52 protein-coding genes (1 of these 52 running past the window's edge) are annotated in these 56020 nt (G+C 71.5%); 26 read left to right on the top strand and 26 right to left on the bottom strand.

Features of this window, described 5'->3' with window-relative positions:
* Nucleotides 1–2149, top strand: the 3' portion of a protein-coding gene (gene glgB, locus AB0I83_RS07815; protein ID WP_363303969.1) for a 1,4-alpha-glucan branching enzyme. 287 nt of this gene lie to the left of the window's left edge; the window shows 2149 of its 2436 coding nt (coding positions 288–2436); its start codon lies beyond the left edge, outside the window; it ends in the stop codon at nt 2147–2149.
* Nucleotides 2150–2374: 225 nt separating this feature from the next.
* Here the strand turns inward: glgB and AB0I83_RS07810 are convergent, their stop codons facing one another.
* The 4 genes from AB0I83_RS07810 to AB0I83_RS07795 form a co-directional block, all read right to left on the bottom strand.
* Nucleotides 2375–2950 (bottom strand): hypothetical protein, encoded by a 576-nt coding sequence (locus AB0I83_RS07810; RefSeq protein WP_363303968.1) that lies wholly within the window; start codon nt 2948–2950, stop codon nt 2375–2377.
* A 45-nt stretch (nt 2951–2995) separates the two neighbouring features.
* A complete protein-coding gene (trxA, locus tag AB0I83_RS07805) occupies nt 2996–3340 on the bottom strand; it encodes a thioredoxin (RefSeq protein ID WP_363303967.1) in 345 nt (114 codons plus the stop codon).
* Nucleotides 3337–3753, bottom strand: a complete 417-nt coding sequence (locus tag AB0I83_RS07800) for a MerR family transcriptional regulator (protein ID WP_363303966.1) — start codon at nt 3751–3753, stop codon at nt 3337–3339. The genes trxA and AB0I83_RS07800 overlap by 4 nt, the downstream gene beginning before the upstream one ends.
* Before the next feature lie 123 nt (nt 3754–3876).
* Nucleotides 3877–5244: a cation:dicarboxylase symporter family transporter gene (locus AB0I83_RS07795; RefSeq protein ID WP_363303965.1), complete on the bottom strand. Its 1368-nt coding sequence runs from the start codon at nt 5242–5244 to the stop codon at nt 3877–3879.
* Between the two features lie 154 nt (nt 5245–5398).
* On the opposite strand from AB0I83_RS07795, the gene AB0I83_RS07790 reads away from it, so the two are divergent.
* From AB0I83_RS07790 to AB0I83_RS07780, 3 genes are all read left to right on the top strand, one after another.
* Nucleotides 5399–7063, top strand: coding sequence for a sensor histidine kinase (locus tag AB0I83_RS07790; protein WP_356839613.1), 1665 nt, complete (start codon nt 5399–5401; stop codon nt 7061–7063).
* Nucleotides 7060–7734: a response regulator gene (locus AB0I83_RS07785; RefSeq protein ID WP_356530943.1), complete on the top strand. Its 675-nt coding sequence runs from the start codon at nt 7060–7062 to the stop codon at nt 7732–7734. The genes AB0I83_RS07790 and AB0I83_RS07785 overlap by 4 nt, the downstream gene beginning before the upstream one ends.
* A 164-nt stretch (nt 7735–7898) precedes the next feature.
* On the top strand, nt 7899–8522 hold the full coding sequence (locus AB0I83_RS07780) for a helix-turn-helix transcriptional regulator (protein WP_363304091.1): 624 nt from the start codon (nt 7899–7901) through the stop codon (nt 8520–8522).
* A 126-nt stretch (nt 8523–8648) separates the two neighbouring features.
* Here AB0I83_RS07780 and AB0I83_RS07775 read toward each other — a convergent pair whose 3' ends face one another.
* Nucleotides 8649–9674, bottom strand: a complete 1026-nt coding sequence (locus AB0I83_RS07775) for an ATP-dependent 6-phosphofructokinase (protein ID WP_363303964.1) — start codon at nt 9672–9674, stop codon at nt 8649–8651.
* A 230-nt stretch (nt 9675–9904) separates the two neighbouring features.
* Between AB0I83_RS07775 and pta the strand changes: the two genes are divergently transcribed.
* From pta to pyk, 3 genes are all read left to right on the top strand, one after another.
* Nucleotides 9905–11977: a phosphate acetyltransferase gene (gene pta, locus AB0I83_RS07770; RefSeq protein WP_363303963.1), complete on the top strand. Its 2073-nt coding sequence runs from the start codon at nt 9905–9907 to the stop codon at nt 11975–11977.
* Nucleotides 11974–13221: an acetate kinase gene (locus AB0I83_RS07765; RefSeq protein WP_363303962.1), complete on the top strand. Its 1248-nt coding sequence runs from the start codon at nt 11974–11976 to the stop codon at nt 13219–13221. The genes pta and AB0I83_RS07765 overlap by 4 nt, the downstream gene beginning before the upstream one ends.
* A 74-nt stretch (nt 13222–13295) precedes the next feature.
* The gene (gene pyk, locus AB0I83_RS07760) at nt 13296–14726 is read left to right on the top strand and encodes a pyruvate kinase (protein WP_356530936.1); all 1431 of its coding nucleotides are present in this window, start codon (nt 13296–13298) and stop codon (nt 14724–14726) included.
* 94 nt (nt 14727–14820) lie between these two features.
* Here pyk and AB0I83_RS07755 read toward each other — a convergent pair whose 3' ends face one another.
* The 4 genes from AB0I83_RS07755 to AB0I83_RS07740 form a co-directional block, all read right to left on the bottom strand.
* Entirely contained in the window at nt 14821–16092 is a 1272-nt protein-coding gene (locus AB0I83_RS07755; protein ID WP_363303961.1) for a hypothetical protein, read from the bottom strand.
* The gene (locus tag AB0I83_RS07750) at nt 16082–16663 is read right to left on the bottom strand and encodes a DUF6114 domain-containing protein (RefSeq protein WP_363303960.1); all 582 of its coding nucleotides are present in this window, start codon (nt 16661–16663) and stop codon (nt 16082–16084) included. Before AB0I83_RS07750 ends, AB0I83_RS07755 begins: the two co-directional genes overlap by 11 nt.
* Nucleotides 16664–16758: 95 nt before the next feature.
* Entirely contained in the window at nt 16759–17400 is a 642-nt protein-coding gene (locus AB0I83_RS07745; RefSeq protein WP_356530932.1) for a DUF6230 family protein, read from the bottom strand.
* A gap of 601 nt (nt 17401–18001) precedes the next feature.
* On the bottom strand, nt 18002–18979 hold the full coding sequence (locus tag AB0I83_RS07740) for a tetratricopeptide repeat protein (protein ID WP_363303959.1): 978 nt from the start codon (nt 18977–18979) through the stop codon (nt 18002–18004).
* A 316-nt stretch (nt 18980–19295) separates the two neighbouring features.
* Between AB0I83_RS07740 and AB0I83_RS07735 the strand changes: the two genes are divergently transcribed.
* Complete coding sequence (locus AB0I83_RS07735) at nt 19296–19943, top strand: TetR/AcrR family transcriptional regulator (protein ID WP_363303958.1); 648 nt, start codon at nt 19296–19298, stop codon at nt 19941–19943.
* A 7-nt stretch (nt 19944–19950) separates the two neighbouring features.
* Here the strand turns inward: AB0I83_RS07735 and AB0I83_RS07730 are convergent, their stop codons facing one another.
* The 4 genes from AB0I83_RS07730 to AB0I83_RS07715 all read right to left on the bottom strand — a co-directional run bounded on the left by AB0I83_RS07730 (nt 19951) and on the right by AB0I83_RS07715 (nt 24024).
* Nucleotides 19951–21651 (bottom strand): methylmalonyl-CoA mutase family protein, encoded by a 1701-nt coding sequence (locus tag AB0I83_RS07730; RefSeq protein ID WP_356530929.1) that lies wholly within the window; start codon nt 21649–21651, stop codon nt 19951–19953.
* Nucleotides 21652–21734: 83 nt separating this feature from the next.
* A complete protein-coding gene (locus tag AB0I83_RS07725; RefSeq protein ID WP_363303956.1) occupies nt 21735–22067 on the bottom strand; it encodes a DUF3817 domain-containing protein in 333 nt (110 codons plus the stop codon).
* Between the two features lie 78 nt (nt 22068–22145).
* A complete protein-coding gene (locus AB0I83_RS07720; protein WP_356530925.1) occupies nt 22146–22655 on the bottom strand; it encodes a MarR family transcriptional regulator in 510 nt (169 codons plus the stop codon).
* A 31-nt stretch (nt 22656–22686) separates the two neighbouring features.
* Nucleotides 22687–24024: an MFS transporter gene (locus AB0I83_RS07715; protein WP_363303955.1), complete on the bottom strand. Its 1338-nt coding sequence runs from the start codon at nt 24022–24024 to the stop codon at nt 22687–22689.
* A gap of 70 nt (nt 24025–24094) precedes the next feature.
* Here AB0I83_RS07715 and AB0I83_RS07710 point away from each other — a divergent pair, with 70 nt between their 5' ends.
* Complete coding sequence (locus AB0I83_RS07710) at nt 24095–25072, top strand: DUF5937 family protein (protein WP_363303954.1); 978 nt, start codon at nt 24095–24097, stop codon at nt 25070–25072.
* A 22-nt stretch (nt 25073–25094) separates the two neighbouring features.
* Here the strand turns inward: AB0I83_RS07710 and AB0I83_RS07705 are convergent, their stop codons facing one another.
* The 3 genes from AB0I83_RS07705 to AB0I83_RS07695 form a co-directional block, all read right to left on the bottom strand.
* Complete coding sequence (locus AB0I83_RS07705; protein ID WP_363303953.1) at nt 25095–26411, bottom strand: glycosyl transferase; 1317 nt, start codon at nt 26409–26411, stop codon at nt 25095–25097.
* Between the two features lie 158 nt (nt 26412–26569).
* On the bottom strand, nt 26570–26863 hold the full coding sequence (locus tag AB0I83_RS07700; RefSeq protein WP_031091528.1) for an MTH1187 family thiamine-binding protein: 294 nt from the start codon (nt 26861–26863) through the stop codon (nt 26570–26572).
* On the bottom strand, nt 26860–27210 hold the full coding sequence (locus AB0I83_RS07695; RefSeq protein ID WP_356530920.1) for a DUF3817 domain-containing protein: 351 nt from the start codon (nt 27208–27210) through the stop codon (nt 26860–26862). Before AB0I83_RS07695 ends, AB0I83_RS07700 begins: the two co-directional genes overlap by 4 nt.
* 207 nt (nt 27211–27417) lie before the next feature.
* On the opposite strand from AB0I83_RS07695, the gene AB0I83_RS07690 reads away from it, so the two are divergent.
* The 4 genes from AB0I83_RS07690 (at nt 27418) to AB0I83_RS07675 (ending at nt 30042) form a co-directional block, all read left to right on the top strand.
* Nucleotides 27418–28050: an AIM24 family protein gene (locus AB0I83_RS07690; RefSeq protein WP_356839767.1), complete on the top strand. Its 633-nt coding sequence runs from the start codon at nt 27418–27420 to the stop codon at nt 28048–28050.
* A complete protein-coding gene (locus AB0I83_RS07685) occupies nt 28050–28700 on the top strand; it encodes an AIM24 family protein (protein WP_363303952.1) in 651 nt (216 codons plus the stop codon). The genes AB0I83_RS07690 and AB0I83_RS07685 overlap by 1 nt, the downstream gene beginning before the upstream one ends.
* Nucleotides 28697–29470, top strand: coding sequence for an AIM24 family protein (locus AB0I83_RS07680; protein ID WP_363303951.1), 774 nt, complete (start codon nt 28697–28699; stop codon nt 29468–29470). Before AB0I83_RS07685 ends, AB0I83_RS07680 begins: the two co-directional genes overlap by 4 nt.
* A 95-nt stretch (nt 29471–29565) precedes the next feature.
* Nucleotides 29566–30042, top strand: a complete 477-nt coding sequence (locus tag AB0I83_RS07675; RefSeq protein WP_356530917.1) for a MarR family transcriptional regulator — start codon at nt 29566–29568, stop codon at nt 30040–30042.
* Nucleotides 30043–30048: 6 nt separating this feature from the next.
* Here AB0I83_RS07675 and AB0I83_RS07670 read toward each other — a convergent pair whose 3' ends face one another.
* Both AB0I83_RS07670 and AB0I83_RS07665 read right to left on the bottom strand, forming a co-directional pair.
* Complete coding sequence (locus AB0I83_RS07670) at nt 30049–31515, bottom strand: ATP-binding protein (RefSeq protein ID WP_363303949.1); 1467 nt, start codon at nt 31513–31515, stop codon at nt 30049–30051.
* Nucleotides 31512–32171, bottom strand: a complete 660-nt coding sequence (locus AB0I83_RS07665) for a response regulator transcription factor (protein ID WP_356530914.1) — start codon at nt 32169–32171, stop codon at nt 31512–31514. Before AB0I83_RS07665 ends, AB0I83_RS07670 begins: the two co-directional genes overlap by 4 nt.
* Before the next feature lie 120 nt (nt 32172–32291).
* Between AB0I83_RS07665 and AB0I83_RS07660 the strand changes: the two genes are divergently transcribed.
* Nucleotides 32292–32921 carry a PepSY domain-containing protein gene (locus tag AB0I83_RS07660; protein ID WP_363303947.1) on the top strand — a complete coding sequence of 210 codons (630 nt, stop codon included), beginning with the start codon at nt 32292–32294 and terminating at the stop codon, nt 32919–32921.
* A gap of 63 nt (nt 32922–32984) precedes the next feature.
* On the opposite strand, the gene meaB is transcribed toward AB0I83_RS07660, so the two are convergent.
* Together meaB and AB0I83_RS07650 are read right to left on the bottom strand one after the other, a co-directional pair.
* Nucleotides 32985–33947 (bottom strand): methylmalonyl Co-A mutase-associated GTPase MeaB, encoded by a 963-nt coding sequence (gene meaB / locus AB0I83_RS07655; protein ID WP_363303946.1) that lies wholly within the window; start codon nt 33945–33947, stop codon nt 32985–32987.
* 31 nt (nt 33948–33978) lie between these two features.
* On the bottom strand, nt 33979–35181 hold the full coding sequence (locus AB0I83_RS07650) for an acetyl-CoA C-acetyltransferase (RefSeq protein WP_363303945.1): 1203 nt from the start codon (nt 35179–35181) through the stop codon (nt 33979–33981).
* Between the two features lie 134 nt (nt 35182–35315).
* Here AB0I83_RS07650 and mce point away from each other — a divergent pair, with 134 nt between their 5' ends.
* From mce to AB0I83_RS07615, 7 genes are all read left to right on the top strand, one after another.
* Nucleotides 35316–35744: a methylmalonyl-CoA epimerase gene (gene mce, locus AB0I83_RS07645; protein ID WP_356530908.1), complete on the top strand. Its 429-nt coding sequence runs from the start codon at nt 35316–35318 to the stop codon at nt 35742–35744.
* Between the two features lie 242 nt (nt 35745–35986).
* A complete protein-coding gene (gene scy / locus AB0I83_RS07640; protein ID WP_356530907.1) occupies nt 35987–39781 on the top strand; it encodes a polarized growth protein Scy in 3795 nt (1264 codons plus the stop codon).
* Between the two features lie 175 nt (nt 39782–39956).
* Entirely contained in the window at nt 39957–40895 is a 939-nt protein-coding gene (locus tag AB0I83_RS07635) for a cellulose-binding protein (protein WP_356530905.1), read from the top strand.
* An 87-nt stretch (nt 40896–40982) separates the two neighbouring features.
* Complete coding sequence (locus AB0I83_RS07630; protein ID WP_356530904.1) at nt 40983–41978, top strand: ABC transporter ATP-binding protein; 996 nt, start codon at nt 40983–40985, stop codon at nt 41976–41978.
* 5 nt (nt 41979–41983) lie between these two features.
* Complete coding sequence (locus tag AB0I83_RS07625) at nt 41984–42763, top strand: ABC transporter permease subunit (RefSeq protein ID WP_363303944.1); 780 nt, start codon at nt 41984–41986, stop codon at nt 42761–42763.
* Between the two features lie 174 nt (nt 42764–42937).
* Nucleotides 42938–44116: an ABC transporter ATP-binding protein gene (locus AB0I83_RS07620; RefSeq protein ID WP_363303943.1), complete on the top strand. Its 1179-nt coding sequence runs from the start codon at nt 42938–42940 to the stop codon at nt 44114–44116.
* Nucleotides 44113–44997, top strand: coding sequence for an ABC transporter permease subunit (locus AB0I83_RS07615; protein ID WP_363303942.1), 885 nt, complete (start codon nt 44113–44115; stop codon nt 44995–44997). Before AB0I83_RS07620 ends, AB0I83_RS07615 begins: the two co-directional genes overlap by 4 nt.
* Nucleotides 44998–45027: 30 nt before the next feature.
* Here the strand turns inward: AB0I83_RS07615 and AB0I83_RS07610 are convergent, their stop codons facing one another.
* Entirely contained in the window at nt 45028–45369 is a 342-nt protein-coding gene (locus AB0I83_RS07610; protein WP_363303941.1) for an ATP/GTP-binding protein, read from the bottom strand.
* Nucleotides 45370–45581: 212 nt separating this feature from the next.
* Here AB0I83_RS07610 and AB0I83_RS07605 point away from each other — a divergent pair, with 212 nt between their 5' ends.
* Nucleotides 45582–46613, top strand: a complete 1032-nt coding sequence (locus AB0I83_RS07605; protein WP_363303940.1) for an LLM class flavin-dependent oxidoreductase — start codon at nt 45582–45584, stop codon at nt 46611–46613.
* 97 nt (nt 46614–46710) lie between these two features.
* Here AB0I83_RS07605 and AB0I83_RS07600 read toward each other — a convergent pair whose 3' ends face one another.
* Nucleotides 46711–47103, bottom strand: a complete 393-nt coding sequence (locus tag AB0I83_RS07600) for an SCO5389 family protein (protein ID WP_205022376.1) — start codon at nt 47101–47103, stop codon at nt 46711–46713.
* A gap of 257 nt (nt 47104–47360) precedes the next feature.
* Between AB0I83_RS07600 and nucS the strand changes: the two genes are divergently transcribed.
* Nucleotides 47361–48032, top strand: a complete 672-nt coding sequence (gene nucS / locus AB0I83_RS07595; RefSeq protein WP_356530893.1) for an endonuclease NucS — start codon at nt 47361–47363, stop codon at nt 48030–48032.
* 76 nt (nt 48033–48108) lie between these two features.
* Here the strand turns inward: nucS and AB0I83_RS07590 are convergent, their stop codons facing one another.
* The 3 genes from AB0I83_RS07590 to AB0I83_RS07580 form a co-directional block, all read right to left on the bottom strand.
* Nucleotides 48109–50586: an ATP-binding protein gene (locus tag AB0I83_RS07590; RefSeq protein ID WP_363303939.1), complete on the bottom strand. Its 2478-nt coding sequence runs from the start codon at nt 50584–50586 to the stop codon at nt 48109–48111.
* A 309-nt stretch (nt 50587–50895) separates the two neighbouring features.
* Entirely contained in the window at nt 50896–51219 is a 324-nt protein-coding gene (locus tag AB0I83_RS07585; RefSeq protein ID WP_356530891.1) for an STAS domain-containing protein, read from the bottom strand.
* A gap of 249 nt (nt 51220–51468) precedes the next feature.
* On the bottom strand, nt 51469–52317 hold the full coding sequence (locus AB0I83_RS07580) for a 3-hydroxyacyl-CoA dehydrogenase family protein (RefSeq protein WP_363303938.1): 849 nt from the start codon (nt 52315–52317) through the stop codon (nt 51469–51471).
* Between the two features lie 440 nt (nt 52318–52757).
* On the opposite strand from AB0I83_RS07580, the gene AB0I83_RS07575 reads away from it, so the two are divergent.
* A complete protein-coding gene (locus AB0I83_RS07575; RefSeq protein WP_356530889.1) occupies nt 52758–53330 on the top strand; it encodes a cob(I)yrinic acid a,c-diamide adenosyltransferase in 573 nt (190 codons plus the stop codon).
* A 25-nt stretch (nt 53331–53355) separates the two neighbouring features.
* Here the strand turns inward: AB0I83_RS07575 and AB0I83_RS07570 are convergent, their stop codons facing one another.
* Nucleotides 53356–53913, bottom strand: coding sequence for a hypothetical protein (locus AB0I83_RS07570; RefSeq protein WP_363303937.1), 558 nt, complete (start codon nt 53911–53913; stop codon nt 53356–53358).
* A 151-nt stretch (nt 53914–54064) separates the two neighbouring features.
* On the opposite strand from AB0I83_RS07570, the gene AB0I83_RS07565 reads away from it, so the two are divergent.
* On the top strand, nt 54065–55261 hold the full coding sequence (locus tag AB0I83_RS07565; protein ID WP_363303936.1) for a histidine kinase: 1197 nt from the start codon (nt 54065–54067) through the stop codon (nt 55259–55261).
* The gene (locus AB0I83_RS07560) at nt 55258–55908 is read left to right on the top strand and encodes a response regulator transcription factor (RefSeq protein WP_356530885.1); all 651 of its coding nucleotides are present in this window, start codon (nt 55258–55260) and stop codon (nt 55906–55908) included. Before AB0I83_RS07565 ends, AB0I83_RS07560 begins: the two co-directional genes overlap by 4 nt.
* Nucleotides 55909–56020 lie beyond the last annotated feature (112 nt).

Here is a 56020-nt window from a genome sequence, read left to right as displayed (position 1 = left end):
GGACCGGGGCCGGCTGCTCGCAGGTGAGCACCACGCCCCGCACGACGTCCTCGGCGCGCACCCGGTCACGGGCGGCGTGGTCTTCCGCGTGCTGCGCCCCTACGCCCGCACGGTGAGCGTGCTGACCGGCGGCAGCAGTGCCGAGCTCCAGAGCGACGGCGACGGCTTCTTCTCCGGTGTCCTGCCGCTGCCCGCCGTGCCCGACGACTACCGCCTGCGGATCGCCTACGACGACAACACGATCGAGGTCGACGACCCGTACCGGTTCCTGCCCGCGATCGGCGAACTGGACCTGCACCTGATCGGCGAGGGCAGGCACGAGGAGCTCTGGAAGGCGCTCGGCTCGCAGCCGATGGAGCACCACGGCGTGACCGGCACCCGCTTCACCGTCTGGGCGCCGAACGCACGCGGGGTCCGCGTCACCGGCGACTTCAACTACTGGGACGGCACCGCCTTCCCGATGCGCTCGCTCGGTGCCACCGGCGTCTGGGAGGTGTTCCTGCCCGGCGTCGGGGACGGCGCGGTCTACAAGTACGACATCTGCCGGCCCGACGGATCGCACACCCAGCGGGCCGACCCGATGGCCCGTCACACCGAGGTGCCGCCCGCGACCGCCTCGGTGGTCACGGCCTCGCACCACGAGTGGCAGGACGCGGACTGGATGGCACACCGGGGTGACCGCCCGGTGCACGAGGCCCCGTTCTCCGTCTACGAGCTCCATCTGGCCTCCTGGCGACCGGGGCTGACGTATCGCCAGCTGGCTACCCAACTCCCCTCGTACATCCGCGAGCTGGGGTTCACCCACGTCGAGCTCATGCCCGTGTCGGAGCACCCGTTCGGCGGCTCCTGGGGCTACCAGGTCACCGGCTTCTACGCCCCGACGTCCCGCATGGGCACCCCGGACGACTTCCGCTTCCTGGTCGACGCACTGCACGCGGCGGGCATCGGCGTCCTCATGGACTGGGTTCCGGCGCACTTCCCGCGCGACGACTGGGCACTCGCGGAGTTCGACGGCCGCCCGCTGTACGAGCACTCCGACCCGTCCCGGGCCGCGCACCCCGACTGGGGCACCCTGGAGTTCGACTACGGCCGCACGGAGGTCCGCAACTTCCTGGTGGCCAACGCCACTTACTGGTGCGAGGAGTTCCACATCGACGGCCTGCGGGTCGACGCGGTGGCCTCGATGCTCTACCTCGACTACTCCCGCGAGGACGGCCAGTGGTCGCCGAACGAGTTCGGGGGCCGGGAGAACCTCGACGCGGTGGGCTTCCTCCAGGAGATGAACGCGACGGTCTACCGCCGCAACCCCGGCGTCGTCACGATCGCCGAGGAGTCGACCGCCTGGGAGGGCGTCACCCGCGCCACGGACCAGGGCGGCCTCGGATTCGGCCTCAAGTGGAACATGGGCTGGATGCACGACTCGCTGGTCTACGTCTCCAAGGAGCCGGTGCACCGCAAGTACCACCACAACGAGATGACGTTCTCGATGGTGTACGCCTACAGCGAGAACTACGTGCTGCCGATCTCGCACGACGAGGTGGTGCACGGCAAGCAGGCGCTGGTCGCCAAGATGCCGGGCGACTGGTGGCAGCAGCGGGCGAACCACCGCGCCTACCTAGGCTTCATGTGGGCCCACCCGGGCAAGCAACTCCTCTTCATGGGACAGGAGTTCGCGCAGGGTGCGGAGTGGTCCGAAGGCCACGGACCCGACTGGTGGCTGCTGGACGAGACGTACGAGGCATCCGGCGACCACCGCGGCGTACGCACCCTGGTGGGCGACCTGAACGCCGTCTACGGCGCGCTGCCCGCGCTGTGGCAGCGCGACACCGACCCGGCGGGCTTCGAGTGGATCGACGGGGGCGCGGCGGAGGACAACGCGTTCTCCTTCGTGCGCTACGACGCCGACGGCTCACCGCTGCTGGCCGTCTCCCACTTCTCCCCGGTGGTGCGCCACGACTACCGCATCGGCGTCCCGGACGGACCGGAGGCCTGGGTGGAGATCATCAACACGGACGCGGCCCGCTACGGCGGCAGCGACGTACGCAACGAGGAACCGCTGAAGCCGGAGGCGGTACCGGCCCACGGCAGGGAGACGAGCGTGACGCTGACGCTGCCGCCGCTTGCGACGGTGTGGTTCAGGCCGGCCTGACGGGCGCCTGCTGCTCCCGGGGCCCGCATCACGAACACGTGGTGCGGGCCCCGCGCTGTCCAGGAACCGGCGTCGGGCCATCAGCCGCGCGTCATGGGGGTGCAGCAGGTAGGACCGGCGTCCCTCGGGCTGCGCCCCGAGGCCCGGTCGGTGAAAGCAGGGGAACCGGTCCGCCGCCACCGGTTCATCCATCAGGAGAAGCAACGCCAGTACGGCGGTGTGCCCCTATTTGAACGTGTACGAGCAGGGCTTGGTCGCGCCACCGCTCTCGTTCTCGACGACCGATCTACCGTCGACGATGATCGAGCACCCTGCGGAGACCAGCCTGCCGTCGGCCGCGGTCATGGTGCCGGGCGAGACGACCACCAGACGGCCGACTCCGCGCTCCGCGCTCCGCGGGGCGATGGTGGCCGCCTTCGTCCACGGCAGGTCCACCTCCGCGGAGTCCGAGTCGTCGAGGGTGTACATCACCTTGCTCCGGCCCACCCACTCGACCTTGATCGTCACCTCGCGCGACTCGCCCTCCTCCGACGCGTCCCCGCCGGACTCCTCCGACTTGGAGGGCGCCTGAGCGGCGGGGCTGCCTCCCTTGCCCGCATCGGCCGGCTTCTCCTCGCCACCACCGCAGCCCGTCAGCAGAGCGGCCGCCAGAACGAAGGCCGTCGCGGTGAGTGGGCGCAGCCCCCGGCGGACAGAGCCGGCCCGGGTTCGATGCGGCCGAGCCGGGCGGGCAAGTACTAGGCAGGCGGGCGAGGTTGCGGTGTCCGTCGCCGGGTCCCCCGCTGCCTGCTGCTGCGGCACGGCGGGAGGAGGGGCCGCTTCCTGCGAGGTGGGCGGCCCACCCTGTCAGCGGCCTGCCGGCAGTACGTCCTCCAGCTCCTGGAGCAGGCGGCGCTTCGGTCGCGCGCCCACCATCGACTTCACGGGTTCGCCGCCACGGAAGACCATCAGGGTAGGCATCGACAGCACCGCGTAACGGCTCGTGATACCCGGGTTGTGGTCCACGTCGATCTGGACGACCTTGATCCGGCCGGCCTCCTCCCTGGCGACGGCGCCCAGCACCGGGGCCAGTTGGCGGCACGGTCCGCACCAGTCGGCCGTGAACTCGACCAGTACGGGGATGCCCGATCCCAGGACCTCCGCGTCGAACGTCGTGTCGGTCACCTCGGCGACTCCTTCGGCGTGAATCATCCGTCGTCCTCCCAGCTCAGTTCGCATCGTGGCGCGGGGCCGCCAGGCAGGTCGGCCGACGCCTCCAGTTCGGCACGGGCCAGTTGCGCGCCGACCTCCGTCCGGACACTCCGCAACTGGTCGATGAGTGAGTCCAGTTCACCGATCTTGCGCCGGTAGACGGCCATCGAGGCGGGGCAGGCGTCGCCCGCCGGGTGGCCGGCGCGCAGGCAGTCGACGAAGGGGCGGGTCTCCTCCAGGTCGAACCCGAAGTCCTGGAGGGTCCGGATCTGCCGGACCAGCCGCAGGTCGCTCTCGTCGTAGGCGCGGTAGCCGTTCTCCGCACGGCGCGCGTGCAGCAGGCCCCGTGACTCGTAGTACCGCAGCGTCCGTGTCGTCGTCCCGGCGCGCTCGGCCAGATCCCCGATTCGCATACCGCGACGGTAATCCTTGACGCCGACGTCAAGGCAAGGGCGGAAGCCGGAGGGGCGCCCGCCCCCGACGTGGGTGCGGCCGGTACGGGAGCCCCGTACCGGCCGCGTCGTCGCGTACGCGTACTACGCCTTGGCGAGCGAGGGCTGCTCCTCGCCGCCTTCCCTGGCGTCCGGGATGTGCGGCTCGCCACCGTGCCCGTCGTCCGTCATCGTCTTCTCGTCGAACGGCAGGGCTCCGGAGAGGACCTGGTCCACGCGGGCCCGGTCGATCTCCTTGGTCCAGGTGCCGACGAGCACCGTGGCCACCGCGTTGCCCGCGAAGTTCGTCAGAGCGCGGGCCTCGCTCATGAAGCGGTCGATGCCGACGATCAGCCCGACGCCGTCGACCAGGTCCGGGCGGTGCGACTGGAGGCCGCCCGCGAGGGTGGCCAGGCCGGCGCCGGTGACGCCCGCGGCGCCCTTCGAGGCGATCACCATGAAGACCAGCAGCGAGATCTGCTCGCCGATGCTCAGCGGGTCACCGGTCGCGTTGGCGATGAAGAGCGAGGCCATCGTGAGGTAGATCGCGGTGCCGTCGAGGTTGAAGGAGTAGCCCGTCGGCACGGTGATACCGACCACGGGCTTGCTGACGCCCATGTGCTCCATCTTCGCGATCAGCCGGGGCAGCGCCGACTCGGAGGACGACGTGGACAGGATCAGCAGGAACTCCCGGCCCAGGTACTTGAGCAGCGACAGGATGTTGACCCCTGCCACGAGCCGCAGGATCGCGCCCAGGATCACGAACACGAAGAGGGCGCAGGTGACGTAGAAGCCGATCATGATGATGGCGAGCGACTTCAGCGCGTCGACGCCGGTCTCGCCGACCACCGCGGCCATCGCGCCGAACGCTCCGACCGGGGCCGCCCACATGATCATCGCGAGGATGCGGAAGACCAGGCGCTGGATGTGGCCGATGCCGCGCAGGACGGGCTCACCGGCCGAGCCCATGGCCTGCAGCGCGAAGCCCGCGAGCAGGGCGATGAGCAGCGTCTGCAGGACCTCGCCCTCGGTGAAGGCCGAGACCATGGTGGTCGGGATGATGCCGAGCAGGAAGTCCACGGTGGACTCGCTGGCGCCCGACGCCTGCTCCTCGCCCGCGGCCCGTGCGGCATCGGTGAGGTGGAGGGTGGAACCGGGCTCCAGGATGTTGCCGACCACCAGGCCGATGGCCAGGGCCACCGTCGACATCACGAGGAAGTAGCCGAGGGCGAGTCCGCCGACCGCGCCGACCTTGGCGGCCTTGCGTACGGAGCCGACGCCCAGCACGATCGTGCAGAAGATGATCGGCGAGATCATCATCTTGATGAGGTTGACGAAGCCGGTGCCGATGGGCTTCAGCTCGACGGCGAAGTCGGGTACCACCAGGCCCACGGTGATGCCCAGCAACACAGCGGCGATCACGGCCAGGTAGAGATAGTGCGTACGGTCCCGTCGTGCGGCTTTCTCTGCCACGGGGGTCTCCTCGGTGTGCGGGGGCTCCCCCGTCCCTGGGGGCCCCGGTGACTATTCACGCCCCTGTGACGGCCGTCACCCTTGTGTTCATATCGTTCACGGATGCTTTCGAGCCACCTTGGGCCGGTGCCCGCCGCCAGGCAGACTGTGGGGTATGCGCCTGCCCCGTACCCTGCCCCGCAGCCTGGCCGGCCAGCTGTTCGCGATGCAGGCCCTGCTCGTGGCCGCGGTCGTCGCCGGATGCGCCTTCTTCGCGTACGCCTCCGGCCGGGCGCAGGCCGAGGAGACCGCGGCCCGTCAGGTGCGGGCAGCCGCTCTCGCGATGGCCGGATCACCGTCCGTACGCGAGGCGATCCGTACCCCGGACCCCTCCGCCGTACTCCAGCCGTACGCGGAGCGGGTCCGCGCGGACACCGGGATCGCGTTCGTCACGATCATGGATCCGGCCGGCGTCCGCTGGACGCATCCCGACCCCTCCCAGATCGGCAGGAGCTTCATCGGGCACACCGAGCGCGCCCTGCGCGGCGAGACGTTCGAGGAGACCTACACCGGCACGCTCGGGCCCTCGATACGGGTCGTCACGCCGATCCGCGACGGTGGCAGGATCGTCGGGCTGGTGAGCGCGGGCATCACGGTCGAGCGGGTGTCCACGCAGGTGCGGGAACAGCTCGGCGCCCTGGGGACGGCCGCGGGAGCCGCACTGGCGCTCGGCGCGCTCGGGACGTACGTGGTCAACGCCAGGCTGCGGCGGCACACCCACGGGATGAATGCCGGCGAGCTCAGCCGGATGCACACCTATCACGAGGCCACGCTGCACGCGGTGCGCGAGGGGCTGCTGATGCTGGACGGCAGACGCCGCGTCGCCCTGATCAACGACGCGGGCCGGGAGCTGCTGGGGCTGGCGCCCGGTTCGGTCGGGCGCAGGGTCGACGAGCTCGCGCTGCCCGCGCCGCTGACCGGGGCGCTCCTGGCGTCCGAGCCGCGGGTGGACGAGGTCCATCTGACGGCGGACCGGGTGATCGTCGTGAACACCAGTCCGGTGGTGGGCGGTGAGCGGCGCGGCACCGTCGTGACCCTGCGGGACCACACGGAGCTGCAGGCGCTGTCGGGCGAGCTCGACTCGGAGCGGGGCTTCACCCAGGCGCTGCGCTCGCAGGCCCACGAGGCGGCGAACCGGCTGCACACCGTGGTCTCGCTGATCGAGCTGGGCAGGGTCGACGAGGCCGTGGAGTTCGCGACCGCCGAGCTGGAACTCGCGCAGGTCCTCACCGACCGGGTGGTGGGGGCGGTCGCGGAGCCCGTGCTGGCGGCGCTGCTGCTGGGCAAGGCGGCGCAGGCCAACGAGCGGGGTGTGGAGCTGGCGCTCGCGGAGGACAGCCTGATCGACGACGGGGCGCTGCCGCGCTCGCTGGCACCCCGGGACCTGGTGACGATCCTCGGCAATCTGATCGACAACGCGGTGGACGCGGCGGCCGAGACGGCGACGGGCGCGGCGAGCGGCGGGCCCGTGCCGGCGCAGCGCACCGGGACGGCGCGGGCCCTGGTCACCGTGACCGCGCTGACCGAGGCGGACGAGCTGCTGCTGCGGGTCGCGGACACGGGCTCGGGCATCGGCCCGGACGACGCGGACGAGGTGTTCCGCCGCGGCTGGACGACGCACGGCACGGGTCGCGGCCTGGGGCTGGCCCTCGTGCGGCAGGCGGTCCACCGCAACGGCGGGACCGTGACGCTCGGGACGGCACCGGGCGGCGGAGCGGAGTTCACGGTGCGGCTGCCGCTCACGGGGCGCGCCGCGGAGACGGAGGTGGTCACGGCATGATCCGGGTGCTGGTGGTGGAGGACGATCCGGTGGCGGCCGACGCCCATCAGCTGTACGTCGGCCGGGTGCCGGGCTTCGAGGTGGCGGCCGTCGCCCACTCCCGTGCGGAGGCCGCGCGGGCACTGGACCGGACGGAGGTGGATCTGCTGCTGCTCGATCTGTACCTGCCGGACGGACACGGCCTGCAGCTGCTGCGCTCGCTGCGGGCGGCGGGGCACGGCGCGGACGTCATCGCGGTGACGTCGGCGCGGGATCTGGCGGTGGTGCGCGAGGGAGTGTCGCTCGGCGTCGTGCAGTACGTGCTGAAGCCCTTCACCTACCCCACGCTCCGGGACCGGCTGGTGCGGTACGCCGAGTTCCGCGCGGCGGCCGGCGAGGCGAGCGGCCAGGAGGAGGTCGACCGGGCGCTGGGCGCGCTGCGGGTCTCGGACCCCGCGACGCTGCCCAAGGGGCTGAGCGGTCCGACCCTGGAGGCTGTCACCCGGGCCCTGCGGGCGTCCCCTGAGGGCGCCACGGCCGCAGCGGCCGGAGAGGAGCTGGGGATCTCGCGGATCACCGCGCGCCGCTATCTGGAGCATCTGGTGACAGCGGGGCGTGCCGTGCGGCGTCCGAGCTACGGCCAGGTCGGGCGTCCCGAACTGCATTACCACTGGGTGGCTGAAACTCGCTGATGCCTCCGGCGGCCCTCCAGCAGACCGCTAGGAGGATCATACGAAGGGTGAACTGGTCGGAACAGCCTGTAGCCAGGCGGTTCCCGGCCTTCTACGGTGGGGCCGTGCACCCCACTCCTCCCTTCAACGCCCCCGCCGCGCGCCGACTCCGCGAGGCGCTGGGAATGGCTCCAGGACATGTTGCGTACGGCCTCGGCGCCCAGTACGGGCTGCGGATCACGGCTGAGACCGTGATGGCCTGGGAGCGCGGCACCGCCCTGCCCGGCGAACGCGAGCTGATGGCGCTCGCCGGTGTGCTGTGGTGTGGTCCCGGCGAACTGCTGGCCGCCGCGAGCACCTTGCGCGAGCACCGGATCGCCCGCGACCTGTCGGTGGAGGACCTGGCGCGGGCGCTCGGGATGACCGGCGCCGCGTACCAGCGGATCGAGGAGTCGGGGCGCTGGAGGGGTAACGAGCGCCAGGCGGTGGCGCTGTGCGACACGCTGGCCATGTCGGCGGCGCAGTTCCTGACCGCGACCGGCCGCAACGGCGAGCTGGCCGACCTGCTGACGAGGGCGGTGACGACGCGCTGGCAGGCGTACGTGCGCCCCGTGGACAAGCTCGTACCGCTGGACCGGATCCTGGTGCAGGACGTGCTGGAGCAGCTGCACAGCGACTACCAGGCACTGATGGTGTCGACGCTGAGCTGGAACACGACCGGCCGGGACCGGGCCGGCACCGCGGGCGAGGCGGGACGGGAGTTCCTCGACCGGGTGGTCGAGCAGTTCTGGAAGACCGCGGGCATCTGAGACGGCGGGAACTCACGCACGCGAGCGCCGTCCCGCCCGGGCGGGACGGAGGCGGCACCGCCCGGCCCGACGCGGCGTGGCGAGGGGCAGGACGGTCCACGTCGGGCCGGACGGGCCGCGGCGGGATCAGAAGACAGACTCGGCCTCGTACATCCGGTCGCCGGGGACCGTCTTCAGCCGCGTCACGGCGTCCGCCAGCGGGGCCATGACGATCTCGGTGCCGCGCAGCGACGTCATCCGGCCGAAGTCACCACGGTGCACCGCCTCCACCGCGTTCCAGCCGAAGCGGGTCGCCAGCACCCGGTCGTACGCGGTCGGCGTACCGCCGCGCTGCACGTGGCCCAGGATGACCGGCCGGGCCTCCTTGCCGAGGCGCAGCTCCAGCTCGACGGCCAGGCGGTTCCCGATGCCCTGGAAGCGCTCGTGACCGAACTGGTCGATCTCGCCCTTGGCGTACGGCATGGAGCCCGCGGCCGGGTGGGCGCCCTCGGCGACGCAGATGACGGCGAACTTCTTGCCGCGGGCGAAGCGTTCCTCGACCATCTTGACCAGGTCGTCGACCTGGAAGGGCCGCTCCGGGAGGCAGATGCCGTGGGCTCCGCCGGCCATGCCGGACTCCAGCGCGATCCAGCCGGCGTGGCGGCCCATGACCTCGACCACCATGACGCGCTGGTGCGATTCGGCGGTGGTCTTGAGGCGGTCTATGGCCTCGGTCGCGACGCCCACCGCGGTGTCGAAGCCGAAGGTGCGGTCGGTGGCGGAGATGTCGTTGTCGATGGTCTTCGGGACGCCCACGACGGGCATGCCCGCCTCGGACAGCATGCGGGCCGCCGTGAGGGTGCCCTCGCCGCCGATCGGGATGAGGGCGTCGATGCCGTAACGGCGGGACAGCTCCTCGCAGTTCTCCGCGGCCTCGCGCAGCCGGTCACGCTCCAGCCGCGCCGAGCCGAGGATCGTGCCGCCTCGGGCCAGGATGCCGCTGACCGCGTTCAGGTCGAGGGGCCGGAAGTGGCCGTCGAGCAGCCCCTTGAACCCGTCCTCGAAGCCGATGACCTCATCGCCGTGTCCCACCACGGCACGGTGCACGACCGACCGGATCACAGCGTTGAGGCCTGGACAGTCGCCGCCTGCGGTGAGAATTCCGATGCGCATCGTGCTGTGTCTCCTGCTCGCTGGTGCCATGCGTTCCGGGAGCCCCTCGGAAACCCCCGTACCGTGAGCCACGACGATTGTCCCACGCCCGGCCCGGGCCCCGCGCTTCCGGCTTCGCCGGTCAGGGCCCGCAGGTGCCCAGGAGCGGGCAGCGCCCGGCGGGCGGCACGCCTGCCCCGGTGGGTATCGTCAAAGGGGCAATGCCAGCCAAACAGGACGGGAGAGCACGCGTGACGCGCAGCGTGTACGTGACCGGGATCGACCGGGGGGACGGCCGCCAGGTCGTCGATCTGGGAGTCATGGAGCTACTGACGCGTCAGGTTGACCGGGTCGGCGTCTTCCGGCCCCTGCTGCACGACGGGCCCGACCGGCTGTTCGAGCTGCTGCGGGCCCGCTACCGGCTCTCCCAGAGCGCGGAGACCGTGTTCGGCCTCGACTACCAGGCGGCCTCGGCGATACAGGCGGAGAAGGGGACCGACGAGCTGGTCTCCCTGCTGGTCGAGCGCTTCCACCGGGTGGCCCGCGACTACGAGGTCGTGCTGGTGCTCGGCAGCGACTTCGCCGCGACCCAGCTCCCGGACGAACTGGCGCTGAACGCACGGCTCGCCAACGAGTTCGGCGCCTCGGTGATCGCGGTGGTCGGCGGCAAGGACCAGGACGCGGAGTCCGTGCGGGCCGAGACGCGCAACGCCTACCGCGCGTACGCCGGCCTGGGCTGCGACGTCCTGGCGATGATCGTGAACCGGGTGGCGCCCGAGGTCCGGGACGACATCGCCGAGCGGCTCCGGGACCGGCTGCCGGTCCCCTGCTCGGTCCTGCCGGACGATCCGGCGCTGTCCGCGCCCACCGTCGCCCAGATCACCGCCGCGCTCGGCGGAACGGTCCTGCTCGGCGACGACGCCGGCCTGGCCAGGGACGCCATGGACTTCGTCTTCGGCGGGGCGATGCTGCCCAACCTCCTGAAGGCGCTGACCCCTGGCTGCATGGTCGTGACCCCCGGCGACCGGGCCGACCTGGTCGTCGGCTCGCTCGCCGCGCACAGCGCCGGCACGCCCCCCATCGCGGGCGTCCTGCTGACCCTGGACGAACGCCCCGGCGAGGAGATCCTCAGGCTGGCCGCCCGCCTCGCACCGGGCACCCCGGTCGTCGCGGTGACCGGTGGCTCCTTCCCCACCGCAGCCGAACTCTTCTCCCTGGAAGGAAAGTTGAACGCGGAGACACCCCGCAAGGCGGAGACCGCGCTCGGCCTCTTCGAGCGCCACGTGGACACCGGAGCCCTGCTGGACCGGATCTCCGTGGCCCGCAGCGGCCGGGTCACCCCGATGATGTTCGAGCACGAACTGCTGGAGCAGGCCCGCGCCGCCCGGCGCCGCGTCGTCCTGCCCGAGGGCACCGAGGAGCGCGTCCTGCGCGCCGCCGACGTCCTGCTGCGCCGGGACGTCTGCGACCTCACGCTCCTCGGCGAAGTGGAGACCATCCGCAGGAAGGCCGCCGACCTGGGCATCGACCTGGCCGACACCCAGCTCGTCGATCCGCAGACCTCCGAGCTCCGCCAGAGCTTCGCCGAGCGGTACGCGGCGCTGCGCGCTCACCGCGGGGTGACGGTCGAGTTGGCGTACGACGTCGTCTCGGACGTGAACTACTTCGGCACCCTGATGGTGCAGGAGGGTCTGGCCGACGGCATGGTCTCCGGCGCGGTGCACTCCACGGCGGCGACGATCCGGCCGGCCTTCGAGATCATCAAGACCAAGGCGGAGGCCTCGATCGTCTCCTCGGTCTTCTTCATGTGCCTGGCGGACAAGGTGCTGGTGTACGGCGACTGCGCGGTCAACCCGGACCCGGACGCGGCGCAACTCGCCGACATCGCGGTGCAGTCGGCCGTCACGGCGTCCCGCTTCGGCGTGGATCCCCGCATCGCGATGCTGTCGTACTCGACCGGCACCTCGGGCACCGGCGCCGACGTGGAGAAGGTGCGGGAGGCGACCGGGCGGGTACGCGCCTCACGGCCGGACCTGAGGATCGAGGGCCCGATCCAGTACGACGCGGCGGTCGAGCCGTCCGTCGCCGCGACCAAGCTGCCGGCCTCGGAGGTGGCGGGCCGGGCGAGCGTACTGATCTTCCCGGACCTCAACACCGGCAACAACACCTACAAGGCGGTCCAGCGCTCGGCGGGCGCGGTCGCGGTCGGCCCGGTCCTCCAGGGGCTGCGCAAGCCGGTCAACGACCTGTCGCGCGGCGCGCTGGTCCAGGACATCGTCAACACCGTGGCCATCACCGCGATCCAGGCACAGGACCAGGAATGACCGCGCCGACCACCGACCCGACCAGTGAGGGCCCCCGCTCCATGACTGACCCCCATCGCGTACTCGTGCTCAACTCCGGCTCCTCGTCCGTGAAGTACCAGCTCCTGGACATGCGCGACCGCTCGCGGCCGGCCACCGGCCTGGTCGAGCGGATCGGCGAGGCCACCTCCCGGCTGGTGCACACACCGCGGGGCGGGGAGCCCCGCGAGCGCACCGGCAGGATCGCCGACCACGAGCAGGCGCTGAAGGCCGCGGCCGACGAACTGGCTGCCGACGGGCTGGGGCTGGACTCCCCCGAGCTGGCCGCGATCGGCCACCGGGTGGTGCACGGCGGGCTGAGGTTCAGCGAGCCGACCCTGATCACCGACGAGGTGCTGGAGGAGATCGAGCGGCTCGTCCCGGTGGCCCCGCTGCACAACCCGGCGAACATCACCGGGATCCGTACGGCGCGGGCGCTCCGCCCGGACCTGCCGCAGGTCGCGGTCTTCGACACGGCGTTCCACACGTCGATGCCGGAGCACGCGGCCCGCTACGCCATCGACGTGGAGACGGCGGACGCGCACCGCATCCGGCGTTACGGCTTCCACGGCACCTCGCACGCGCACGTCTCGCGCCGGACGGCCGAGCTGCTCGGCCGTCCGGTGACCGACGTGAACGTGATCGTGCTGCACCTGGGCAACGGCGCCTCGGCCTCGGCGGTGGAGGGCGGCCGGTGCGTGGACACGTCCATGGGACTGACCCCCTTGGAGGGCCTGGTCATGGGTACGCGTTCCGGCGACATCGATCCGGCTGTCACCTTCCACCTGAAGCGGGTGGCGGGGATGTCGACGGACGAGATCGACGTCCTGCTGAACAAGAGGAGCGGCCTGGTCGGCCTCTGCGGCGACAACGACATGCGGGAGATCCGGCGCCGGGTGGACGAGGGCGACGAGCGGGCGGCGCTCGCCTTCGACGTCTACATCCACCGGCTGAAGAAGTACATCGGCGCCTATTCGGCGGTGCTCGGCCGGGTGGACGCAGTGGTGTTCACGGCGGGGGTCGGGGAGAACTCGGCTCCGGTACGCGAGGCTGCGCTCGCCGGGCTGGAGGGGTTCGGCCTGGCCGTGGACCCGGACCGCAACGCGGTGCGGTCCGGCGAACCCCGGCTGATCTCGCCCGACGGCGCACGGGTGGCGGTCGCCGTCGTACCCACGGACGAGGAGCTGGAGATCGCCGGTCAGACCTTCGACCTGGTCCACAACTGAGCGGACCCGCGCCCCTTTGTATCTTCCACCAGACGGAATATTCCGCACTGAAACAAACCGATAGGATCCGCCTCATGCGCCGTTCCAAAATCGTCTGCACCCTCGGTCCCGCCGTCGACTCCCATGAGCAGCTCGTCGCTCTGATCGAGGCCGGCATGAGCGTGGCCCGTTTCAACTTCAGTCACGGTACCCACGAGGAGCACCAAGGCCGTTACGACAGGGTCCGCAAGGCCGCCGCCGAGAGTGGCCGCGCCGTCGGCGTGCTCGCCGACCTCCAGGGGCCGAAGATCCGCCTCGGGAAGTTCGCCGAGGGGCCGGTCGAGCTGGTCCGCGGGGACGAGTTCGTCATCACCTCCGAGGACGTGCCCGGCGACAAGTCGGTGTGCGGCACCACCTACAAGGGGCTGCCCGGCGACGTCACCAAGGGTGACCCGATCCTGATCAACGACGGCAACGTCGAGCTGAAGGTCGTCTCCGTCGACGGCCCCCGGGTCACGACGATCGTCATCGAGGGCGGTGTCATCTCCGACCACAAGGGCATCAACCTGCCCGGCGCGGCGGTCAACGTCCCCGCACTGTCGGAGAAGGACGTCGACGACCTCCGGTTCGCCCTGCGGATGGGCTGCGACCTGGTCGCGCTCTCCTTCGTCCGGGACGCCGAGGACGTCAAGGACGTGCACAAGGTGATGGACGAGGAGGGCCGCCGGGTCCCCGTCATCGCCAAGGTCGAGAAGCCGCAGGCGGTCGAGCACATGGAGGGCGTCGTCGCCGCCTTCGACGGTGTGATGGTGGCCCGCGGCGACCTCGCCGTCGAGTACCCGCTCGAGAAGGTCCCGATGGTGCAGAAGCGCCTCATCGAGCTGTGCCGCCGCAACGCCAAGCCGGTGATCGTGGCGACCCAGATGATGGAGTCGATGATCACCAACTCGCGGCCGACCCGCGCCGAGGCGTCCGACGTCGCCAACGCGATCCTGGACGGCGCGGACGCGGTCATGCTGTCGGCGGAGTCGTCCGTCGGCGCGTACCCGATCGAGACGGTCAAGACGATGTCGAAGATCGTCGTCGCCGCCGAGGAGGAGCTCCTGTCCAAGGGCCTCCAGCCTCTCGTGCAGGGCAAGAAGCCGCGTACACAGGGCGGTTCGGTGGCACGCGCCGCCGCCGAGATCGCGGACTTCCTCGACGGCAAGGCACTGGTCGCGTTCACCTCGTCCGGTGACACCGCCCGCCGCCTCTCGCGCTACCGCGCCGCGCAGCCGATCCTGGCCTTCACCACGGACGAGTCCACCCGCAACCAGCTCGCGCTCAGCTGGGGCGTCGAGTCCCACGTGGTGCCGCACGTGAACAACACGGACGCGATGGTCGACCTGGTCGACGAGGAGCTCCTGAAGCTGAACCGCTACAGCACCGGCGACGTCATGGTGATGACCGCCGGCTCGCCCCCCGGTGTCGCCGGCACCACGAACATGGTCCGGGTCCACCACCTGGGCGGCGAGAAGCGCGACTGACCCGCCCGGCACACGGCTGCGGCCCGCACCCCCGTGGGAACGGGGATGCGGGCCACAGCCGGTCTGCGGCTCCCGGACGGGTCCGGACCACCGGTCAGCTGTTGCCGCCGGTGAAGTAGTTCTGCAGGCCGGGGACCTTGAGCGAGCCGCCGAACTGGCCGGCCTGGGTCACCTTGACGTTCGTGAAGAAGGCGAAGGGCACGTTCAGCGGCGGCGGGGTCTCCGGGCTGAAGGTGATCGGGATGATGCCGAAGAGGTTGCCCTTCAGCTCCTCCGTGTACAGGGTCACCGTGCCGTTGCGGATGGTGGAGGTCGAGCCCCCCTCCGCCTTGACGTGCCCGGTGGTACCGGCCGGACCGGTCGTCAGCTGGTGCAGGTCCTTGATGTCGATGGAGTCCGCGGTGAACTTCAGGACCTTCTTGACCTTGCCGCTGTACGTCTTCACCTCGACGATGCCCGCGTAGTCGAGGCCGGTGAGGGTGAGCTTCGAGCTCTCCAGGATCCACGGGTCGTCCGGGAGCAGCGGGATGCCCTGCTCCAGGTCGGCCGCGGCGAGCGCCTTCGGGTCGGAGGTCGGGCAGGGGAAGCGCTCCTTGGCGCCGTCCGGGATGTCCTTGTCCTTGACCGGGTCGAGGCCCTTGACGTCGTCGTCGAGCTCCTCGACGTCCTTGCCCGCCTTCTCGGCCGCCTCGCGGATGGCGTCGGTGGTCTTGTCGACCGTGTCCTTCGCCGCCTCCGTGGCCTTCTCCACCGGCTCGGTGGTCGCGGGGGCGCTCTCCGACGGCTTCGGGGTCTCCGTGGTGGCGCTGGGGGACGGCTCGGCCGTCTCCTTGTCCGGTCCGTCGAAGAGGTCCTTGAGGGCGTCGCCGACACCGAGCGGGTCGAGCGGGTTCTTCGACTTGGTGGGCGTGGGAGTGGCCGACGGGGCGGCCTTGTCCTCAGGGGTCTCCTCGGACGTGCCCTCCCCGGACGCGCTCGCACTCGCCGAGGGCTTCGGCGTCTCGGCGGCGTCGTCCTTGCCGCCGTCGTCCTTGCCCGCATCGTCCTTGCCCGCATCGCCGGACGCTGTGGCGGTCGGGGTCGGCTTCGCCTCGGGCTCCTGCGACTCGGCCGGCTCGTCGGAGCGGGTCACACAGGGGCCGGCGGCGAACGGGATGTCCGAACTGTCGTCGGCCATCGCGAGCTTCGGGGTGAGACCCATTCCGACGAAGACGGCGGTCGGCATCGCGGCGAGCGCGAACGCCTTCTTGCCCGCGGGCATGTGCAGCTTCGTCATCAGCGATTTCCTGGGGGCCGCGTGGCGGGGCCCTCTTCGCTCCGGGGCGTCCTGCCCCAAGTCGTTGATCCGGCCTTCGTCAGACCGCACGATGCCTCCCTCCGTCGGCCTCGACCGCACCGTCGAAGCGCATCGGCTGCGGGGCGGCCGAGGTCCCCTGGAACTCGTGGCCGTACTCGTGCGTCGCGGTGTCGTCGGCCTCGGGTGTCCGCGCCTCACGGGCCTCGAACGACTCCGCGTGCCCGGTGTCCCGGGCGCCCTTCGCGTCGCCGGGTACCCAGGCGATGGAGAGGGCTCCGCCGAGGAGCGAGAAGACGAAGCCGACGACGAAGCCGCCTATGTTGGCGACGGGTATGGAGATCAGCGCGAGCAGGATCGCCGCGACACCGGCGAACACCCTGACGATGGAGTGGAACCACATGGTGAGGCCCAGCGTGACGAGCAGGACCCCGATGATCAGCGATCCCGCACCCGCGGTGGTCGACATCGCGATCGTCATGTTGCCGAGGTGCATGTTGGCGTACGGGAAGTACGCGATGGGTACACCACCCAGGATGGTGAAAAGGCCCGCCCAGAACGGCCGGTTACCCCGCCAGGTGCGGAATCCCCGCCGGTAGACGGTGAGGTGGTGCTCGTTCTGCCCTGTGGACTCGGGGCTCATGGAAAACAGCTCCCTGGAACCGGTACTTCTGTGAGAAGAGAAGGGGTGGGCGGCCGGAGGTCCGCAGGGAACACTCCGGCCACCCGGGCGAGTGCTTAGAAGCACTCCTTGACGCCCTTGTGGAGCTTCAGGCTCAGGTTGCTGAGCTTGAAGGTGCCGGCGGTGGTCGCCCACGCCGTCTGCTCCACGTTGCTCAGCGTCGCCGTCTCGGCGCGCTGCGCGAAGCCGTTCGGGTTGACGGCCTTCTCGGTGCCGGACTGGATACCGGGCTTACCCATCGAACCGGCGGCGACGCCGATGTCGATCTTCTCGAAGTACGCGTCCGCGTCGAGCTGGGCCACGTCGAGGTACAGGTTCGTCGCCTCGACAGGCTTCTTCGGGTCGGTGCCCGCGCTCAGCTGCAGGCTGACGCTGCCGAGACCGAAGGGCAGGTCAGGCGTGACCACCGACTGGCACATGTTGGTGATCGTGGCGCTGCTGAAGCCGGAGACGGCAACCGGGTGAGCGGCGTCGTTGCCCTTGAGGTCCTTGCCGACAGCGACGCTGCCGTACTGGACGAAGTCCTTACCGACGAGCTTGTCGGTACTGACCTTGAAGCTCTGACCGGACACGCTGAACGACGCGGCGAGCGCACCCTGCGCCAGGCCGACGCCGACTGCGGCGGTCGCGACGACGCTCGGCACCATGACCAGAGCGAAACGCTTCCATCTGGTACCACCGCGAACCTGCGAAATCATCAATTTCCTCCTTCTCGGACGTACATCTCCGGTACGGGCATCGTGCCCGCCCTGGGATGGGAGAAGTGCTACGTCCTCGGGAAGGAGAGCGCCCGGACCGGAGGCGCGTACCGCATCCGAATCACCGGCGATCACCCCCGAGCGACAACCACTGGCCGCGCGTCTGCGCGGCCGGTTTCCGGACAGGCCCTGCCCAGGGGCAGGAACCCCCCTGTCCGCGTTCGGCGCCACTGCCGCCGAACACCCGGTGGGGACCCAACTGGACCCACCTGCGCGACTGACGTCGGGCCGGTGGGTATTGGACCGAGCGTGGCCGATCGTGGTGCATTCGCGGCCGTGACACAAGGGGGGTCGTTACTCGCTAGTAACGGCCCGATAACCAGGACACGACATGGGGGTACCGTCCGGCCACACAGGGTGGCACCGAAGGGGCGTGCGAATGGGGAAAATCCGCCCCTGAACCGGACAGAACCAAGGGGGCGCTTTACTGCCAGTAACAGCGCGTACTTTTGTCAAGTTTTGGTAAAGCGCAGGCATTCGTTGTCGTCCGCCCGCGAAAACGGCCGTGGTGCCCGGCGGGCTCCACGGCCGTGTTGTCACATCAGAACAAGACGCGCGCCAACGCGGTCCGGGCGGCGACGACCCGGGGATCGTCGGGGCCGATCACCTCGAAGAGTTCCAGGAGCCGCAGCCGTACCGCGTCGCGGTCGTCACCGAAGTTGCGGCGGACCGTCTCGACGAGCCGCCCGAAGGCGTCCTCGACGTGGCCGCCCACGAGGTCCAGATCGGCCGCGGCCAGTTGCGCGGCGGGCTGGGCCGGGTTCTCCGCGGCCTCCTTGCGGACCTGCTGCGCGTCCAGACCCGCGACACGGCCGAGCAGCTCGGCCTGGGCGAGGCCCAGCTTGGCCTCGGTATTGACCGGATCGTCGGCCAGCACGCTCCTGTACGCCCGGACCGCGCCGTCGAAGTCGTTGGCGTCCAGTGCCTGCGCGGCGGCCTCCAGCAGCGCGTCGTACGGTCCGGCGGGCACCTCGGCGGGAACGCTCTCTGCGTCACCGGCCTCCGCGTCCGCGTCGACGACGATCCCGGTGAGTCCGAACCGCTCCTCACCGACCTGGATCAGCTGGTCGAGCGTCTGGCGGATCTGGCTCTCGGGGGCCGCCCCCTGGAAGAGCGGGAGGGCCTGCCCGGCAACCACGGCGAAGACCGCCGGGATGCCCTGGATCCCGAACTGCTGCATCAGCATCTGGTTGGCGTCGACATCGACCTTGGCCAGCAGGAAGCGGCCGTTGTACTCGACGGCGAGGCGCTCCAGGAGCGGACCGAGCTGCTTGCACGGCTCGCACCACTCGGCCCAGAAGTCGATGACGACCGGGACTTCGGCGGAGCGCTGGAGGACGTCGTTCTCGAAGCCCGCCTCGTCGACGTCGATCACCAGGGAGGCGGGCGACACGGCACCGGGGCCACCCTGCCGGGCGGACTCCGCGCGGGCCTGCTCGGCCTTCACCTTGGCCTCGCCGGCCGCCTTCACAGCGGCGAGGTCGACGACGCCGCTCATGGACATGTTCCTAGGCTGCATGCGTACATCCTCCCCCCTGCGCGCGCTGCTGCGAAAAGCGATCCGCGAACCACCCCCGTCCACAGCCGTGCCGGCGTGCGCGGCGCGTGGACGGAAGCGGTCCCGAGGCCCTGAAAACCCCGCGGTCGGCTCCGGGTCCCCACCCGGTGCCTGTGGTTGTCGATCGGTCGTGGCGCGACGACGGCGGACCGTCGCTTCTTACGCTACGACCCGTAGCGTAACTGTCCGGCCCCCCTCCGGGGCAAGAGCACGCGGTGATCTGTCTCACGGGCTCCGGGGCCGGTCAGCTGTACTTACTGGCCGGTATGGTCTGCCCATGCTGAGCCGCAGCCCTACCGAACCCGCCCGATCCGGACGTCCTCGCAAGCCCGAGGCCGACGCCGCGATCCTGGAGGCGACGCGTGCTTCCCTCGTCGACCTCGGCTGGTCGAAGTTGACGATGGGCGACGTGGCGACGCGGGCCGGGGTCGCCAAGACGACCCTGTACCGCCGCTGGGCCGGCAAGAACGAACTGGTCGTGGACGCGGTCGCCGTCCTCTTCGACGAACTGGAACTCCCCGACCTGGGCAGCCTGGCGGCCGACGTGGAGGCCGTGGTGCTCCAGTTCGCCGCGCTGCTGGAGCGGCCGGAGACCAAGACGGCGCTGATGGCGGTCGTCGCGGAGTCGACACGCGACGAGGCCCTGCGGGACCGCATACGCAACTCGATCGTGGCCCGGCAGAAGCGGCTGGTCCTGCAGGGTCGCGAGCGGGCCGAGGAGCGCGGGGAACTGCCCCTGGAACCCGACCCCGCGGTGGCGGCCCGCACCGTCGACCTGATCTTCGACGTGATCGCCGGCGCGGTGGTGCACCGGGCACTGGTGAGCGCCGAGCCCGTCGACGCCGACTGGGCCCAGCGCTTCACCCTGCTGCTGCTCTCGGGACTGGGAGCCGCGTCCTCTCCCGAGGAATCCCCCGAGGGCTGATACGGCCTCAGAAGCCGGGCGGCTCCGTGTAGACGCCCCACTCGTCGCGCAGCACCCCGCAGATCTCGCCCAGGGTCGCCTCGGCCCGTACGGCCTCCAGCATCGGCGCGATCATGTTCGAACCGTCGCGCGCGGAGGCCAGCATCGCGTCCAGCGCCCCACGGACCCGCGCGTCGTCGCGGCCCTCCCTGCGCGCGGTGAGCCCGCGCACCTGGTCCCGTTCCACCTCGTGGCTGACGCGCAGGATCTCCAGGTCACCCGTGACGGACCCGTGGTGGACGTTGACGCCGACGACGCGCTTCTCGTCCTTCTCCAGCGACTGCTGGTACCGAAAGGCCGACTCGGCGATCTCCCCGGTGAACCAGCCGTCCTCGATGCCGCGCAGGATCCCCGAGGTCATCGGCCCGATGGGGTGCTTGCCGTCCGGGTGGGCACGGGTGCCCCGCTCCTTGATCTGCTCGAAGATCCTCTCGGCGTCGGCCTCGATCCGGTCGGTGAGCTGCTCGACGTACCACGAACCGCCCAGCGGGTCCGCGACGTTGGCGACGCCGGTCTCCTCCATGAGCACCTGCTGGGTGCGCAGCGCGATCTCGGCCGCCTGCTCGGAGGGGAGCGCGAGGGTCTCGTCCAGGGCGTTGGTGTGCAGCGAGTTGGTCCCGCCGAGGACGGCGGAGAGGGCTTCCACCGCGGTGCGCACGACGTTGTTGTACGGCTGCTGGGCGGTGAGCGAGACGCCCGCGGTCTGGGTGTGGAAGCGGAGCCACTGCGCCTTGTCGGTCTTCGCGCCGTACGTCTCCTTCATCCAGCGGGCCCAGATGCGACGGGCCGCGCGGAACTTGGCGATCTCCTCGAAGAAGTCGAGGTGCGCGTCGAAGAAGAAGGAGAGGCCGGACGCGAAGGCGTCGACGTCGAGGCCTCGGGAGAGCCCGAGTTCGACGTAGCCGAAACCGTCGGCGAGGGTGTACGCGAGCTCCTGCGCGGCCGTGGAACCCGCCTCGCGGATGTGGTAGCCGGACACCGAGAGCGGCTTGTAGGCGGGGATGTCGCGGGCGCAGTGCTCCATCAGGTCGCCGATGAGGCGCAGATGGGGCTCGGGCTGGAAGAGCCACTCCTTCTGCGCGATGTACTCCTTGAAGATGTCGGTCTGGAGCGTGCCGTTGAGCACGGCGGGGTCGACGCCCTGCCGCTCCGCGGCGACCAGGTACATGCAGAAGACGGGGACGGCGGGCCCGCTGATCGTCATCGAGGTGGTGACGTCGCCGAGCGGGATGTCCTGGAAGAGGACCTCCATGTCCGCGGCGGAGTCGATGGCGACGCCGCAGTGGCCGACCTCGCCCAGCGAGCGGGCGTCGTCGGAGTCGCGCCCCATCAGGGTCGGCATGTCGAAGGCGACGCTGAGTCCGCCGCCGCCGTTGGCCAGGATGGTCTTGTAGCGCGCGTTGGTCTGCTCGGCGTTCCCGAAGCCGGCGAACTGGCGGATGGTCCAGGTGCGGCCCCGGTAGCCGGTGGGGTGCAGTCCCCGGGTGAAGGGGTACTCGCCGGGCCAGCCGATCCGTTCGAATCCCTCGTACGCATCGCCGGGGCGGGGCCCGTACACGGGCTCCACCGGGTCCCCGGAGAGCGTGGTGAAGTCCGCGTCGCGCTTGCGGGCCTTGTCGTAACGGGCCTGCCAGCGCCGGCGGCCTTCCTCGATCGCGTGAGCGTCCATGGTACGAATTTACTAGGACGTCCTAGTAAATGTCGATGGCAAACCGCCCGGCGCTTCGCGCGGGGCGGTTCGGGTGGCGCGGTTCAGGCCTTGACGGCCTGCGGGGAGCCGTCGGTGATCAGCGGCTCGACCTCCTTGGCCACCTTGCGCTCGACGAAGAACGCGGCGGTGGGGATCGTGCCGGAGACCAGTACCCAGAGCAGCTTGCCGACCGGCCACTTCGCCTTGGAACCGAGGTCGAAGGCGAAGATCAGGTAGATGATGTAGAGGACACCGTGGATCTGCGAGACGACGAGCGTCAGACCCTCACCGGTGTCGAAGCCGTACTTGAAGACCATGCAGAGGCACAGGATCAACAGCATGACGGCGGTGACGTAGGCCATCACCCGGTAGCGGGTCAGCACACTGCGTTTCATGGCATCGAGCGTAACCGGACGACCCGGGCGATCTTGCGGCACCCTGCCCCTCGCGACCGCGGCACCGCGCCCGGCCTTCTAGCGGTCCTCGAAGTCCTGGGCGGCGACCCGCAGCGGGCGCAGCATCGCGAAGATCTCGGCGCACTCCTCCTCGTCGTACGCCCCCAGCCCGAAGTCCATCGCCATCAGGTCCTGGCTCGCCGCCTCAACCACCTCGCGGCCCCTGTCCGTGATCGAGGCGAGGGTTCCGCGCCCGTCGTTGGGGTTGGGTCGCTTGTCGACGAGACCCGACCGCACCAGCCGGTCCACGGTGTTGGTCACGGAGGTCGGGTGCACCATCAGCCGCTCGCCGATCTTGGACATCGGCAGCTCACCGGCCTGGGAGAAGGTGAGCAGGACCAGTGCCTCGTAGCGGGCGAAGGTCAGGCCGTACGGCTTGACCACCGCGTCCACCTCCGCCAGCAGGATCTGCTGCGCGCGCATGATCGAGGTGATCGCGCCCATCGAGGGCACCGGCCCCCAACGCCGGTGCCAGAGTTCCTCGGCGCGGGCGATGGGGTCGAAGGGGAGGCTGAGCGGCTTCGGCACGGCACGACCTTACCCACTGGTCACATGTCGGTCATGCCTGTCTCGCACTTCGGTACCGGACGCGCGTTCTACGCACCTCCAGGGCGAGCAGGACCGTGCAGACGGTGCCGACCGCGCCCGAGCAGGCGACCACCTGGTGCACCGGGAGGAACTCCGCGGCGAGCCCTGCGAGGGCCATCCCGAGCCCCTGGACCGTCATCAGACCGGCGGTGAGCAGGGTCATCGCCCGGCCCCTGAGGTGCTCGGGCACCGCCTCGACGAACCACTGGTCGAGCCCGATGACGTACGCCGCACCGGCGCCGGCCAGCACGAGGACCGCCAGGGAGAGGGCCGTGCCCGGGCGGGAGGCGTACAGCACCAGGGGCAGCAGCCCGGCGGCCGCCACCGGCAGCACGATCCGGGAGCGGGCGCGCGGGCCGAGGACGGTCCCCGCGTACACCTCGGCGCCGATGTGGCCCACGGCCATCGCGCACATCATCAGACCGAGTGCGGCGGGTCCGGCGCCGATCGCGTCCGCGTACGGGGCGGCGAGCGCCTCCGGGGCGACCACGAAGAACGCGGGCACCCAGAAGAGGAGCAGCAGCCCCCTGATCTCGCGGTCGCCGAGGACGGCGCGCGCCCCGGCGAGCGACTCCTTCAGCAGCGCTCCGCCGTCGCCCGCCCCGGTGCGGGCGGGGCGCGCGCGGGTGCCGAGGCGCAGGAGCGCGGCCGAGCAGAGGAACGTGACCACGGTGACGGTGATCGCCCCGCGGGGGGACAGTGCCGCGAGCAGCACCCCGCCGGCGCCGAAGCCGATGAGCAGGGCGCTCTGCGAGACGAGACGCAGCAGCGAGCGCCCGAGTACGTAGAGCGGCCCCTCACCGAGGATGTCCGTGAGGGCGGCGGTCCGCGTCCCGGTGAAGACGGGCGCGACCGCCGCGACCAGGCAGCGCAGCGCGAGGAGGCCGCCGACGGGGGTGCCGGGAAGCACCATCACGGCCACGCAGCCGGCGCAGACCAGGTCGCAGGCGACGAGCACCCGCCGGGCGGGGTAGCGGTCGGCCACCCCGGCGAAGAGGGTGCCGCCCACGATGTACGGGAGGAAGCCGAGCGCGAAGGTGAGGGCGGAGAGCAGTGGCGAGCCGGTGAGGTCGTAGACGAGGACGGTGAGCGCGAGTTCGCTGACGACGACGCCCAGCAGGGAGAGCAGGTGGGCGGCGAAGACCGCCCGGAACTCCCGTACGGCGAACACGGCACGGTAGCCCGCCTCGCGAGGGGGCGGAACGGGGCGGGGGCGCCCCGGGCCGGCCCCGGACGGGTCGTCGGCGGTGGCGGTGGCGGTGGAGGTGTCGCGGGGGTCGCCCGCCGGGGTGGAGGTGTCGCTCGGCATGGACGCAGCGTGGGGGAAGGGGCCCGGCTGTGCGTAGACTTTCGGCTGACGCCGAAAGTCGAGTGGGTCCATGCCGTTCCACCTGCACTTCGGCGAGAGCGATCTGCTGCGCTGCCGATTCGCGCTCTCGCCGCTCTGGGAGACCCAGGCCGCCGTACGGCTCCTGGCGCACCCCGGGGCGCACGGCTACCACCTGCCCTGGCTGCGCCGTATCCGCGAGGACGCGGCGGCGCTCGACCTCACCCCGCTGTGGCTGCTCATGCCGGACGGCGGACACAATCCCGACTTCGTCTCCCCGCCGCCCGTGGGTCCCGCCACCACGTTCGAGGAGGAGATCGCGGGCGTACGCGCGGTCGATCCGCGCGTCGCACGGGACGACATGGCGCAGGCACTCGCGGGAAGACCGGACTCCCCCGCCGGACGCCGCATGCTGGCCGACCCGGCTCGGACCGTACGCGAACTGGCGGATCTGCTGGAGCGCGCCTGGCAGGTCATGGTCGAGCCGCACTGGCCCCGGCTGCGCGCCCTGCTGGAAGCGGACATCGCCTACCACTCACGCCGCCTCGCCGAGGTCGGCTTCGAGCGGCTGCTCGGCGAGATCAGCCCGCAGCTGCGCTGGACGGACTCGACCCTGACGGTGGCCGGCACCAGGGGCGACCACACCCGGGTGCTCGGCGGCCGGGGACTCGTCCTGATGCCCAGCGTCTTCGTCTGGCCGGACGTGGTCGGCGGGCACGAGCCGCCCTGGCAGCCGGCCGTGATCTACCCGGCACGCGGGATCGGCGGCCTGTGGACACGGGCCGCCGACCGGACACCGGACGCGCTCGCCCGGCTGCTGGGCAGGGCACGCGCCGACGTGCTGTGCGCCCTGGACGAACCGGCCGGGACCAGCGCGCTGGCGCACCGGCTCGCCCTCGCCCCCTCCTCCGTGTCGGCGCACCTGTCGGTGCTGCGCGCGGCGGGCCTGCTCACCTCCCGGCGGTACGGACACCAGGTGCTGTACGAGCGCACACCGCTCGGCATCGCGCTCGCGGCCCAGGAGGCCTGAGCGAACGGCCCTGCCCGCGCCGTCAGTTCCCTCTAGCGGCAGCGGCGGTCCGGCCCTGCCCGGCCTCCCGGGCGGGGCGCTCCGCGCGGATCCGGCGCTCCCGCAGCAACGTGCGGGACCGCGTCACGGCAGGCAGCAGGGCTGCGGGCAGGGCGAGCACGGACCAGGGGCTCATCGGGAACAGCAGCCAGGTCAGCGCGCAGAGCGCCGGGCCGGCGTACGCCACGGGGCGGTCGAGGAGCAGCAGCGTGTAGCCGAGGAGCCGGCCGGGCGGCACCCGGAACAGCGCCTTGCCGTACAGCGGCAGCAGAGTCCGGTGCAGCCCCCGCGATCCGTCCTGCGGGAGACCGTACGCCCCTCCGGCGCCCGGTGCGCCCGGGGTGTGGACGGAGCGCCAGTACCGGCCGGTCAGCGGGTTCCGGCGCCGGTGGATCTCGAGGCCGGTGGCCGTGTCACGGGCGGCCGGGGCCCGGAACCCTCCGGCCCGGCGCAGGGCCTCCACCCGTACGACGGTGACGGTGCCGGCGAGCAGCGGGGCGCCGTAGCGGTTGCCCGCGCGCTGGGCCAGCGCCCGGAGGGAGGCCCGCCGCGGCTCCGGGCCGTGGTCCGCGTGGACCTGGGCACCGACGGCGAAGGCGGTGTCCGGGTCCCGGAAGCAGCCCGTCGTCCGTTCCAGGAGGTCCGGGCCCGGGACGTGGCCGGGCGCGGCCGAGACCAGGAGCACGTAGGCGTCACCGTGCTTGGCGACCCAGGCGTTGTGGTTGCCGTGCTCCGCCCCGGCCCGGTGCGGACCCTCCTCCTGGTTCCACTCGGGCACCCCTCGGCGGGTGAAGTGGTGCACACCGAGCTCGGCGCAGAGCATCCTGGCCTCGGGTTCGTCGCCGTCGTCGAGCAGCCAGACGTCCAGGGGCCCGGGATGCCGCAGCCGGACGGCGCCCTCCAGCACGGCCCGGACCGCCGGGAGCGACTCCTCTCCCGGAAGGTGCGTGACGAGGAAGGCGACCGGGGTGCCCGGCTCGGGTGCCGCGGGTACCGGCTCCGACGCCACCCGGATGGCGTGGACGACCAGGACCGCGTTGACGAGCACGACCGGCGCGAGCAGACAGAGGGCGACCAGCGCCACGGTGCCCGCGAGCGCGGACCGGTCCCCGGCCGCACGCGTGAGGAAGGCACCGAGCAGCAGCAGCGCGGTGAGCACGGGGGCGAGCGCCGCCAGGAGGACCGTTCCCGTCGGGCCCCTCCCGGCGGGGGCGGGAGCCAGGTACCGCGTCCGGTACGCCGTCACGGGGCGCCTGTCGGGCCGCCCGCGTTCGTCGTGGTCGTTTCCCTCCGACGGCATCGCTCCTCCAACGGTCGAATATGCCGGTGTCCCCACACAAGGTGAGATCCGGCAGGGTGTCGACCCGGCAGGTCCGAGTGAGCGGATTTCTTCCGTCGAACGGAAGAACCCCCGGCGCGTGACGGCGGCGGGGGTTCCGAGGGGCGGGCGGACGGGTCTCAGCCCGCGAGGTGCCGTTCCACGGTCTCGACCTTGGAGGTCAGGCCATCGGTGACACCCGGCCTGATGTCGGCCTTGAGCACCAGCGAGACGCGGCCCGCCCGTGCCTCGACGGCCGCGACGGCGCGCTTGACGACGTCCATGACCTCGTCCCACTCACCTTCGACGGAGGTGAACATCGCGTCCGTGCGGTTGGGCAGTCCGGACTCGCGGACGACGCGCACGGCGTCGGCGACGTACTCGCCGACGTCCTCCCCGACACCCAGGGGACTGACTGAGAAGGCGACGATCACGCGTTCACCTTGCCCTCGGCGCGGGCGCGGGCGGCGATGACGCCGTCGGCCTCGTACTTCTTGAGCAGCCTCTCGCCGTAGAGCCCGCCGAAGGGGACGACCGCGAGGAAGAAGAACAGGGCGACGCGCTTGAGGGGCCACTTGGCCTTGACCCACACGTCCACCAGGAAGATGACGTAGATCGTGAAGAGGATGCCGTGCAGCGCGCCGAGGGGCGGCATCAGGAAGTCGATGTCCGAGACCCGCATGAGCAGCGAGCCGAAGATGAGCAGCGCCGGGAAGGAGAGCGCCTCGGGAAGCGAGATGAGGCGCAGCCGGTGCAGGGCGGAAGCGGTCTTGATGTCCACGAGGGCACCTTCGGTGGGAGGGGCGTGTCGGCTTGTGAACGCAGGCACAAGCACAGCCATTGTGGCATCGCTCCCGGCCTGCGGGGGCAGGGGGTCCTGTCCGGCCCCGCTGCGCGTATCGGCGCATATCAGGGTCACGTCGGGGTCGGGATCGGCCACCGGGCCCTGTCCGCCGGGCTCCCTTGCGGCTAACGTCGCACCGTGGCGATGTTCCGACTGCAAGGCAGCAAGACACTGGCCGTCGACCTGACAGGCGATGCCGTCAAGGCGAAGAACGGCTCGATGGTCGCGTACGACGGCCGGATGGACTTCAAGAAGATGTCCGGCGGCGGTGAGGGGATCCGCGGCATGGTGACCCGCCGCCTGACCGGCGAGCAGATGGTGATGATGGAGGTGAAGGGGCAGGGCACCTGCTATTTCGCCGACCGCGCGAGCGAGATCAACCTGGTGTCGCTGCACGGCGACAAGCTGTACGTCGAGGCCAGCAATCTGCTGGCCACCGACGCGGGGCTGCGTACCGGCACCACCTTCACGGGGCTGCGCGGCGGGGCGACCGGCAACGGCCTCTTCACCACCACCGTCGAGGGCACCGGCCAGGCGGCGATCATGTCGGACGGCTCCGCCGTGGTGCTGCGGGTGACCCCGCAGTACCCGCTGAACGTCGATCCGGGCGCCTACATCGCCCATCAGGGCAGGCTCCAGCAGCACTTCCAGTCCGGGGTGAACTTCCGGACGATCATGGGTGAGGGCTCCGGGGAGTCCTTCCAGATCCGCTTCGAGGGCGAGGGCCTCGTGTACGTCCAGCCCAGCGAACGGAACACCGTGGGGGGCGACGTCTGATGCCGTTCCGCGAGATCAACTCGAAGATGGTCGAGGCCACGGTGGCCCCCGGCCAGAAGATGTACAGCCAGCGCGGCGCGATGCTCGCGTACCGGGGCGACGTGTCGTTCACCCCGAACATCCAGGGCGGACAGGGCGGCCTGGGTTCGATGATCGGCCGGCGGGTGGCGAACGAGGCGGCGCCCCTGATGACCGTCGAGGGAAGCGGGACGGTGATGTTCGGCCACGGCGGCCATCACATCCAGGTGATCGGCCTGGCCGGCGACACCCTCTACGTGGAGGCCGACCGGCTGCTCGCCTTCGACGGGACGCTCCGGCAGGGCACGATGTTCATGGGCTCGCAGGGCGGGGTGATGGGCATGGTGCGCGGCCAGGTGACCGGGCAGGGACTGTTCACGACCACGCTCGAGGGACACGGCGCGGTGGCCGTGATGGCGCACGGCGGGGTGATCGAGCTGCCGATCACCCCGGGGAGGCCGGTGCACGTGGACCCGCAGGCATACGTCGCCCACCACGGGGACGTGACGAACAAGCTGTCCACCGCGCTCGGCTGGCGGGACATGGTGGGGCGCGGTTCCGGTGAGGCGTTCCAGCTGGAGCTCAGCGGCAGCGGAGCGGTGTACGTCCAGGCGTCGGAGGAGAAGCTGTGAGCACGCCCGTGATCCTGGATCCGACGACGCTGCCGTCGGACGACAACGTCAACGCGTACACCTTCTGCGTGGAGCTCAAGGGGAGCCAGTGGTTCCTGCAGAAGGGCAAGATGATCGCCTACTACGGGCAGATCGACTTCAACGGGATAGGGCACGGCCGGTTCGAGCGCCTGATCCGCACGAGCTTCCACTCCCCGCTGCACGTGAGCGACTGGGTGGTGGCCGAGGGCAGCGGCAAGATGCTGCTCGCCGACCGGGCGTTCGACGTGAACTCCTTCGACCTGGAGGACGGCAACCTGACGATCAGGTCCGGCAACCTCCTGGCGTACCAGCCGACCCTGGCGCTCAAGCAGTCGATCGTGCCGGGTTTCCTGACCCTGATCGGGACGGGGAAGTTCGTCGCCGCGTCCAACGGTCCGGTGGTCTTCATGGAGCCGCCGGTGCGGGTGGACCCGCAGGCGCTGGTGGGTTGGGCGGACTGCCCCTCCCCCTGCCACCACTACGACCACGGCTACATGACGGGGGTGATGGGCGGGCTGCGCTCGCTCACCGGGATCGGCGGCACCTCGGGCGAGGAGCACCAGTTCGAGTTCGTCGGGGCGGGCACCGTGCTGCTCCAGTCGACGGAGGTGCTGATGGCCGAACAGGCGACCGGCGCCGTCCCCCACGAGCCCGGTGTGCCGGGGAGCGGCCCCGGCGCCGGTCAACACGGCTCCGCACCCCGCATGCCCGGTCAGCTGGGGGACCTCCAGCGTCGCTTCGGCCTGTAAACGATAGTCTGCGGAGTGTGACGCCCGGCAGTGCGTGCGAGGGGTCACACTCCCCGACTTCGTCCGGCTTTCAACATCTTAGGTAGAATCCATACATGGAGACCGAGACTGCCACCCGCTGGCTGAACGACGCGGAGCAGTGCGCCTGGCGCACCCACCTTGACGTCAGCAGGCTGCTGACACACCAGCTGGAGAAGGACCTCCAGCCGTTCGGCCTGACCATGAACGACTACGAGATCCTGGTCAACCTCTCGGAGTCGGACGAGCAGCGCATGCGGATGAGTGACCTCGCCGCGGCCACCCTGCAGTCCAAGAGCAGGCTCTCGCACCAGATCACCCGCATGGAGAACGCCGGCCTGGTGCGGCGCCAGCACTGCGAGTCGGACCGGCGCGGGCTGTTCGCGGTCCTCACGGACCTCGGCGCCGAGACCATGCGCAAGGTCGCGCCCCACCACGTCGATTCGGTGCGCAGGCACTTCATGGACCTGCTGTCGCCCGAGGCACTCGCCGAACTGCACGCCGCCCTGACCCCGATCGCGGACCACCTGCGCGGCCACCGCGGCAAGCCGTAGCCCTCGTCAGCCGTTACGTGCCTGCCGCCCCGGGTCCGTCGCGGCCCCGCCGGGCAGCCGGAGGGTGAACCGGGCGCCGCCGTCCCGGGCGGCGCCGGCCGTGAGAGTGCCCCCGTGCCGTGAGGCCACGTCGCGGGCGATGGCCAGGCCCAGCCCCGCTCCCCCGTCGTCACGGCTGCGGGCGTCGTCCAGCCGTACGAAGCGCTCGAAGATCCGGTCACGCTCCGGCTCGGGCACCCCGGCCCCGTCGTCGGTGACCTCCACGACCACGTCGCCCCGGTCCGCCCGCACCGACACCGCGACCGAACGCACGGCGTGGCGTTCGGCGTTGTCGAGGAGGTTGCCCAGGACCCTGGCCAACTGGGCCCGCGAGCCGGTGACTTCCAGCGCGTCCGGGTCCCGTACCGACACCGCGGGTCCGATCCGGTCCGCCGCGCGCCGGGAGACCTCCTCACGGACCAGGGTGCCCAGATCGACCGCCGTACGCCCGGGGCGCTCCCCCGCGTCCAGCCGGGCCAGCAGCAGCAGGTCGGCGGCCAGCGCCTGCAGGCGGACGGTGTCGGCGACGGCTCCGGGCACGTCGAGCAGCTCCGGGTGGGCCTCCCCCACCTCCAACTGGGTGCGCAGCGAGGCGATCGGGCTGCGCAGCTCGTGCGAGGCGTCCGCGACGAAGCGCCGTTGCCGGTCCACCGAGGCCTCCAGCACGGTCAGGGTCTCGTTGGTCGTGCGGGCCAGCCGTGCCACCTCGTCGCGCGAGTCCGGTTCGGGCACCCGGCGGCCGAGGTCCTCGGAGGCAGTGATCGCGGCGAGCTCGCGCCGGATGCCCTCGACCGGGCGCAGCGCGCGCCGGGTGACCAGCCAGGTCACCCCGGCGACCACGAGGAGCAGGACGGGCAGCCCGGTCAGCATGGAGGTGCGTACGGTGCTCACGGCCTCCTGTTCGGCCGCGAGCGGGGCGCCCGCGTGGACGGTCAGCGTGACGTCCCGCGACGTGGTCACCTCGACCGCGGCGAACCGGTAGTCGGCCCGCTCGCCGTCGACCGTGGCGGTGCCGTTCGTGAAGTCCGGTGTGTCGGAGGAGACCTCGCGGCGGGCGGGGTCGTTCCCGTCGTCGTCACCACCGTCGTCATCGTCGTCACCGGCGCTCGGGGCGGCGGCCGACGGCACGGGCACCACCCGCGTCACCCCCGTGCCCGAGACGGCCTCCAGATCCTTCGACACGGCCACCACGCGCCCCGCTTCGTCGGTCACCTGGACGGGGTGGACCTCCTCGTCGCCCAGGTCCAGTCCGGCGTACGGCACGTCCAGCGCGAGTTGTCCGGCCACCTCACGCGCGGCCACCTCCGCCTCCAGACCGGCCCGGTCAGTCAGGTTGCCGCGCAGCACCAGCAGGACGGCCAGCCCCGCGGCCGTCAGGGCCACGGCGACGACGAGGGTCGCCCCCAGCGCGGCCCTGGCCCGTACGGACCTCACAGCGCCTCCAGCCGGTAGCCCGCGCCGCGGACCGTGCGGATCGACGGGGCGCCGAGCTTGCGCCGCAGGGTGCTGACGTAGACCTCGACGATGTTCGGGTCGCCGTCGTAGGCGAAGTCCCAGACGTGTTCCAGGATGTCCGCCTTGCTGACCACCTCGCCGGCCCGCAGCACCAGTTGCTCCAGGACGGCGAACTCCTTGGCGGTGAGAGCGATCTCGTCCTCGCCCCGGTGCACCCGGCGGGCGGCGGTGTCCATCCGCAGCGTGCCGGCGGTCAGCACCGGCGAGGCGGAACCACCGCGTCGGCGCAGGAGGGCCCGGACCCGGGCGACCAGCACGACGTAGGAGAACGGCTTGGTCAGATAGTCGTCGGCGCCGGTGTCGAGACCCTCCGCCTCGTCGTACTCCCCGTCCTTGGCGGTCAGCATCAGGATGGGCATCTCGTGACCGGCGGCGCGCAGCGCGGCGCAGATCCGGTAGCCGTTCATCCCGGGCAGCATGATGTCGAGGACCACCAGGTCGTGGACGCCCTCACCGGCCAGGTGCAGGCCCTCCAGGCCGTCGTGCACGACGTCGACGGCGAAGCCCTCGGCGGTGAGCCCCCGTGCCAGGGACGTCGCCAGGCGCTTCTCGTCCTCCACGATCAACAGACGCATGGGGACAGCCTCCCAAACCGAACCTGAAGACGCCTTCAGCCGGCTTCAGGCTGCGTTCAGCATCGGACCGCGAGTGTGGATCCCGTCGAAGAGCACATCCCATCGCCGGAGGAACACACCATGAAGCGCAACATCGCCGTCGCCGCTCTCACCGCCGCCGTCCTGGTCGGAGGCGGGCTCGTCACGACCGCCGCCTTCGCCGACTCCGACAGCGGCGGGAAGGACGACCGGACAGCGGGCGCGGACCGGGACGCCGCGACCGGCGGGACCGCGACGAAGCAGCGGATCACCGTGGACGAGGCCGTGGCCGCCGCGCTGAAGGCCGTGCCCGGCACGGTCACCGAGGCCGAGCTCGACGAGGACGACGACACGGCCCGCACGGTCTGGGAGCTCGACGTGTACGGCTCCGACAAGGCCTGGCACGACGTGAAGGTGGACGCGGGCAGCGGCAAGGTGCTGTCGGACCGCCCGTCCGACGACAACGACGACCGCGACCGCCGCGCGCCCCGTTCGGCAGCCGTCGGGCTCGACGCGGCGGTGAAGGCGGCGCTGGCCGACCGGCCCGGCACGGTGACGTCCGTGGACCTGGACGACGACGGGGACGACGGCGCGAAGGCCGCGCCGCACTGGGAGGTCGACGTCACGGGCAAGGGCGGCAGCGGCCACGAGCTGCGCGTCGACGCGAAGAGCGGCAAGGTCACGGCGGACCGTGCCGACGACAACGACAACGACGGTAACGACGACGACTGACTCCGGGCCCGCACTCCTCAGGAGACGGGCTCCCCGGGCGGCCCGCACGCCGCCCGGGAACCCTCAGTTGCCGCTGGTGAGCCCCGCGACCAGCTCGTCCGCCGCCGCGTACGGGTCGAGGCCGCCGGCCACGATCCGTACGGCGAGCGCGCCCAGCCGGCGGTCGCCGTGCAGATCGGCGATCCGCTCACGGAGCGCGGTGACGGCGATCGTCTCGACCTCGCGGGCCGCGCGCGCCGTGCGGCGCTCGGCCAGGACCCCGTGCTCCTCCATCCACGCCCGGTGCTTCTCGAGCGCCTCGACGACCTCGTCGATGCCCTCGCCCCGGGCGGCGACCGTCTTCACGATCGGCGGCCGCCAGTCTGCGGGGCCCCGGGACTCCCCCAGGCCCAGCATGTGGTTGAGCTCGCGGGCGGTGGCGTCCGCACCGTCCCGGTCGGCCTTGTTGACGACGTACACGTCGCCGATCTCCAGGATTCCGGCCTTGGCCGCCTGGATGCCGTCGCCCATGCCCGGGGCGAGGAGGACGACCGAGGTGTCGGCCTGGGAGGCGATCTCCACCTCCGACTGGCCGACCCCCACGGTCTCCACGAGGACCACGTCGCAGCCCGCCGCGTCCAGCACCCGGATCGCCTGCGGAGCCGACCAGGCGAGCCCGCCCAGATGGCCGCGGGTGGCCATCGAGCGGATGTAGACGCCCGGGTCGGAGACGTGGTCCGACATCCGGATCCGGTCACCGAGGAGTGCTCCCCCGGAGAAGGGCGACGACGGGTCGACGGCGAGGACGCCCACCCGCTTGCCCGCCTTCCGGTAGGCGGAGACCAGGGCCGAGGTCGAGGTGGACTTCCCGACACCCGGCGATCCGGTCAGGCCGACGACGTAGGCCCGGCCCGCGAGCGGCGCCAGGGCGGCCATCACCTCACGCAGGTGCGGCGAGGCTCCCTCCACCAGGGAGATGAGCCGGGCCACCGCGCGCGGCCGGCCCTCCCGCGCCTGCTCGACCAGGGTGGGGACGTCCACCTTCACACTCGGCCTCCTCGCTCGCTCGTACCGTGTACTACTTGCCCGGAACGCGGATGATCAACGCGTCACCCTGGCCGCCGCCGCCGCACAGCGCCGCCGCCCCGGTGCCGCCGCCGCGCCGCTTCAGCTCCAGCGCCAGGTGCAGCACCACACGGGCGCCGGACATGCCGATCGGGTGGCCGAGCGCGATCGCCCCGCCGTTCACGTTGACCTTGTCCGAACTGACGCCGAGGTCCTTGGTCGACTGGACCGCGACGGCCGCGAAGGCCTCGTTGATCTCGATGAGGTCGAGGTCCTCGACGCCGATGCCCTCCTTGTCCAGCGCGTGCCGGATGGCGTTGGACGGCTGGGACTGGAGCGAGTTGTCCGGGCCGGCGACGTTGCCGTGGGCACCGATCTCGGCGATCCAGTCCAGGCCGAGCTCCTCGGCCCTGGCCTTGCTCATGACGACGACGGCGGCGGCACCGTCGGAGATCTGCGAGGACGTGCCCGCGGTGATCGTGCCGTCCTTGGCGAAGGCCGGGCGGAGCTTGCCGAGCGACTCCACGGTCGTCTCGGGGCGGATGCCCTCGTCCTCGGAGACGAGGACCGGGTCGCCCTTGCGCTGCGGGATCTCGATCGGGGTGATCTCGGCCTCGAAGAGGCCGTTCTTCCGGGCGGCGGCGGCGCGCTGGTGCGACTGGGCGCCGATCTCGTCCTGGGCCTCGCGGGTCAGGCCGAGGCGGGCGTTGTGCTTCTCGGTGGACTCACCCATCGGGATGTTCTCGTGGGCGTCGGTCAGGCCGTCGTACGCCATCGAGTCGAGCAGCTCGACCGCGCCGTACTTGTAGCCCTCACGCGACTTCGGCAGCAGGTGCGGGGCGTTGGTCATGGACTCCTGGCCGCCGGCCACCACGATGTCGAACTCGCCGGCGCGGATCAGCTGGTCCGCGAGGGCGATCGCGTCGAGCCCGGAGAGGCACACCTTGTTGACGGTGAGCGCGGGGACGTTCATCGGGATTCCGGCCTTGATCGCCGCCTGGCGGGCCGGGATCTGGCCCGCGCCCGCCTGGAGGACCTGGCCCATGATCACGTACTGGACCTGGTCGCCGCCGATCCCGGCCCGTTCCAGCGCGGCCTTGATGGCGACGCCTCCGAGGTCGGCCCCGGAGAAGCTCTTCAGGGAGCCGAGGAGACGGCCCATGGGCGTCCGCGCGCCCGCGACGATCACTGAGGTGGTACCGGTCGTTCCTGACATGAGGCGCAGCCCCTTGGATTGGTTGTGAACGAGGGTTTACCTGAATGTACTGAGCGGTACCGCGCTCGTCATCCGGCAGTGGGTGTGATCGCGCGCACGTTGCGTAACCATCCCGGGGGCGCTGCACTGGTCCCATGCTGACGCGAATCGACCACATCGGAATCGCCTGTTTCGACCTCGACAGGACGGTGGAGTTCTACCGGGCGACCTACGGCTTCGAGGTGTACCACTCCGAGATCAACGAGGAGCAGGGCGTCCGGGAGGCCATGCTCAAGATCAACGACACCTCGGACGGCGGTGCTTCGTACCTCCAGCTGCTGGAACCGACCCGCGAGGACTCGGCCGTGGGCAAGTGGCTGGCGAAGAACGGCGAGGGGGTGCACCACATCGCGTTCGGGACGGCGGACGTGGACGCCGACGCCGCCGACATCCGCGGGAAGGGCGTACGGGTGCTGTACGACGAGCCCAGGACGGGTTCGATGGGGTCCCGGATCACCTTCCTCCACCCCAAGGACTGCCACGGCGTGCTGACCGAACTGGTCACCTCGGCAACAGAGCACTGACCCGACCGATACCCGGCCCGGTAGAGTGGGCGGTTCCGGGCCGGGGCCGGGTCGGGGCCGTGCCGCGTCCTCACCGTTGATCTGTCACCATTCCCCGGGGGACCGCTCGCCGGCGAGCGGTCCTCGTACGGAGCATTGCCACCAGGGTTGGGGTCTCGCCTGCTCAGTGGGGCATCCCCTGCTCGAACAAAGTTGAGAGCTCGGGGAGAAGTCGAGAGCTCGGGGAAGGATGGGACCGCGCAGTGCGGGGCTACGAAAGCCAGCAGAGCCACCGAGCTGACGACGACCATCTCTCGCGGTTCGAAGCCGAGATGGACCGGCTGAAGACCGACCGGGAGAAGGCCGTCCAGCATGCCGAGGACCTCGGCTACCAGGTCGAGGTCTTGCGTGCCAAGCTGCACGAGGCACGGCGCAATCTGGCGACCCGTCCCGCACACGACGGCGCGGACATCGGTTACCAGGCCGAGCAGATGCTCCGCAACGCCCAGAACCAGGCGGACCAGCTGCGCACCGACGCGGAGCGCGAGCTGCGCGACGCTAGGGCCCAGACCCAGCGCATCCTGCAGGAGCACGCGGAGCACCAGGCCCGGCTGCAGGCCGAGTTGCACGCCGAGGCGGTGCAGCGGCGCCAGCGGCTCGACCAGGAGCTGGCCGAGCGCCGCCAGACCGTCGAGTCCCACGTCAACGAGAACGTCGCCTGGGCCGAGCAGTTGCGGGCCAGGACCGAGTCCCAGGCCCGCCGGCTCCTGGAGGAGTCGCGCGCCGAGGCCGAGCAGTCGCTGACCGCCGCGCGCGCCGAGGCCGCGCGGCTGGCCGACGAGACCCGCAGACGCCTCAACTCCGAGGCGGAGGCGGCCCGTACCGAGGCCGAGGGCGCGCTGCTACGGGCCCGCAGGGACGCCGAGCGCCTGCTCGACGCCGCGTCCACCCAGGCCCAGGAGGCCACCACCCACGCCGAGCGGCTGCGCTCGACCGCCACCGCAGAGACGGATCAGACCCGCCAGCAGACCGCGGAGCTGAACCGCACCGCCGAGCAGCACATACAGGAGGCGGAGACCCGGCTGCGCGAGGCCAGGCTCGAAGCCGACAAGGTCCTCGCCGAGGCCAAGGAGGCCGCGGTCAAGCGGCTGGCCGGCGCCGAGTCGCAGAACGAACAGCGCACCCGTACGGCGAAGTCCGAGATCGCCCGGCTGGTCGGCGAGGCCACCAAGCAGGCCGAGACCCTCAAGGAGGAGGCCGAGCAGGCCCTCTCCGACGCCCGGGCCGAGGCCGAACGGGTCGTCGCCGAGGCCGCGGAGAAGGCACGCACCCTGGCCGCCGAGGACGCGGCCGCCCAGCTCGCGAAGGCGGCCCGCAGTGCCGAGGAGGTCCTGACCAAGGCCTCCGACGACGCCAGGTCCACCACCAGGGCCGCCGGCGAGGAGGCCGACCGGATCCGTCGCGAGGCCGAGGCCGAGGCGGACCGGCTGCGCGGCGAGGCCGCCGAGCAGGCCGACCAGCTCAAGGGCGCGGCCAAGGACGACACCAAGGAGTACCGGGCCAAGACGGTCGAGCTGCAGGAGGAGGCGCGCCGACTGCGCGGCGAGGCCGAGCAGCTGCGCTCCGAGGCCGTCGCCGAGGGCGAGCGGATCCGTGGCGAGGCCCGGCGGGAGGCCGTCCAGCAGCTCGAGGAGGGCGCCAGGACCGCCGAGGAGCTGCTCACCAAGGCGAAGGCCGACGCCGAGGAGCGGCGGACCTCCGCGAGCGCCGAGGGCGAGCGGGTCAGGGCGGAGGCCGCCGAACGCGCCGCCACGCTGCGCAAGCAGGCCGAGGAGACGCTCGAACGCGCCCGCGCCGAGGCGGAGAAGCTGCGTACCGAGGCGGAGGAGCAGGCCACCGAGCTGACCGCCGCCGCGGAGGCCGCGGCCGAGTCCCTGCGCGAGGAGACCGAGCGGGGCGTCGAGGCCCGCAAGGCGGAGGCGGCCGACGAGCTGACCCGGCTGCACACCGAGGCGGAGTCCCGGGTCACCGCCGCCGAGGAGGCTCTCGGCGAGGCGCGCACGGATGCGGAGCGCATCCGCCGCGAGACGAACGAGGAGTCCGAGCGGCTGCGCGCGGAGGCGGCCGAGCGGCTGCGTACGCTCCAGGAGCAGGCGACGACCGAGGCCGAGCGGCTGCGCACCGAGGCCGCGGCCGACGCCGCCCGCTCGCGCGCCGAGGGCGAGTCCGTGGCCGTACGGCTGCGCAGCGAGGCGGCGGCCGAGGCCGAGCGCCTGAAGAACGAGGCCCAGGAGACCGCCGACCGGGTGCGCTCCGAGGCCGCCGCCGCGGCCGAGCGGGTCGGCACCGAGGCCGCCGAGGCCTTGGCCGCCGCCCAGGAGGAGGCCAACCGGCGCCGCCGCGCGGCCGAGGAGACGCTGACCTCCGCGCGCGCCGAGGCGGAGCAGGAGCGCGAGCGCGCCCGCGAGCAGAGCGAGGGGCTGCTCGCCTCCGCGCGCAAACGGGTCGAGGAGGCGCAGGCCGAGGCGCAGCGACTGGTCGAGGAGGCCGAGGGCCGGGCATCCGAGCTTGTCTCCGCCGCCGAGCAGGCCGCCCAGCAGGTACGCGACTCCGTCGCCGGACTGCAGGAGCAGGCCGAGGAGGAGATCACCGGGCTGCGCGCGGCCGCCGAGCAGGCGGCGGAGCGGACGAAGGGCGAGGCCCGGGAGGAGTCGGACCGGGTCAGGGCCGACGCCTACGCCGAGCGCGAGCGGGCGACCCAGGACTCCAACCGTGTCCGCCAGGTCGCGCACGAGGAGTCGGAGGCTGCGAAGTCCCTGGCCGAACGGACCGTCTCCGAGGCCATCGCGGAGTCGGAGAAGCTCCGCTCGGACACGTCGGAGTACAGCCAGCGGGTGCGCACCGAGGCGTCGGACGCCCTCGCTTCGGCGGAGCAGGACGCCTCGCGCGCCCGTGCCGAGGCCCGCGAGGACGCCAACCGGATCCGGTCCGAGGCTGCGGCGCAGGCCGACCGGCTCATGGCCGAGGCGACGAGCGAGAGCGAGCGGGTCCGTACCGAGGCCACCGAGCAGTCGGAGCGATTCGTCGGCGAGGCGGCCGACGAGGCGGAGCGGCTGCGCGCCGAGGCGGAGCAGACCGTCGGTTCGGCCCGGGAGCACGCCGCCCGGACCCGTGAGGACGCGGAGCGGCTGCGCGCCGAGGCCGAGGCCGCGGCTGAACAGCTGGGCGCGGAGGCCCGCCAGGAGGCGGACCGGGTGCTGGACGAGGCGCGCGAGGCCGCGGCCAAGCGCCGTACCGACGCCGCCGAACAGGCCGACCAGCTCGTCGGGAAGGCCCAGGAGGAGGCGCTGCGCGCCGCCACCGAGGCCGAGGAGCAGGCCGACAGGATGGTCGGCGCCGCACGCGACGAGGCGGTCAGGATCACCTCGGAGGCCACCGTCGAGGGCAATTCCCTGGTCGAGCGGGCCCGTGCGGACGCGGACGAGCTGCTCGTCGGCGCCCGCCGGGACGCCACGGCGACCCGGGAGCGTGCGGAGGAGCTCAGGTCCCGGATGGAGAGCGAGATCGAGGGACTGCACGAGCGTGCCAGGCGTGAGACCTCGGAGCAGATGAAGACGGCCGGCGAACGCGTCGACAAGCTGATGAAGGCCGCGACGGAGCAGCGCGCCGAGGCCGAGACGAAGGCCAAGGAGCTTCTGGACGACGCGAGTTCGGAGGCGAGCAAGGTCCGTATCGCCGCCGTGAAGCGCGCCGAGTCCCTCCTCAAGGAGGCGGAGACCAAGAAGGCGGAGCTGACCCGCGCGGCGGAGAAGCTGCACGCGGACGCCGAGGCCGAGGCGAAGCAGATGGTCGACGACGGCCGTCGGGAGCTGGACCTGCTGGTCCGCAGACGCGAGGACATCAATACGGAGATCTCCCGTGTCCAGGACGTACTCGAGGCGTTGGAATCTTTCGAGGCTCCGGGCGGGACGGGCAAGGCCGCGGGGGGCGGCGCCGGGGGCGTCAAGGCCGGCGCTTCGGCGGGCAACCGGTCGGGCGGCAAGTCGTCGGACGGGTAGCCGCGCAGCGATTTTGCCATGAACATTCAAGCCTTCGAGTGGCAAGCACTCCGGAGGTCAGCCACTCAAAAGGGGTGTCATTCTCCATACCAAAGCGGCATCTTCACGTTGACACGCCGCCCAGACCCCTAGGATTCCCTCTAACACCTCACCGGTCTCATTCGACAGGAACCCCATGAGCGACCCTTCCTCCCCCTTCGGCTTCGAGCTCGTGCGACGTGGATACGACCGCGGTCAGGTGGACGACCGCATTACCAAGCTCGTCGCCGACCGTGATAGCGCCCTCGCAAGAATCACCTCGCTGGAAAAGCGCATCGAGGAGCTCCACCTCGAGACGCAGAACGCCCAGGCCCAGGTCAACGACGCGGAACCGTCGTACGCCGGCCTCGGTGCCCGTGTCGAGAAGATCCTCCGTCTCGCCGAGGAAGAGGCGAAGGACCTGCGCGAGGAGGCCCGCCGCGCCGCCGAGCAGCACCGCGAGCTGGCCGAGTCGGCCGCCCAGCAGGTGCGCAACGACGCCGAGACGTTCGCCGCCGACCGCAAGGCGAAGGCCGACGACGAGGGCATCCGTATCGTCGAGAAGGCCAAGGGCGAAGCGGGCACGCTGCGCAGCGAGGCCCAGAAGGACGCCCAGCAGAAGCGCGAGGAGGCGGACGCCCTCTTCGAGGAGACGCGTGCCAAGGCCGCCCAGGCCGCAGCGGACTTCGAGACGAACCTCGCCAAGCGCCGCGAGCAGTCGGAGCGCGACCTCGCGTCCCGTCAGGCGAAGGCCGAGAAGCGCCTCGCCGAGATCGAGCACCGCGCCGAGCAGCTCCGCCTGGAGGCGGAGAAGCTCCGTACGGACGCCGAGCGCCGGGCACGCCAGACGGTGGAGACCGCGCAGCGCCAGGCCGAGGACATCGTGGCCGACGCCAACGCCAAGGCCGACCGGATCCGCAGCGAGTCGGAGCGCGAGCTGGCGGCGCTCACCAACCGCCGCGACTCGATCAACGCCCAGCTGACCAACGTCCGCGAGATGCTGGCGACGCTGACGGGTGCCGCGGTCGCGGCCGCCGGCTCCCCGGCGGACGAGGAGCCCGCCACCCGCGGGGTCCCGGCCCAGCAGAGCCGCTGACGCTCCGCGCGGCGCGGTTGTCATCCTTGCGCGCCCGGTTCCGCCTTTGTGGTGGCGCCGGGCGCGCGGCCGTTCTAGCGTGAACGCATGATCGAGCTCGACGGCCTCACCAAACGCTTCGGCAACAAAGTTGCTGTTGACCATCTGTCATGCCGGGTCAGACCGGGCATGGTGACGGGATTCCTCGGCCCGAACGGGGCGGGCAAGTCCACGACGATGCGGATGATGCTCGGCCTCGACAACCCGACCAGCGGCACGGTCCGGATCGACGGCAGGCACTACCGCGAGCTGCAGGAGCCGCTCAAGCACATCGGGGCGCTGCTGGACGCCAAGTCCATGCAGGGCGGGCGCAGTGCGTACAACAACCTCCTGTGTCTCGCCCAGAGCAACCGCATCCCGTCGAGCCGCGTCTCCCACGTGCTCGACACGGTCGGTCTGAGCGCGGTGGCGAAGCGGAAGTCCAAGGGCTTCTCCCTCGGCATGGGGCAACGGCTCGGAATCGCCGCGGCGCTGCTCGGTGACCCGGAGATCCTGATGTTCGACGAACCCGTCAACGGTCTGGATCCGGAGGGCATCCACTGGATCCGGAACCTGATGAAGACCCTCGCGGCGGAGGGCCGGACCATCTTCGTCTCCTCGCACCTGATGAGTGAAATGGCCCTGACCGCAGACCACTTGATCGTCATCGGCCAGGGCAGACTGCTCGCCGACACCTCGATGGCCGACTTCATCCGCGAGAACTCCCGGAGTTTCGTACGGATGCGCTCCCCCGAGCAGGAGCGGCTGCGGGATGTGCTGCACACGGAGGGCGTCGTCGCGGTCGAGTCGGGCAACGGCACGCTGGAGATCGACGGCGAGGCTCCCGAGCCGCTCGGGGAGCTCGCCGCGCGGCACGGGATCGTGCTGCACGAGCTGAGCTCCCAGCGGGCCTCCCTGGAAGAGGCCTTCATGCAGATGACCGCGGGCTCCGTGGAGTACCACGCGCACTCCGACAACGAGGGCGCCCCGCCGCCGCCGGCGGTGGGCCCGCACTGGGGCGACCAGTGGAACCAGCAGGCCGGCGAGAGCACGAAGGGGGCGTGACGGCGATGGCATCGGTACCCGCGGTCCTGAATTCCGAATGGACCAAGATCCGCACGGTCTCCTCGACCACCTGGACCCTGATCTGCGCGTTCGTCGTGACGGTCGCCATGGGCGCCGCACTCAGCGCGCTGCTGAAGAGCCAGTTCGACGACCTCTCGTCCGCCGAGCGCGCCACCTTCGACCCGACGTTCGTGGGCTTCTCCGGGATGATCCTGGGCCAGCTGGCGATGGTCGTCTTCGGCGTCCTGGTCGTCGGTACGGAGTACAGCTCCGGCATGATCCGCACCTCGCTGGCCGCGGTGCCGCAGCGCGGCTCGTTCCTGTTCAGCAAGGTCGCGGTGGCGGGCGTCCTCGCCCTGGTGGTCGGTCTCGTCACCAGCTTCGTGACCTTCTTCCTGAGCCAGGCCCTGCTGGGTGACCGAGGCACCGACATCGGCGCGGACAACGTGCTGCGCGCGGTCTGCGGAGCGGGCATCTACATGGGCCTGATCGCGGTCTTCTCCATGGGTGTGGCCACGATGCTGCGCAGCTCCATGCTGTCGCTCGGCATCCTGATGCCCTTCTTCTTCCTCGTCTCGCAGATCCTCTCGGCGGTCCCCGGTGCCAAGACCGTGGCCCGCTACTTCCCCGACCAGGCCGGCTCCAAGATCATGCAGGTGGTACCGGACGCCATGAACAGCGACCCGGCACCGTACGGGCCGTGGACCGGGCTCGGGATCATGGCGCTGTGGGTGATCGCCGCGCTCCTCGGCGGCTATCTCGTCCTGAAGAAGCGGGACGCCTGACCGGGAGCACCGGCGGACGGCTGCCCTCCGGACACACCGGACGGCAGCCGTCCGCCGGGGCTCCCCGGAACGGCTTGGCCGGAACCGCGGGGGGCTGGTTATCCTCCTAAGTCTTACGGGGGCGTGCGGCCACGGCCTGGGCCCCGACGACAGATAAGTCGATGGGGCTGGAGAATGATCGAGGCAGTCGGCCTGACGAAGCGCTACGGCGCGAAGACGGCCGTGCACAACCTTTCCTTCCAGGTCCGGCCGGGTGCCGTGACGGGGTTCCTCGGTCCCAACGGGTCGGGCAAGTCCACCACCATGCGGATGATGCTCGGCCTCGACCGGCCGACAGCGGGCCATGTGACGATCGGCGGCCACGCGTTCCGCAGCCTCCCCAACGCACCGCGCCAGGTGGGGGCGCTGCTCGACGCCAAGGCCGTGCACGGCGGGCGGAGCGCCCGCAACCACCTCCTGTGCCTGGCCCAGCTGGCCGGCATCCCGGTCGCCCGGGTGGACGAGGTCCTCGGCGTCGTGGGGCTCCAGGACGTCGCCAAGAGGCGCTCCCAGGGTTTCTCGCTCGGTATGGGGCAGCGGCTCGGGATCGCTGCGGCGCTGCTCGGCGACCCGCAGGTACTGCTCTTCGACGAACCGGTGAACGGGCTCGACCCCGAGGGCATCCTCTGGGTCCGCAACCTCATGAAGCGGCTGGCCTCGGAGGGCCGCACCGTCTTCGTCTCCAGTCACCTGATGAGCGAGATGGCACTCACCGCGGATCACCTGATCGTGATCGGGCGCGGGCAGCTGCTCTCCGACATGAGCGTCACCGACTTCATCTCGGCCAACTCCGCCGACTTCGCCCGGGTGCGGGTCGCGTCGGACGTCCCGGAGCTCCGCGAGAAGCTGACTGCCTCGCTCGCGGAGGCCGGCGGCCGGGTCATGCCCGAGCAGGACGGGGCCCTGCGGATCACCGGACTCGCGCTTCCTCGGATCAGCGACCTGGCGCACGAGTCGGACGTGCGGCTGTGGGAGCTCTCGCCGCACCAGGCGTCGCTGGAGGAGGCGTACATGCGGATGACGCAGGGCGCCGTGGACTACCGCTCGACCACGGACGCCAAGGCAGGCCTCCAGCCTCCGCCGCCCGGCCACGGGTACGGACAGCCGGGATACGGCCGGCCCGGAGCCGAGGGGTACGCGCAGCCCGGGCCCCCGACGCAGCAGGCCGAGGTCTCGCAGCAGAGCTGGTACGCCCCGCCGCCGCCCGGGCAGAACCCGTACGCCGACGCACCGGCACAGGCATCAGCACCGGCACCCGCTCCCGCGGTCGCCGCCGAACCGACCGAGCGCACGACCAGCGAGGACCCCCGATGACGACCCCGGCGACCCCGCCGCCCGCGCAGGCACACCAGGCCCCCGGACCGCCGTACCAGCAGCCGCAGCAGGGCTGGGGTGCCCCGGCCGGGCAGTACGCATCGCCGATCCCCGTGCGCACGCCAGGACTCGGCGACGCGATCGCCTCCGAGTGGACCAAGATCCGGTCGGTGCGCTCCACGATGTGGACGCTCGGCGTGATGATCGTGCTGCTGGTCGGTGTCGGACTGCTCACCGTGTTCGCAGTGAACGTGTCGGACGGGAATCTGGACGGGACCCCCGTACTCAGCCTCGGGTTCTTCGGCGTGCTGCTCGGTTCGATCTGCGTGATCACACTCGGCGTGCTGACCATCGCGTCGGAGTACGGCACGGGAATGATCCGTACGACGCTGACCGCGTGCCCGAGCCGGGCACGGATGCTCATCGCGAAGTCCGTGGTCTTCTTCCTGCTCGCCTTCACGATCACCACGGTGACCACCGGGATCGTCGGCGTGCTGCAGACGACGATGCTGGACGGCGCCACCCCCGAGACCGGGTACTGGGTGCGCGTCACCGTGGGCGTCGGCCTCTACGTCGCGACGCTCGGGCTGCTCTCGCTCGGGCTCGGCGCCATCATCCGGCACTCGGCGGGCGCGATCACGATCATGATCGCCGTGGTGCTGCTCCCCCTCGTGCTGGCGATGTTCATGTTCTCGCCGAGTCTGGCCGGCGTGCAGCAGGCACTCTTCGAGTACTCGATCCCCAACCAGCTCGGCGCGATGTACGACGCGTCGGTGACCACGTCCGGGCCGACCGGCTGGGAGCCGCTGTGGATCATCCTCGGCGTGACCGCCGTGGTGATGGCCGGGGCCTTCGCCTCGCTGGACCGGCGCGACGTCTGACCGGCCGGGCCCGCCCGGGTCCGGCCGGCCTCAGTAGCGCGGAGCGTTCCTGGACCGCTGCACCCGTGTGGTGCGGCGGTCCTTAGCGTTCCAGCAGGCCTTGTGCCAGTGCCGGCGGTCGTCGATGCCGCCGAACTCGGGCCAGGCGACGAGGTGCGGGACGCCTGACGGGATCTCCTGGTCGCAGCCGGGGCAGCGGTAGCGCTTGCCCGCGGCGCTCGCGCCGCTCACCGGGCGCACCGACCACTCCTCGCCCTGCCAGCTCTCGGTCGCCCCGCCCCCGCCGTACCGCTCTCCCAGCTCTCGTGCGGTGCCGGTGGCGGTGGCGGTGGGACTCTCGCCACCTCGGGGGCGGTTGCGGCGCGGGGACACGGAACACCTCACGTGGCGGTACGGGTGGATTGTTCCGTCCAGCCTAGAGGCATCGGCCGCGGACCGGGGGCGGACGGGGCGCGTGAGTAGCCGTGAGGCGGATGGGTAACCGGAAAATCGCAACAACTTCGCGCCGGACCGTGCCCTTGGCACGTGTCAGACGTTGTTGCCGGTAGGGGGGAGCCGCGTCGGCCGTAAGGAGGCAGAAGGCGATGCGCGTAGGAACGTTCGTACTGGCGGCACAGTTTCCGGGCCAGGGGCAGGGTGAGGCCCTGCACCGGGCAGTCCGGTCCGCGGAGGTCGCGGAGGAGTCCGGGCTCGACTCCGTGTGGCTGGCAGAACATCATTTCGTGCCGTACGGCGTGTGCCCGTCCGCCACGACACTGGCGGCGCTGCTGCTCGGCCGCACCCGCAGGATCCGTGTGGGCACGGCGGTCAGCGTGCTGCCGAACCAGCATCCGGTGATGCTCGGCGAGCAGGCCGCGCTGCTCCACCTGACCAGCGGCGGCCGCTTCACCCTCGGGGTGGGGCGGGGCGGCCCGTGGGTCGACCTCGAGGTGTTCGGAGGCGGTCTGGAGGCGTACGAGCGGGGTTTCCCCGAGGCGCTGGAGCTCCTGCTCGACTGGCTGGACAAGCCCAGGGTGGCGGGCAGCGGGGAGCGCTTCGCCTTCCGCGAGGTGGCCGTGGTCCCCCAGGCCGACGAGCTTCTCGGGGACGGTCCGCCGGGTCCCGAGGTGGTCGTCGCGTGCACCTCGTCGAAAAGCGTGAAACTCGCCGCTGAAAAGGGTTTGCCGATGCTCCTCGGGATGCATTGCAGCGACGAGGACAAGGCCGGCATGGTCGGACTGTGGCGGTCGGCGGCCCGGGAGGCGGGCCTGCCGCCGGAGGTCGCAGAGCGGGTGGAACACGTGTCCGCGGGGGTGGCCCAGATCGCCGACAGCCCCGTCGACGCCGTGGAGACGCTCGTCAAGGCGATGCCGGGGTGGCTGCGTCAAGGGCTCGACGCCCATGTGACGGTCGACGGCCGGCACCGTGTGATGCGCGATCCCGTCGCGTACACGGAGTTCCTCTGCGGCCTGCATCCGGTGGGCCCGCCCCGGCTCGCGGCCGACAGGCTGGCGGCCACGGCGGAGCGCACGGGCATCACCCGCTTCGCCCTCATGGTGGAGGGTTCGGGCGATCTCGCGGTGACGGAGACCAATGTGCAGCGACTGGGCACGGAAGTGCTGCCGTTGCTGAAGTGACGCGATCACGCTGGTTGTCCCGGTGGTGCGGTGGTACGGGAGCTGCCGCTCCGGAGCCAGTTGCACCTCCCGCGGCCCGAAGCGGCAGCAGAAGCGCTCAGCAGTCCCGGAGTTCGGGCGACTGGTTGAGCAACTGGCCCCTCACCGAGGTGAATCGAGCCAACCGCTCGTCGACCGAGGCGTCCAGCGGGAAAACCGCCAGGCGGTGGCAGTTCTGGAATGCGAGGCGCACTCCGAAGTGCCGCTGCAGTGCGCCGCGTATCGCATCACTCGCGAGCGCGCGCAGCAGCTGACCACGTGCCTGCTCGTCCGGCGGGGGCGTCTGGTTGTCGGCGAACTGTCCGCCGTCGACCTTCAGCTGGGCCACCAGGGAGCTGATCATCTCCCATGCGTAAGGCAGGGAGGTCCGGACGCAGTCGACGAAGTCGGCTTCGTCGACCTCGCCTCGCTCGGCCTGTTCCAACAGCGCCGGTGAGACGTCGAGCGACATGGGTTCTCCTCTCGCGACCCCGACGGGTGGCCGGGGCCTTACGGGCAGGGCAGGGTGGCGACGCTGCGTACACAGACGGCGACCTCCTGCATCCACGGTAAGGGCGCAGTCCGGGCCGCACCAGGAGATTGGGAACACAACCGGCCAATAACGAACGGTCGCAAAGAGGGGCAAGCCCGATGGGCGCCGGTCGACGGGGCACCGGCCGGGGTCCGGGAATCGCGTGGACACCGCGTCGTCGAGTAGCGTTGCCGACCATGCGTCTCGTCATCGCCCGTTGCTCCGTCGACTACGCGGGCCGGCTCACCGCCCACCTGCCCTCCGCCCCCCGTCTGATCCTGGTGAAGGCGGACGGCAGTGTGTCGATCCACGCCGACGACCGGGCGTACAAACCGCTCAACTGGATGTCGCCGCCCTGCACCCTGAAGGAGGGCGCCGACGACAGCGAGGGCGTCTGGACCGTGGTGAACAAGGCGGGCGAAAAACTGATCATCACTATGGAGGAAATCCTCCACGACTCCTCCCATGAGCTGGGTGTCGATCCAGGCCTCATCAAGGACGGTGTGGAGGCGCACCTCCAGGAGTTGCTGGCGGACCGCATCGAGACGATCGGCGAGGGCTACACCCTGATCCGCCGCGAGTACCCGACCGCCATCGGACCGGTCGACATCCTGTGCAGGGACGCGGACGGCGCGACCGTGGCCGTGGAGCTGAAGCGGCGGGGCGACATCGACGGTGTGGAGCAGCTGACCCGCTATCTGGAGCTGCTGAACCGCGATCCCCATCTGGCGCCGGTGCGCGGCGTGTTCGCGGCGCAGGAGATCAAGCCGCAGGCCCGGGTGCTCGCCACGGACCGCGGGATCGGGTGCCTGGTCCTGGACTACAACGCGATGCGCGGCATCGAGGACGACAAGCTGCGGCTCTTCTGACCGGACCGGGGCCGCCCCTGTCCCACGGCCGCCGTACGGACCCCCGTGATCCGGGTCCGTACGGCGGTTTCGCGTCTCAGGCCGTCGTCGGGTCGCTGTCGGCGGTGGCGGAACTCTGTCCGCTCGCCGACGCCCCGGCCGACTCGGCGGGGCCGCCGGCCGAGTCGGAGGTCTCCGGGTCCGTCTCGGTCTCCGTCGGGCTCGGTCCGGGCGAGGTCGGGTCGGGGCTCTCCGTCGGCGGGGTCGTCGGAGCGGTGGGCGTGGGGGTCGGCGGCTTGGTCGGCTTCTTCGTCGGCGACGGGCTGCCCTGCGTGGGCCGTCCGGTGGGGCTGCCGCTCGACGGCGTACCCGTGCCGGGGCTCTTGTCCGGGGCGGAGGTACCCGGGGACGGGCTGCCGCTCGCCGAGGGGGTGGCCGTGCCGGACGGGCTCACGGGCGCGGCGCCGTCGCCGGACGTGCCGCCCTCGGAGGCCGGGTCGTCGGCAGGCTCGTCCGCGGGGTAGCCGTCCTCGCCGTCGTCCTCGCTCGCCGACTGCTCGGTCGTGACGCTCTGGCCCTCCGGGCCCTCGCTCCCCGAGGTCGCGCCCAGAGTCACCACCGTGCCGAGCACCGCGGCCAGCAGTGCTCCGGCGCCGACCGCGACGAGATTGCGCCGGGCGCCCCGGAGCACTCCGGCGCGGGCACCGGCCGTCGCCTTGGGGTACGGCTCCTGACGGGGGATCAGCATGGCGGAGGTGTCCGTCACGCGCGGGAAGAGCGGCAGGACGGCCGGCACTCCGCCGGGCGGCGACGCGGCGTCGCCGGGGCGCGGGGCCGGCATGTCCTCGGCCGCCGGGCCGCCCTCGCTCGGCGCCGGATCGCCGGAGCGGTCGGCGACGAGGGCGAGTGCCCGCCGCCCCGCCACCGCACCGGCCTTGTCGGCGAGGGCTCCGCGCATGCTGATGGAGGTCTCCAACTCGGCCCGGGCCCGGTCCAGGTTTCCGGCGCAGAGCGCGAGAACTCCCAACTCGTGGTGGAAGTAGGCCTCTTCCGCCACCTCACCGGCGATGCGGGCGGCCTCCTGGCCGGTCCTGAGCGCCTTCTCCCACGCACCCCACTGCATCCCCGCCGCGAAGGCCGGAGCGGCACTGCGGGCCAGCAGGACGGCAACGCTGGCCTGCCCCGCCTGCTCGCCGGGGACGAGGCGGGCCATCGAGCCGAGGACGGCGTCCGCCTCGGCGACGGCCCGTTCGGGGGTGACGGAGGGGTGCCCCGACCACCAGGTGTAGTGCTGGGCGGCACTGCGGGCGTGCGCGTCGGCGGTCTCGGCGTATCCGCTCGCCTCCAGCTGGGCCATGACCCCGGCGGCCAGCCGGTAGCGCGGCCCGGCCGGGGAGAGCAGTCCGCTGCGGTGCAGCTCGCCCAGCGCGGCATCGGCGTGGGTGTCGCCCACGAGGGCCGGCAGGTGCGCCTGGTGGGGCACCTCGCCGCCGAGCGCGACGGCGAAGCGCAGGGTGTCGCGGGCGGCCTCGCTCAGCCGGGAGGCGAGCAGCGCCGCGGGAGCGGCGCCTTCACCCAGGCTGGGCAGGGGCGTGGCCATCGGTCCGGCCGTGCCGAAGGGGGGTACGTCTGCGGGGTCGTCGTCGGTGTCGACGGCCTCCGGGCCGGTACGCAGCTCGTCGCGCTGTCGGAGCAGGGCCCCGGCCTGGACGAAGCGCAGGGGCAGCCCCTGGGACTCGAACCAGAGGTCTCCCGCCCAGTTCGCCTCCTCGTCGGTGAGTTCGCGCTCCACGACCTGCTCCAGGAGCTCGATCGAGGCGCTGCGGCCGAGACCGGTGAGGAGTACCTCCTCGATGCCGGAGTCGGCGCCCGGCTCGGGCACCTCGGGGGTCGCCCCGAAAAGGAACGCGCACTCGGGTGTCGCGTCGAGCAGTTCCTGGAGCGGAGCGCCGCCGAACTCCAGGTCGTCGAGGACGACGACGGCGCCGACCCCCTGGACGAGCGCGAGGAGCCCCTCGCGGTCGGGGCGGTGCAGCGGGGCCCTGTAGACGGCCTCGAACAGCGCGTGGAGCAGGTCCGCGACGGTCCTCTTGTGGCCGGAGAGCCGTACGACCCCGTCCGGCGCGAGGGAGGCGCAGTCGGCCGCCACGGCGTCGAGAAGGGCCGTACGCCCGGATCCTGCCGGTCCGGTGAGACGGACCGAGCGCCCGCGGGCGAGGAGCCGCACGAGCCGTTCACGGTCCTCCTGGCGCTCCAGGAGCGGGAGCTGGGGCGCGGGTGGTCCTGCCGGGACGGGCGGCGCGGCGGCGCGCTCGCGGTCCACACGCTGCGCGGCGGTGTGCCGTACCGGCGCGGCCGGCCGCTCGCCCGGCCGGCAGGGTTCGATCTCGCTGCCGTCGACCGGGTTGACGGTGAGCAGGAGGTCGCCCGATATCAGCTGCACCGTGCGGGACTGCTGCGGCGTCTGGTGCCCGAAGTCGGGTGTCAGCGGGTCGCGGGACTGGCGTCGTGGCACGGTGTCGTCACCGGACCTGTCATGGCCGTAGTCCTCCGGTCCCGGGTTGTTCGGGTCCATCGTCAAAGCCCCCAAGAAGCGCAGCGCGCGGTTGCCCCTCCGGCCTCGCACGCCCGCTTCGGTTCGTTCCGGTCCGGTGTCCGCCAGTGGGTCCTCGTCGAACGGCAGACGGCCGAACCCTAAACCTTCGCACAGTATCCACGAACCGGCGGGGGGCCGCGCCGCCCACGACGTCACATTCTCGTGAGGATTGTGCGCAAATAGCCGTCCGGACACGCGGCTTCGCCCGTACGTCCGGCCGTGTCCGCCCGCCCGGCACTCCCCCGCACGGGGCTCCGCGGGTGGGGCGTTCCGGGGACGCCCGGCGCGCTACACGCGTGGCAGCGACTCCGCCGCGATTCCGCCCTCGATCGCCAGGATCCTGTGCAGTCTCGTCGCGACCAGCAGGCGCTGCATCTGCGGGGGCACTCCACGCAGCACCAGCCGCCGGCCGGCTCGGCCGGCCCTGCGGTGCGCACCCATGATGACGCCGAGTCCGGTGGCGTCCCACGAGTCCAGCTCGGTCAGGTTCAGCACGAGATCGCCGACTCCGTCGTCGACGGCCGAATGCAGGACCGTACGGGCGTCCGCCGCGCTTCGCACGTCGAGGCGGCCCCCGACGGCCAGCTCGTCGTGGTCGCCCCTGATGTGCATATGCGCTCCCCGGAAGTTCTCCGTAGCAAGGTCGGTCTGTCTGAATTCTTCTCTTTCTGCCTCTGCCACAACTGACTGCCGCAGCGACAGGGAAGTTGCCGTCCGTGAGCGAACCGATACCGAATTCACCCCGAGGGGTGAAGAAGGTCCGCCGGCACCCACCGGATCCGGCCGCCGGACCGTCCGGCGGCCCCCGGGTTCCGGAGTCCGGCCGACGGTGCTCCGGACGGTCCGGGGGGCCGGTCCTGATCAGTAGGTGTAGAAGCCCTGCCCGCTCTTGCGGCCGATGTCACCTGCGTCGACCATCCGGCGCATCAGCTCCGGAGCGGCGAACTTCTCGTCCTGCGACTCGGTGTAGATGTTGCCCGTGGCGTGCAGGAGGATGTCGACGCCGGTCATGTCGGCCGTGGCGAGGGGGCCCATGGCGTGGCCGAAGCCCAGCTTGCAGGCGGTGTCGATGTCCTCGGCCGAGGCCACGCCCGACTCGTACAGCTTGGCGGCCTCGACGACGAGCGCCGAGATCAGCCGGGTGGTGACGAAGCCCGCGACGTCGCGGTTGACGACGATGCAGGTCTTGCCGACCGACTCGGCGAACTCCCGTGCGGTGGCGAGGGTTTCGTCGCTGGTCTTGTAGCCGCGCACCAGCTCGCAGAGCTGCATCATCGGCACCGGCGAGAAGAAGTGCACGCCGACGACCCGCTCCGGGTGCTCCGTCACGGCCGCGATCTTGGTGATCGGGATGGCGGAGGTGTTTGAGGCGAGCACGGCGTCCTCGCGGACGACCTTGTCGAGAGCCCGGAAGATCTCGTGCTTGACCTCGAGCTTCTCGAACACGGCCTCGACGACGACGTCGGCGTCGGCCACGGCGTCGAGGTCGGTGGTCGTGGTGATCCTGGCGAGCGCGGCTTCGGCGTCGGCCGCCTCCAACCTGCCCTTGGAGACGAACTTGCCGTAGCTCGCCTCGATGCCGGCGCGTCCACGCGCCAGGGCCTCGTCGGTGACATCGCGCAGCACGACGTCCCAGCCCGCCTGGGCGGAGACCTGCGCGATACCGGACCCCATGAGTCCGGCGCCGATGACGGCGAGCTTCCTGGCCACGTTCGCACCCCTATGCATAGTCAGTCGTTCTCAGGCTCTCCGGCGGAGGTTAGTACCCGTGAGGGGCCGTGAGGCCGTGAAGAGATGCGCGTCACGTCTCACATGACGGACATCACACCGCACGGTGTCACGCGGCGGCGCGCCGCGCGTAGTTGACGACCTACCGGCCGAGGAGGCCCTCGATGCCCTCGATGCCCTCGGCCGCCCAGGGCCGGTTCGGTCGCGCGTGCGGCCGAACCGGCCGCCGGCCCAGGCCTCGGCGACCTGCTCGACCTGCGGACGGCGGCGCTCCCCGGCGTCCGGCGCCGCCGCGACCGCGGGGTTCGTACGCCACCGCGCACCTGCCGTACGGGACCTCGTGGCGCTCGTGCTCGGGTTCCCGGCTGTGACGGCCGGCACGAGTGTCCCCCGCGGGGCCGAGGCGTAACTACGCTGGGCCCATGGTCAATCTGACGCGCATCTACACCCGTACCGGCGACAAGGGCACCACCGCCCTCGGTGACATGAGCCGGACCGCCAAGACCGATCTGCGGATCTCGGCGTACGCCGACGCCAACGAGGCCAACGCCGTCATCGGTACGGCCGTCGCCCTCGGGAACCTCTCCGAGGACGTGGTGAAGGTCCTCGTCCGCGTGCAGAACGACCTGTTCGACGTGGGCGCGGACCTGTCGACTCCCGTGGTCCAGGACCCGCAGTACCCGCCGCTGCGGGTGGAGCAGTCCTACGTCGACAAGCTGGAGGCGGACTGCGACAGCTTCCTGGAGGACCTGGAGAAGCTGCGCAGCTTCATCCTTCCGGGCGGTACGGCGGGCGCGGCGCTGCTGCACCAGGCCTGCACGGTGGTCCGCCGCGCCGAGCGGTCCACCTGGGCGGCGCTGGAGGTGCACGGCGAGGTCATGAACCCGCTGACCGCCACCTACCTCAACCGTCTCTCCGACCTCCTGTTCATCCTCGCCAGGACGGCGAACAAGGAGGTCGGGGACGTGCTGTGGGTGCCGGGCGGCGAGCGCTGAGCCGGCGGCAGGCCGCGGAGCCTCCTCAGCGGCCTGCCCCCACCCGGTTCTTCGGCTCCTGCTTGGGTGCGACGGTGTAGCCCACGGCGATGACCAGGTTGATCCCGGTCAGCCAGAGCATCTTCTGCTGCCACATCCGCAGTGAGCCGACGTCCCCGTCCCCGCCGACGTACCAGACCGCCGCCTGGAGCAGGGCCATGGCCGTGACCGCGGCCACGATCCAGCGGGCGGCGGTGCGCCACTCGTGGGCGGCCCGTGCCATCCCGTACTTCGGGGGCTTCACCGGCGGCGGTCCGCCGGCGAAGCGGTGGGCGACCCTGGCGTCGACCCACTTGACGGTGGAGTGGCCGAGTCCCACGGTGAAGCCGATGTAGACGGCCGCCAGGCCGTGCTTCCAGTCCGGCGCGGCGCCGTTCTTCAGGTCGATGGCCGTCACCACCAGCAGGACGACCTCCAGCACCGGCTCGCACAGCAGCACGGCCGCGCCCAGCCGGGGTCTCCTCGCGACGTACCGAAGCGCGAGCCCGGCGGCCAGCAGGACCCAGAAGCCGACCTCGCAGAGCACGATCAGTGTGACGATCACGGGACTTCTCCTTCCGGTCCCTTTCAGACTCCCGCCCGCCGAGGGCCGGATCGTCGTCACCAGTGACGAATCACGACTGCATCCTTCGATGTAGCCGCGCCTCACCCCGTGTACGGACGCGACGCCGGCCCGTGCCGTGTTGGATGGCCGTGTGCTCATCTCTCCGCGGCCGCACCGCCACGACGTACTGATCGCGGTCATCGGCCTGTCGGGCGGGCTGCTGCTCTGGGCGGTCGGCCTGCACACCCAGGGCGGCCGTGTGGTCGCCGCCCACCAGGCCGCGCTCGTGCCGCTCGCGGTGACGGCCGGTGCCGAGCTGCTGCGCCGCACCCGCCCCCAGGCAGCACTGGCGACCGGCACGCTCGCGTTGGTCGCGGACCAGCTGACGACGGGCAGCCTGGCGACCGTCGTGATGTACACCGATCTGATGTACGCGGCCGTGGTGTACGGCAGTCCGGTCACGGCCCGGCGGATCCCGGTGGCCACGTTCCTCGTCACCGTCGCCGTCTCCGTCGGCTTCTTCGCCTGGTACCGCACCCCCGAAGCCCTGGTGATCGCCGTGGCGGCCGGGCTGGTCCTCTTCGTCCCCGCCCTGACCGGTGCCGGCGTGCGCAACCACCGCGACGCGGCGGAGGCGGCCAGGCTGCGCGCCGACCAGACCGCTCTGCTGGCCGAGATGGACCGGGTCCAGGCGGTGAACGCCGAACGGTCCCGGATGGCACGCGAGTTGCACGACATGGTCGCCAACCACCTGTCCGCGATAGCCATCCACTCCACCGCCGCGCTCTCCATCGATGAACCGGACACCTCCCGTGAGGCCCTCGGGGTGATCCGGCGGAACAGCGTCGACGGGCTGGCCGAGATGCGACGGCTGATCGGGCTGCTGCGGGAGAGCGGCGCGAACGGACCGCCGGGCGCGGCACCCACCCTCGCCTCCGTCGACGTCCTCGTCGCGCAGGCCGGCGCGAACTCCGCGTCCAGCGGGCTCACCGTCAGCCTGGACGACGGCCGCGGGGAGTCCGGGCCGCTGCCCGCACCGGTGGAGCTGGCGGCGTACCGCATCGTCCAGGAGGCGCTGACGAACGCCCTGAAGCACGCGGCGCCCGGCCCGGTGACGGTTCGGCTGGGGCGGTCGCCCACGGTGCTCACGGTGGAGGTGAGCAGCGTGTTCGGCGACCGGCCGGGACCGCGGGCGCCCGGTTCGGGGGCCGGTCTGGTGGGAATGCGGGAGCGGGTGGCGCTGCTGGGCGGGACGATCGGGGCGGGGCCCGGGCCCCGGGGCGACGGCGTGGAGATCTGGCTGGTGCGGGCCGAACTGCCCGTCGGGGAGAGGAAGTGGCACACATGACGATCCGGGTACTGGTAGCCGAGGACCAGTCGGCCGTGCGGGCGGGCCTGGTCCTGATCCTGGGCAGCGCGCCGGACATCGAGGTCGTCGGTGAGGCGGCGGACGGCGAGGCGGCCGTGCGCCTCGCCCGTGAACTGCGCCCGGACCTCGTGCTGATGGACGTGCAGATGCCCCGGCTCGACGGGGTGTCGGCGACACGGCTGGTCGTGGCGGAGCAGCTGGCGGACGTCCTGGTGCTGACGACGTTCGACCTGGACGAGTACGTCTTCGGCGCCCTGCGCGCGGGCGCTTCTGGCTTCCTGCTGAAGAACACCGAGGCCGAGGACCTGCTGGACGCCGTACGCACGGTGGCGCGCGGCGAGGGTCTGATCGCCCCGGCCGTGACGCGCCGGCTGATCGAGGAGTTCGCCGGGGCCACCTCACCGCGCGGGGCGGACGGGCCGGGACGCGAGGTGCTGGACGCGCTGACGCGCAGGGAGCGGGAGGTGCTGGGCTGTATCGGTGGAGGGCTGTCGAACGCGGAGATCGCGGGGCGGCTCTCGATGGCGGAGGCCACGGTCAAAACACACGTCAGCCGCCTGCTGGGAAAGCTGGCGCTGCGCAGCCGGGTGCAAGCGGCAGTGCTCGCGCAGGAGTTGGGGCTCTGAGGACATCCGTGGAAACTTTGGTCTGGACCTCTTGACGATTGGTCCAGACCTTCCTAATCTCACCGGACACACTGCGGTGAGTACGCCATGAAAAGCGGGCTCAGGGCGACGC

It is taken from the genome of Streptomyces sp. NPDC049970 (assembly GCF_040660235.1).
Classification (GTDB): domain Bacteria; phylum Actinomycetota; class Actinomycetes; order Streptomycetales; family Streptomycetaceae; genus Streptomyces.
This window is presented reverse-complemented; position numbering and strand designations above follow the sequence as displayed.

What these genes read in the sequence shown, in the direction of transcription:
- trxA (WP_363303967.1), bottom strand. Translation starts at nt 3,340, where the DNA reads ATGATTCACGCCGAAGGAGTCGCCGAGGTGACCGACACGACGTTCGAC.
- AB0I83_RS07800 (WP_363303966.1), bottom strand. Translation starts at nt 3,753, where the DNA reads ATGCGAATCGGGGATCTGGCCGAGCGCGCCGGGACGACGACACGGACG.
- AB0I83_RS07790 (WP_356839613.1), top strand. Translation starts at nt 5,399, where the DNA reads ATGCGCCTGCCCCGTACCCTGCCCCGCAGCCTGGCCGGCCAGCTGTTC.
- AB0I83_RS07785 (WP_356530943.1), top strand. Translation starts at nt 7,060, where the DNA reads ATGATCCGGGTGCTGGTGGTGGAGGACGATCCGGTGGCGGCCGACGCC.
- AB0I83_RS07780 (WP_363304091.1), top strand. Translation starts at nt 7,899, where the DNA reads ATGGCTCCAGGACATGTTGCGTACGGCCTCGGCGCCCAGTACGGGCTG.
- AB0I83_RS07775 (WP_363303964.1), bottom strand. Translation starts at nt 9,674, where the DNA reads ATGCGCATCGGAATTCTCACCGCAGGCGGCGACTGTCCAGGCCTCAAC.
- AB0I83_RS07765 (WP_363303962.1), top strand. Translation starts at nt 11,974, where the DNA reads ATGACCGCGCCGACCACCGACCCGACCAGTGAGGGCCCCCGCTCCATG.
- pyk (WP_356530936.1), top strand. Translation starts at nt 13,296, where the DNA reads ATGCGCCGTTCCAAAATCGTCTGCACCCTCGGTCCCGCCGTCGACTCC.
- AB0I83_RS07750 (WP_363303960.1), bottom strand. Translation starts at nt 16,663, where the DNA reads ATGAGCCCCGAGTCCACAGGGCAGAACGAGCACCACCTCACCGTCTAC.
- AB0I83_RS07745 (WP_356530932.1), bottom strand. Translation starts at nt 17,400, where the DNA reads ATGATTTCGCAGGTTCGCGGTGGTACCAGATGGAAGCGTTTCGCTCTG.
- AB0I83_RS07740 (WP_363303959.1), bottom strand. Translation starts at nt 18,979, where the DNA reads ATGCAGCCTAGGAACATGTCCATGAGCGGCGTCGTCGACCTCGCCGCT.
- AB0I83_RS07735 (WP_363303958.1), top strand. Translation starts at nt 19,296, where the DNA reads ATGCTGAGCCGCAGCCCTACCGAACCCGCCCGATCCGGACGTCCTCGC.
- AB0I83_RS07730 (WP_356530929.1), bottom strand. Translation starts at nt 21,651, where the DNA reads ATGGACGCTCACGCGATCGAGGAAGGCCGCCGGCGCTGGCAGGCCCGT.
- AB0I83_RS07725 (WP_363303956.1), bottom strand. Translation starts at nt 22,067, where the DNA reads ATGAAACGCAGTGTGCTGACCCGCTACCGGGTGATGGCCTACGTCACC.
- AB0I83_RS07715 (WP_363303955.1), bottom strand. Translation starts at nt 24,024, where the DNA reads ATGCCGAGCGACACCTCCACCCCGGCGGGCGACCCCCGCGACACCTCC.
- AB0I83_RS07710 (WP_363303954.1), top strand. Translation starts at nt 24,095, where the DNA reads ATGCCGTTCCACCTGCACTTCGGCGAGAGCGATCTGCTGCGCTGCCGA.
- AB0I83_RS07705 (WP_363303953.1), bottom strand. Translation starts at nt 26,411, where the DNA reads ATGCCGTCGGAGGGAAACGACCACGACGAACGCGGGCGGCCCGACAGG.
- AB0I83_RS07690 (WP_356839767.1), top strand. Translation starts at nt 27,418, where the DNA reads ATGTTCCGACTGCAAGGCAGCAAGACACTGGCCGTCGACCTGACAGGC.
- AB0I83_RS07685 (WP_363303952.1), top strand. Translation starts at nt 28,050, where the DNA reads ATGCCGTTCCGCGAGATCAACTCGAAGATGGTCGAGGCCACGGTGGCC.
- AB0I83_RS07675 (WP_356530917.1), top strand. Translation starts at nt 29,566, where the DNA reads ATGGAGACCGAGACTGCCACCCGCTGGCTGAACGACGCGGAGCAGTGC.
- AB0I83_RS07665 (WP_356530914.1), bottom strand. Translation starts at nt 32,171, where the DNA reads ATGCGTCTGTTGATCGTGGAGGACGAGAAGCGCCTGGCGACGTCCCTG.
- AB0I83_RS07660 (WP_363303947.1), top strand. Translation starts at nt 32,292, where the DNA reads ATGAAGCGCAACATCGCCGTCGCCGCTCTCACCGCCGCCGTCCTGGTC.
- AB0I83_RS07650 (WP_363303945.1), bottom strand. Translation starts at nt 35,181, where the DNA reads ATGTCAGGAACGACCGGTACCACCTCAGTGATCGTCGCGGGCGCGCGG.
- mce (WP_356530908.1), top strand. Translation starts at nt 35,316, where the DNA reads ATGCTGACGCGAATCGACCACATCGGAATCGCCTGTTTCGACCTCGAC.
- AB0I83_RS07635 (WP_356530905.1), top strand. Translation starts at nt 39,957, where the DNA reads ATGAGCGACCCTTCCTCCCCCTTCGGCTTCGAGCTCGTGCGACGTGGA.
- AB0I83_RS07630 (WP_356530904.1), top strand. Translation starts at nt 40,983, where the DNA reads ATGATCGAGCTCGACGGCCTCACCAAACGCTTCGGCAACAAAGTTGCT.
- AB0I83_RS07625 (WP_363303944.1), top strand. Translation starts at nt 41,984, where the DNA reads ATGGCATCGGTACCCGCGGTCCTGAATTCCGAATGGACCAAGATCCGC.
- AB0I83_RS07620 (WP_363303943.1), top strand. Translation starts at nt 42,938, where the DNA reads ATGATCGAGGCAGTCGGCCTGACGAAGCGCTACGGCGCGAAGACGGCC.
- AB0I83_RS07615 (WP_363303942.1), top strand. Translation starts at nt 44,113, where the DNA reads ATGACGACCCCGGCGACCCCGCCGCCCGCGCAGGCACACCAGGCCCCC.
- AB0I83_RS07605 (WP_363303940.1), top strand. Translation starts at nt 45,582, where the DNA reads ATGCGCGTAGGAACGTTCGTACTGGCGGCACAGTTTCCGGGCCAGGGG.
- AB0I83_RS07600 (WP_205022376.1), bottom strand. Translation starts at nt 47,103, where the DNA reads ATGTCGCTCGACGTCTCACCGGCGCTGTTGGAACAGGCCGAGCGAGGC.
- nucS (WP_356530893.1), top strand. Translation starts at nt 47,361, where the DNA reads ATGCGTCTCGTCATCGCCCGTTGCTCCGTCGACTACGCGGGCCGGCTC.
- AB0I83_RS07590 (WP_363303939.1), bottom strand. Translation starts at nt 50,586, where the DNA reads ATGGACCCGAACAACCCGGGACCGGAGGACTACGGCCATGACAGGTCC.
- AB0I83_RS07585 (WP_356530891.1), bottom strand. Translation starts at nt 51,219, where the DNA reads ATGCACATCAGGGGCGACCACGACGAGCTGGCCGTCGGGGGCCGCCTC.
- AB0I83_RS07575 (WP_356530889.1), top strand. Translation starts at nt 52,758, where the DNA reads ATGGTCAATCTGACGCGCATCTACACCCGTACCGGCGACAAGGGCACC.
- AB0I83_RS07560 (WP_356530885.1), top strand. Translation starts at nt 55,258, where the DNA reads ATGACGATCCGGGTACTGGTAGCCGAGGACCAGTCGGCCGTGCGGGCG.